The sequence below is a fragment of the Amycolatopsis decaplanina DSM 44594 genome (genome assembly GCF_000342005.1).
Lineage (GTDB): Bacteria > Actinomycetota > Actinomycetes > Mycobacteriales > Pseudonocardiaceae > Amycolatopsis > Amycolatopsis decaplanina.
In genome coordinates, this window is record NZ_AOHO01000071.1 from 225939 (window position 1) to 282533 (window position 56595).

At 68.9% G+C, this 56595-nt stretch carries 57 protein-coding genes and 1 pseudogene (1 of these 58 cut by a window edge); 18 read left to right on the forward strand and 40 right to left on the reverse strand.

Annotation, left to right across the window (positions count from 1 at the left end):
- Positions 1–265: 265 nt before the first annotated feature.
- The gene (locus H074_RS41155) at positions 266–433 is read right to left on the reverse strand and encodes a hypothetical protein (protein ID WP_007033704.1); all 168 of its coding nucleotides are present in this window, start codon (positions 431–433) and stop codon (positions 266–268) included.
- Positions 434–553: 120 nt separating this feature from the next.
- On the opposite strand from H074_RS41155, the gene H074_RS29350 reads away from it, so the two are divergent.
- A complete protein-coding gene (locus tag H074_RS29350; RefSeq protein ID WP_007033705.1) occupies positions 554–1339 on the forward strand; it encodes a crotonase/enoyl-CoA hydratase family protein in 786 nt (261 codons plus the stop codon).
- A gap of 10 nt (positions 1340–1349) precedes the next feature.
- Entirely contained in the window at positions 1350–1874 is a 525-nt protein-coding gene (locus tag H074_RS29355; RefSeq protein ID WP_039923609.1) for a GNAT family N-acetyltransferase, read from the forward strand.
- Positions 1875–1948: 74 nt separating this feature from the next.
- Here H074_RS29355 and H074_RS29360 read toward each other — a convergent pair whose 3' ends face one another.
- Positions 1949–3091 carry a CaiB/BaiF CoA transferase family protein gene (locus tag H074_RS29360; protein ID WP_007033707.1) on the reverse strand — a complete coding sequence of 381 codons (1143 nt, stop codon included), beginning with the start codon at positions 3089–3091 and terminating at the stop codon, positions 1949–1951.
- A gap of 32 nt (positions 3092–3123) precedes the next feature.
- Complete coding sequence (locus H074_RS29365; RefSeq protein ID WP_039923645.1) at positions 3124–4275, reverse strand: acyl-CoA dehydrogenase family protein; 1152 nt, start codon at positions 4273–4275, stop codon at positions 3124–3126.
- Positions 4276–4336: 61 nt separating this feature from the next.
- On the opposite strand from H074_RS29365, the gene H074_RS29370 reads away from it, so the two are divergent.
- The 4 genes from H074_RS29370 to H074_RS29385 all read left to right on the forward strand — a co-directional run bounded on the left by H074_RS29370 (position 4337) and on the right by H074_RS29385 (position 8588).
- Positions 4337–4993, forward strand: coding sequence for a TetR/AcrR family transcriptional regulator (locus H074_RS29370; protein WP_007033709.1), 657 nt, complete (start codon positions 4337–4339; stop codon positions 4991–4993).
- A gap of 10 nt (positions 4994–5003) precedes the next feature.
- Positions 5004–5933, forward strand: coding sequence for a hypothetical protein (locus H074_RS29375; protein ID WP_007033710.1), 930 nt, complete (start codon positions 5004–5006; stop codon positions 5931–5933).
- Between the two features lie 103 nt (positions 5934–6036).
- Positions 6037–6849, forward strand: coding sequence for a hypothetical protein (locus H074_RS29380; RefSeq protein ID WP_007033711.1), 813 nt, complete (start codon positions 6037–6039; stop codon positions 6847–6849).
- 116 nt (positions 6850–6965) lie between these two features.
- The gene (locus H074_RS29385; protein ID WP_007033712.1) at positions 6966–8588 is read left to right on the forward strand and encodes a succinic semialdehyde dehydrogenase; all 1623 of its coding nucleotides are present in this window, start codon (positions 6966–6968) and stop codon (positions 8586–8588) included.
- 43 nt (positions 8589–8631) lie between these two features.
- On the opposite strand, the gene H074_RS29390 is transcribed toward H074_RS29385, so the two are convergent.
- The 8 genes from H074_RS29390 to H074_RS29425 form a co-directional block, all read right to left on the reverse strand.
- Positions 8632–11655 carry a helix-turn-helix transcriptional regulator gene (locus H074_RS29390; RefSeq protein ID WP_007033713.1) on the reverse strand — a complete coding sequence of 1008 codons (3024 nt, stop codon included), beginning with the start codon at positions 11653–11655 and terminating at the stop codon, positions 8632–8634.
- Positions 11656–11718: 63 nt separating this feature from the next.
- Positions 11719–11931 carry a hypothetical protein gene (locus H074_RS29395; RefSeq protein WP_007033714.1) on the reverse strand — a complete coding sequence of 71 codons (213 nt, stop codon included), beginning with the start codon at positions 11929–11931 and terminating at the stop codon, positions 11719–11721.
- A 159-nt stretch (positions 11932–12090) separates the two neighbouring features.
- Positions 12091–12300, reverse strand: a complete 210-nt coding sequence (locus tag H074_RS29400) for a DUF397 domain-containing protein (RefSeq protein WP_007033715.1) — start codon at positions 12298–12300, stop codon at positions 12091–12093.
- Positions 12301–12380: 80 nt separating this feature from the next.
- Positions 12381–13259 carry a helix-turn-helix domain-containing protein gene (locus H074_RS29405; RefSeq protein ID WP_039923611.1) on the reverse strand — a complete coding sequence of 293 codons (879 nt, stop codon included), beginning with the start codon at positions 13257–13259 and terminating at the stop codon, positions 12381–12383.
- A gap of 461 nt (positions 13260–13720) precedes the next feature.
- On the reverse strand, positions 13721–14620 hold the full coding sequence (gene tesB / locus H074_RS29410; protein ID WP_039923612.1) for an acyl-CoA thioesterase II: 900 nt from the start codon (positions 14618–14620) through the stop codon (positions 13721–13723).
- Between the two features lie 147 nt (positions 14621–14767).
- The gene (pyk, locus tag H074_RS29415; RefSeq protein WP_007033718.1) at positions 14768–16192 is read right to left on the reverse strand and encodes a pyruvate kinase; all 1425 of its coding nucleotides are present in this window, start codon (positions 16190–16192) and stop codon (positions 14768–14770) included.
- 110 nt (positions 16193–16302) lie between these two features.
- Positions 16303–16968 carry a DUF2461 domain-containing protein gene (locus tag H074_RS29420; protein ID WP_007033719.1) on the reverse strand — a complete coding sequence of 222 codons (666 nt, stop codon included), beginning with the start codon at positions 16966–16968 and terminating at the stop codon, positions 16303–16305.
- A gap of 92 nt (positions 16969–17060) precedes the next feature.
- Positions 17061–18281, reverse strand: coding sequence for a glycoside hydrolase family 18 protein (locus tag H074_RS29425; RefSeq protein WP_007033720.1), 1221 nt, complete (start codon positions 18279–18281; stop codon positions 17061–17063).
- Between the two features lie 164 nt (positions 18282–18445).
- Here H074_RS29425 and H074_RS29430 point away from each other — a divergent pair, with 164 nt between their 5' ends.
- Positions 18446–18754, forward strand: coding sequence for an ArsR/SmtB family transcription factor (locus tag H074_RS29430; RefSeq protein WP_039923614.1), 309 nt, complete (start codon positions 18446–18448; stop codon positions 18752–18754).
- On the opposite strand, the gene H074_RS29435 is transcribed toward H074_RS29430, so the two are convergent.
- Positions 18748–19089, reverse strand: a complete 342-nt coding sequence (locus H074_RS29435; RefSeq protein ID WP_007033722.1) for a winged helix-turn-helix transcriptional regulator — start codon at positions 19087–19089, stop codon at positions 18748–18750. The two genes, H074_RS29430 and H074_RS29435, sit on opposite strands and share 7 nt — an antisense overlap.
- 102 nt (positions 19090–19191) lie before the next feature.
- Here H074_RS29435 and H074_RS29440 point away from each other — a divergent pair, with 102 nt between their 5' ends.
- The gene (locus H074_RS29440; RefSeq protein ID WP_007033723.1) at positions 19192–19662 is read left to right on the forward strand and encodes a group II truncated hemoglobin; all 471 of its coding nucleotides are present in this window, start codon (positions 19192–19194) and stop codon (positions 19660–19662) included.
- 359 nt (positions 19663–20021) lie between these two features.
- On the opposite strand, the gene H074_RS29445 is transcribed toward H074_RS29440, so the two are convergent.
- Positions 20022–21536 (reverse strand): amidohydrolase family protein, encoded by a 1515-nt coding sequence (locus H074_RS29445; protein WP_039923616.1) that lies wholly within the window; start codon positions 21534–21536, stop codon positions 20022–20024.
- A gap of 133 nt (positions 21537–21669) precedes the next feature.
- Positions 21670–22695 carry a 6-phosphofructokinase gene (locus tag H074_RS29450; RefSeq protein ID WP_007033725.1) on the reverse strand — a complete coding sequence of 342 codons (1026 nt, stop codon included), beginning with the start codon at positions 22693–22695 and terminating at the stop codon, positions 21670–21672.
- A 284-nt stretch (positions 22696–22979) separates the two neighbouring features.
- Between H074_RS29450 and H074_RS29455 the strand changes: the two genes are divergently transcribed.
- The gene (locus tag H074_RS29455) at positions 22980–24056 is read left to right on the forward strand and encodes a 3-deoxy-7-phosphoheptulonate synthase (RefSeq protein ID WP_007033726.1); all 1077 of its coding nucleotides are present in this window, start codon (positions 22980–22982) and stop codon (positions 24054–24056) included.
- A 65-nt stretch (positions 24057–24121) separates the two neighbouring features.
- Here the strand turns inward: H074_RS29455 and H074_RS29460 are convergent, their stop codons facing one another.
- A complete protein-coding gene (locus H074_RS29460) occupies positions 24122–24607 on the reverse strand; it encodes a polyadenylate-specific 3'-exoribonuclease AS (RefSeq protein ID WP_007033727.1) in 486 nt (161 codons plus the stop codon).
- A 20-nt stretch (positions 24608–24627) separates the two neighbouring features.
- A complete protein-coding gene (locus H074_RS29465; protein ID WP_007033728.1) occupies positions 24628–25389 on the reverse strand; it encodes a lysophospholipid acyltransferase family protein in 762 nt (253 codons plus the stop codon).
- A gap of 214 nt (positions 25390–25603) precedes the next feature.
- On the opposite strand from H074_RS29465, the gene H074_RS29470 reads away from it, so the two are divergent.
- From H074_RS29470 to H074_RS29480, 3 genes are read left to right on the forward strand one after another with little or no spacing between them, the layout of a single operon-like run.
- Positions 25604–26374, forward strand: coding sequence for an alpha/beta hydrolase (locus H074_RS29470; RefSeq protein ID WP_007033729.1), 771 nt, complete (start codon positions 25604–25606; stop codon positions 26372–26374).
- Entirely contained in the window at positions 26371–26874 is a 504-nt protein-coding gene (locus H074_RS29475) for a hypothetical protein (protein WP_007033730.1), read from the forward strand. The genes H074_RS29470 and H074_RS29475 overlap by 4 nt, the downstream gene beginning before the upstream one ends.
- Positions 26875–26894: 20 nt before the next feature.
- Positions 26895–28037: a glutamate--cysteine ligase gene (locus H074_RS29480; RefSeq protein ID WP_007033731.1), complete on the forward strand. Its 1143-nt coding sequence runs from the start codon at positions 26895–26897 to the stop codon at positions 28035–28037.
- Between the two features lie 15 nt (positions 28038–28052).
- Here H074_RS29480 and H074_RS29485 read toward each other — a convergent pair.
- The 7 genes and pseudogenes from H074_RS29485 to H074_RS29515 form a co-directional block, all read right to left on the reverse strand.
- Positions 28053–28636, reverse strand: a pseudogene (locus H074_RS29485) (NUDIX domain-containing protein); the annotation flags it as partial.
- A gap of 5 nt (positions 28637–28641) precedes the next feature.
- Positions 28642–29601 (reverse strand): ROK family protein, encoded by a 960-nt coding sequence (locus H074_RS29490; protein WP_039923619.1) that lies wholly within the window; start codon positions 29599–29601, stop codon positions 28642–28644.
- A gap of 16 nt (positions 29602–29617) precedes the next feature.
- Positions 29618–30055 carry a hypothetical protein gene (locus tag H074_RS29495; RefSeq protein WP_007033734.1) on the reverse strand — a complete coding sequence of 146 codons (438 nt, stop codon included), beginning with the start codon at positions 30053–30055 and terminating at the stop codon, positions 29618–29620.
- On the reverse strand, positions 30052–31194 hold the full coding sequence (locus tag H074_RS29500; protein WP_007033735.1) for an ArsA family ATPase: 1143 nt from the start codon (positions 31192–31194) through the stop codon (positions 30052–30054). The genes H074_RS29495 and H074_RS29500 overlap by 4 nt, the downstream gene beginning before the upstream one ends.
- Before the next feature lie 14 nt (positions 31195–31208).
- Entirely contained in the window at positions 31209–31649 is a 441-nt protein-coding gene (locus H074_RS29505; protein WP_007033736.1) for an SRPBCC family protein, read from the reverse strand.
- A 139-nt stretch (positions 31650–31788) separates the two neighbouring features.
- The gene (locus H074_RS29510) at positions 31789–32577 is read right to left on the reverse strand and encodes a metallophosphoesterase family protein (protein ID WP_007033737.1); all 789 of its coding nucleotides are present in this window, start codon (positions 32575–32577) and stop codon (positions 31789–31791) included.
- Positions 32578–32591: 14 nt separating this feature from the next.
- Positions 32592–33002 carry a hypothetical protein gene (locus tag H074_RS29515; protein WP_007033738.1) on the reverse strand — a complete coding sequence of 137 codons (411 nt, stop codon included), beginning with the start codon at positions 33000–33002 and terminating at the stop codon, positions 32592–32594.
- 126 nt (positions 33003–33128) lie between these two features.
- Here H074_RS29515 and H074_RS29520 point away from each other — a divergent pair, with 126 nt between their 5' ends.
- Positions 33129–34928, forward strand: coding sequence for an AMP-dependent synthetase/ligase (locus H074_RS29520; protein ID WP_007033739.1), 1800 nt, complete (start codon positions 33129–33131; stop codon positions 34926–34928).
- Positions 34929–35053: 125 nt separating this feature from the next.
- Here the strand turns inward: H074_RS29520 and H074_RS29525 are convergent, their stop codons facing one another.
- From H074_RS29525 to H074_RS29535, 3 genes are all read right to left on the reverse strand, one after another.
- Complete coding sequence (locus H074_RS29525) at positions 35054–36154, reverse strand: FAD-dependent oxidoreductase (RefSeq protein ID WP_007033740.1); 1101 nt, start codon at positions 36152–36154, stop codon at positions 35054–35056.
- Between the two features lie 73 nt (positions 36155–36227).
- Positions 36228–37175, reverse strand: coding sequence for a ferritin-like domain-containing protein (locus tag H074_RS29530; RefSeq protein ID WP_007033741.1), 948 nt, complete (start codon positions 37173–37175; stop codon positions 36228–36230).
- Positions 37176–37262: 87 nt separating this feature from the next.
- Positions 37263–38507 carry an aspartate aminotransferase type Ic gene (locus H074_RS29535; protein WP_007033742.1) on the reverse strand — a complete coding sequence of 415 codons (1245 nt, stop codon included), beginning with the start codon at positions 38505–38507 and terminating at the stop codon, positions 37263–37265.
- Positions 38508–38704: 197 nt separating this feature from the next.
- Between H074_RS29535 and H074_RS29540 the strand changes: the two genes are divergently transcribed.
- Positions 38705–39187: a hypothetical protein gene (locus tag H074_RS29540; protein ID WP_007033743.1), complete on the forward strand. Its 483-nt coding sequence runs from the start codon at positions 38705–38707 to the stop codon at positions 39185–39187.
- On the opposite strand, the gene H074_RS29545 is transcribed toward H074_RS29540, so the two are convergent.
- The 13 genes from H074_RS29545 to H074_RS29605 all read right to left on the reverse strand — a co-directional run bounded on the left by H074_RS29545 (position 39188) and on the right by H074_RS29605 (position 51053).
- Complete coding sequence (locus H074_RS29545) at positions 39188–39682, reverse strand: nuclear transport factor 2 family protein (protein WP_007033744.1); 495 nt, start codon at positions 39680–39682, stop codon at positions 39188–39190.
- The gene (locus H074_RS29550) at positions 39679–40167 is read right to left on the reverse strand and encodes a hypothetical protein (protein WP_007033745.1); all 489 of its coding nucleotides are present in this window, start codon (positions 40165–40167) and stop codon (positions 39679–39681) included. Before H074_RS29550 ends, H074_RS29545 begins: the two co-directional genes overlap by 4 nt.
- Entirely contained in the window at positions 40167–41402 is a 1236-nt protein-coding gene (locus H074_RS29555) for an MCE family protein (protein ID WP_007033746.1), read from the reverse strand. Before H074_RS29555 ends, H074_RS29550 begins: the two co-directional genes overlap by 1 nt.
- The gene (locus tag H074_RS29560; protein WP_007033747.1) at positions 41399–42604 is read right to left on the reverse strand and encodes an MCE family protein; all 1206 of its coding nucleotides are present in this window, start codon (positions 42602–42604) and stop codon (positions 41399–41401) included. The genes H074_RS29555 and H074_RS29560 overlap by 4 nt, the downstream gene beginning before the upstream one ends.
- A complete protein-coding gene (locus H074_RS29565; protein WP_007033748.1) occupies positions 42601–43791 on the reverse strand; it encodes an MCE family protein in 1191 nt (396 codons plus the stop codon). The genes H074_RS29560 and H074_RS29565 overlap by 4 nt, the downstream gene beginning before the upstream one ends.
- The gene (locus H074_RS29570) at positions 43788–44819 is read right to left on the reverse strand and encodes an MCE family protein (protein ID WP_039923647.1); all 1032 of its coding nucleotides are present in this window, start codon (positions 44817–44819) and stop codon (positions 43788–43790) included. The genes H074_RS29565 and H074_RS29570 overlap by 4 nt, the downstream gene beginning before the upstream one ends.
- Entirely contained in the window at positions 44816–45853 is a 1038-nt protein-coding gene (locus H074_RS29575; protein WP_007033750.1) for an MCE family protein, read from the reverse strand. Before H074_RS29575 ends, H074_RS29570 begins: the two co-directional genes overlap by 4 nt.
- Before the next feature lie 205 nt (positions 45854–46058).
- A complete protein-coding gene (locus H074_RS29580; RefSeq protein WP_007033751.1) occupies positions 46059–47393 on the reverse strand; it encodes an MCE family protein in 1335 nt (444 codons plus the stop codon).
- Positions 47390–48238, reverse strand: coding sequence for an MlaE family ABC transporter permease (locus H074_RS29585; protein ID WP_007033752.1), 849 nt, complete (start codon positions 48236–48238; stop codon positions 47390–47392). Before H074_RS29585 ends, H074_RS29580 begins: the two co-directional genes overlap by 4 nt.
- Before the next feature lies 1 nt (position 48239).
- Positions 48240–49013, reverse strand: a complete 774-nt coding sequence (locus tag H074_RS29590) for an MlaE family ABC transporter permease (protein WP_007033753.1) — start codon at positions 49011–49013, stop codon at positions 48240–48242.
- 105 nt (positions 49014–49118) lie between these two features.
- Positions 49119–49880: a glucose 1-dehydrogenase gene (locus H074_RS29595; RefSeq protein WP_039923649.1), complete on the reverse strand. Its 762-nt coding sequence runs from the start codon at positions 49878–49880 to the stop codon at positions 49119–49121.
- A gap of 25 nt (positions 49881–49905) precedes the next feature.
- Entirely contained in the window at positions 49906–50790 is an 885-nt protein-coding gene (locus H074_RS29600; RefSeq protein ID WP_007033755.1) for a 3-oxoacyl-ACP reductase, read from the reverse strand.
- A 71-nt stretch (positions 50791–50861) separates the two neighbouring features.
- Entirely contained in the window at positions 50862–51053 is a 192-nt protein-coding gene (locus H074_RS29605) for a ferredoxin (RefSeq protein ID WP_007033756.1), read from the reverse strand.
- Between the two features lie 103 nt (positions 51054–51156).
- Here H074_RS29605 and H074_RS29610 point away from each other — a divergent pair, with 103 nt between their 5' ends.
- The 4 genes from H074_RS29610 (at position 51157) to H074_RS29625 (ending at position 56205) form a co-directional block, all read left to right on the forward strand.
- Positions 51157–52338, forward strand: coding sequence for an acyl-CoA dehydrogenase family protein (locus tag H074_RS29610; RefSeq protein WP_007033757.1), 1182 nt, complete (start codon positions 51157–51159; stop codon positions 52336–52338).
- Positions 52339–52348: 10 nt separating this feature from the next.
- Positions 52349–53422, forward strand: a complete 1074-nt coding sequence (locus H074_RS29615; RefSeq protein WP_007033758.1) for an acyl-CoA dehydrogenase family protein — start codon at positions 52349–52351, stop codon at positions 53420–53422.
- Positions 53419–54930, forward strand: a complete 1512-nt coding sequence (locus tag H074_RS29620; protein WP_007033759.1) for a long-chain-fatty-acid--CoA ligase — start codon at positions 53419–53421, stop codon at positions 54928–54930. The genes H074_RS29615 and H074_RS29620 overlap by 4 nt, the downstream gene beginning before the upstream one ends.
- Positions 54931–54996: 66 nt before the next feature.
- Positions 54997–56205 carry an alpha/beta hydrolase family protein gene (locus tag H074_RS29625; RefSeq protein ID WP_007033760.1) on the forward strand — a complete coding sequence of 403 codons (1209 nt, stop codon included), beginning with the start codon at positions 54997–54999 and terminating at the stop codon, positions 56203–56205.
- Here the strand turns inward: H074_RS29625 and H074_RS29630 are convergent.
- Positions 56189–56595: the 3' portion of a bifunctional acetate--CoA ligase family protein/GNAT family N-acetyltransferase gene (locus H074_RS29630; RefSeq protein ID WP_007033761.1), read on the reverse strand. Its footprint extends 2287 nt past the window's final position; the window shows 407 of its 2694 coding nt (coding positions 2288–2694); the start codon falls outside the window, past its right edge; the stop codon is at positions 56189–56191. The genes H074_RS29625 and H074_RS29630 overlap by 17 nt on opposite strands.

Below are 56595 nucleotides of genomic sequence, written 5' to 3' on the forward strand. Positions count from 1 at the left end.
GGAAACTCCTCGCCCAGGAGGCCGGCTCCGGCGCCTGGAGGACCAACCGATCACGCAATGTGAGCACCGTAGGGGCGCGGAGGTCTTTTCCGCCAGAGCTTCCGGGACACGAATTCGTCGACCAGCGGGTTTTCGAAGGCAATCCACCCGGATGGTCGAGTCGTTCGACCGAAATCCGGGGCGGATGACTCTGAGTGATAACCGCTGGTGGCTGCGCACGGCGATCACCGGCGTCACCAGGGACACCGGTGAACGTCGAGACGGGTCAGGAAAAGAGGCTCCGGACGAAGGTCACGATGGCTTCGGCACCGGATCGGAGCCAGCCGAGCGCGGTGTGGACGGCGTCGGCGGATTGCGTCGGCCTGCTGATCAGAAAGAAGAGCACGAGCGCGACGACGGCGATGACAACGAATTTCTTCAAGCCGGGCGACATGGCTCCATCCCATCACACCGTAGTGTCCAGACGATGACTCCGCGCGCACTGCGGACTTTGTCACCACTTTAAGGAGAATCGGGCCCAGTTGCCCACCCGGATTCCTTGAGGGAGCGATCGATGAGCGAAAACGTTCTCGTCCACCGGGACGGGCCGGTGACGACGATCACGCTGAACCGCCCCGAGTCCCGCAACGCGGTGGACGGACCGACCGCGAACGCGCTGGCCGACGCGTTTCGCGCGTTCGACGCCGACGAGGAAGCCGCGGTCGCCGTCCTCACCGGTTCGGGTGACGCATTTTGTGCCGGAGCCGATCTGAAGGCCGTGGGAACCGACCGCACGAACACCCTCAGTCCATCGGGTGACGGGCCGATGGGCCCGACACGCATGACCCTGTCGAAGCCGGTGATCGCCGCGGTGCGCGGGCACGCCGTCGCGGGCGGCCTGGAACTGGCGCTGTGGTGCGACCTGCGGGTCGCCGACAGCACAGCCGTCTTCGGCGTGTTCTGCCGCCGCTGGGGTGTGCCGCTGATCGACGGCGGCACGGTGCGCCTCCCCCGGTTGATCGGGCATTCGCGGGCGATGGACCTGATCCTCACCGGCAGGCCGGTCGACGCCGACGAGGCGCTCGCGATCGGACTCGCGAACCGGGTCGTGCCCGACGGCGAGGCCCTGGCGGCCGCGCAAGCACTGGCGCGCGAACTGGCCGCGTTCCCCCAGGCGTGTCTGCGCGCGGATCGCAAGTCCGCATACGGCCAGTACGGACTCACCGAAGACGAGGCGATGCGGACCGAGTTCTCGAACGCGCTGATCGGCGGCGGGCTCGCCGAGGAGGCCGTCGCGGGCGCGAGCCGGTTCAGTGACGGCGCGGGGCGTCACGGGACCTTCGACGGCCGGCGCCCCTAGTCTCTGTCGGATGACAGAAACCGGAGTCGCGCTCAGACCGGTGTACGAAGACGACCTGCCGACGCTCGAAGCACTGACGAACGATCCGCGGGCCGCGGGCCCGTTCGAATGGCACGGCTGGCACGACCCGCATTTCCTGCGCCGCCGCTGGGCCGAGACCGGCATGCTCGCGGCGGACAACGGGATGCTGATGATCGAGCTCGGCGGACAGCGGCTCGGTTTCGTCTCCTGGCACAAGACCAGGACCGGCTCGACGTCGTACTGCTGGAACGCCGGGCTGGTGCTCATTCCCGAGGCACGCGGCCACGGCTACGGGACCGAGGCCCAGCGGCTGCTGGTCCGCTACCTCTTCGCGCACACGCAAATGAACCGGGTCGAGGCGTCGACGGAGATGGGCAACACCGCCGAGCAGCGCTCCCTGACGAAGGCGGGCTTCACCAGGGAGGGCGTGCTGCGCGGCTACGGGTTCCGGGACGGGGCCTGGCGTGACCACGTCCTCTATTCGATGCTGCGGTCCGATCTTGACGGGGGCTGAAAGCGGCCTTCACCGCGTGACACGCGGTGAAGGCCGCTTTCGCTGCATCCCATGCGGGGAAAGTCCCCTTCAGCTCACGCGATGGTGCCCGCGGCCCTGAGCCGTTCGATCCCGTCGGCGTCCACGCCGAGTTCGGCGAGGACCTCGGCGGTGTCGCCGCCCTTGGGCCGCGGCGGTTCCGGCGTCTGGGCCGGCGTGCGGTCGAACCTCGGCGCGGGCGCGGGCTGCATCATGCCGCCGACGTCGACGAACGTTTTGCGCGCGACGTTGTGCGGATGCGACGGCGCCTCCTTCGGGGACAGCACCGCCGTCAGGCACGCGTCGGTGCCTTCGGCCTTCGCGACCAGTTCGTCGCGGGTGTGCTTCGCGACGGCCTCGGCGACGATCTTGCGCAGCTTCGGCCATTCGTTCTTGTCGACGTGGACCGGGATCTCCTCGGGGTCGAGCCCGAGCACCTTCACCAGATCGCCCCAGAACCGCATCTCGATCGCGCCGATGGCGACGTACTTGCCGTCGGCGGTCTCGTAGGTGTCGTAGAACGGCGCGCCGCCGTCGAGCATGTTCTCGCCACGCCCGCCCGGCCACAGCCCGGAGTCCAGCAGTCCGTGCAGGCTGGTGGTCAGCAGCGCCGCACCGTCCACCATGGACGCGTCGACCACCTGGCCCTTGCCGGACGTCTGGCGTTCGAACAGCGCCGCCAGCACGCCCATCGCGAGCAGGAGGCCGCCACCGCCGAAGTCGCCGACGAGATTGAGCGGCACCACCGGCCGTTGCCCGGCGTGCCCGATGGGTTCGAGCGCGCCGGAGATGCCGATGTAGTTGATGTCGTGCCCGGCGACGGTCGCCAGCGGGCCATCCTGGCCGTAGCCGGTCATCCGGCCGTAGACCAGCCGCGGATTGCGGGCGTGGACCTGCTCCGGTCCGATGCCCATCCGCTCGGCGACCCCGGGACGGAAACCTTCGATGAGCACGTCGGCGTCGTCGGCGAGTTTCAGCACCAGTTCGACCCCCTCGGGGGTTTTGGTGTTGATCCCGATCGACCGCCTGCCTCGCGCGAGCGGATCGTTCGGGAACCCGATGACGTCGTTGCCCGGTGTCGCCCGGTCGATCCGGACGACCTCCGCGCCGAGATCGGCGAGGATCGTGCAGGCGAACGGCGCCGGGGCGAGCCCGGCCAGTTCGACGACCTTGAGCCCGCTCAGCGGCCCAGCCTTCATCGCCACGTCCTTTCCTGGTACGGCAACGGTTTCTAGAGCGTTCGGGAGATGATTTCCTTCATGATCTCGCTGGTGCCGCCGAAGATGCGGGAGATCCGGATGTCGGCCCACGCGCGCGCGATCGGGTACTCGGTCATGTAGCCGTAGCCGCCGAAGAGCTGCAGGCAGTCGTCGACGACCTTGTTGACCCGTTCGGTGGTCCACAGCTTCGCCATCGCCGCGCCCTGCACGTCGAGTTCCTTGCGCAGGTGCCGTTCGATGCACTGGTCGAGGAACGCGCGGGACACCGCGGCCTCGGTCGCGGCCTCGGCGAGTTTGAACTTCGTGTTCTGGAAGTTGTAGACCGGGCGGCCGAAGGCCTGGCGGTCCTTGGTGTAGGCGATGGTCTGGTCGATCGCGGCCTCCATCCCGGCGACCGCGGTGACGGCGATGATCAGCCGTTCCTGCGGCAACTGCTGCATGAGCTGGATGAAGCCGAGACCTTCCTGGTCGCCGAGGAGGTTGGCGGCGGGAACCCGGACGTCGTCGAAGTTCAGCTCCGCGGTGTCCTGTCCCTTGAGGCCGATCTTGTCGAGGACACGGCCGCGGCTGAAGCCCGGGGTGTCGGTCTCGACGGCGATCAGCGAGACACCCTGCGCGCCCGCGTCCGGGTCGGTCTTCACCGCGACGACGACGAGGTCGGCGTGGAAACCGTTGGTGATGAACGTCTTCGCGCCGTGGATCACGTAGTGGTCGCCGTCGCGCACCGCGCGGGTCTTGATGCCCTGCAGGTCCGAACCCGTGCCGGGCTCGGTCATCGCGACCGCGCCGACCATCTCGCCGGAGGCGAACTTCGGCAGCCACGCCTTCTTCTGCTCCTCGTTCGCGTACTCCAGGATGTAGTGCGCGACAATTCCATTGTGGACGGTGACACCCCAGGCGCTGTCGCCGGACCGGGCCTGCTCCTCGTAGAGCACGGCCTCGTGGGCGAACGTGCCGCCGCCACCGCCGTACTCCTCCGGGATGGACAGTGCTAGCAGGCCGACCTCGCCCGCCTTCGTCCACAGCTCCCGGTCGACCTTCTTCTCGGCCGCCCAGCGCTCCTGGTTCGGCGCGAGTTCCTTCTGGCAGAAGGTCCGGGCGAGGTCCCGGAGGTCTTCGAGCTCCGTCGTGCTCCACGAACTCTTCTGGATCTGCAAGGGCACGGCCAACGCCTCCTGATCGGACCTGGAAAACATGACGCTTAGGATGTAAGTTCCATTCGGAATGTACATCCGTACCGAGCTGCACGTAAAGGGGGCGGATCCGGTGAGTGTGCTCGGCAGGACCCACCGCACTCAGGCCGAGCGGCGTGAGCAGACCCGCACGGCGCTGCTCGACGCGACCATCGACTGCCTGGTCGACCTCGGCTACGCGCGTACCTCGGTTCAGGAGATCTGTGCCCGAGCCGGCGTCTCGAAGGGCGCCGTGCAGCATCACTTCTCCGCGAAGGCCGAACTCATGGCGGCCGCCGTCGAGCATCTGACGGAGAAGCTGCGCGGACGCCTGGCGACGTCGATCGCGGCGCTGCCCGGCGGCGCCTCGGGTGTCGCGGCGGCGATCGACCTGCTGTGGGAGGGCTACTCGGGCACGCTGTCCACGGCCGCCACGGAACTGTGGGTCGCGGCGCGCACCGACCCCGAACTCCGCGAGGCGATCCGCCCGGTCGACAGGGCACTGGGCCGCTCGACACTGGATCACGTCACCGCGGTCGCCGGGGATCTGCCGAAGGAACGCGCGGAGATCTTGTTCTGGCTGACCGTGAACCTCACCCGGGGACTGGCGCTGGACGCCGAACTCGGTGGTGACCCGAAACGGCGGCGGCAGTTGCTCGACGAATGGAAGCGCGTCGCGGTGATGTTGTACGAGGGCACCTCCGCGTAGGCTCTCCGCCATGGGGAGATCGACGGCGCTCGCCGTGCTGACCGCGGCCGTTCTGGTGTTCACCGGCTGCACCGCCGCGCCGCCGCCCGCTCCGGCTCCTCCGCCTTCGGGACCTTTGACGTTGCGCGAAGCGCTCGGCGATCCCACGACCGTGGACTTCTGCGGTCTGCTGGACTTCCCCGAGATCGAGAAGACCCAACGGCTGGTGTCCGTGCCGACGCCCAGCATGGGCGCCTGCTCGTTCCGGACCGGAAGCGCCTTGATCAGTTTCGGCTTCCCGGAAGACCGGGCGCGGGAACGTCTCGCCGGCGCGACCCCGGTCGCCGAGCCGCCCCTCTCCCGCGGGCTGCGAATGGTCCGCACGGACCTGCAAGGACAGCCCGTTCTCCACCTGCTCTTCACCGACGACTCCTCGTTGCGCGTCGGCACGTTCTTCGATTCCCGCGAAACCTCCGGATCCGACGCGCTCGCCGTGGCGACGAAGACCGCGGAAAGCGCCGCCCGCGCCCTCGTGGCGGGCGAGCAGGCGGCACATCTCGACTACCGCGCCGATTCACTGGCACGGCTGGACGCCTGCTCCGCCTTCTGGTCCGACGCCGAGGTTTCCGCGCGGCTGGGTGTGCCCGTGTCGGGGAAAGGCGATCTGTCCCGGCACCAATGCCTTTGGGGCGAACAGGGCGCGGAACGGATCGTCAGGCTGGAATTCGGCCTCGGTCCGCGCCCGAAGGGCACGGCGGGCGTTCGCGAGGAAACGGTGGGCGGGCGCAAGTCTTTCGTGCAGGAGGTCTCCGGCGGCTGCACGGTGCTCACCGGCCACATCGGCGGCCCGGACGCGAGCAGGAATCAGGTCGAGCACGCCATTCTGGCCGTGCAGGCACCGGACGCGTGCGGCATCGCCAGGGAACTGGCGGCCGCCGCTTGGCCGAAACTCCCGGCCTAGCACGCGCGAAAGCCCCTCACCAGAGCACAGGTGACACTTATCTCGTCGGCCGATCCGTGGTGGAATTCCTTGCTGGACAACAGAACCGGCGGAGGAGCCGACCATGAGCGCGCCGCAGCAGCAGCCGTACCAACCGACTGGCCCGTTCAGCGCAATACCGCCCGTCGCCGCGCCCCGCCCGCCGTCCGACGCGCGGCTCCCTCGCCTTTTCGCCGCGATGATGGGGGTTTTCGCCAGCCTGCTGGTACTTCTGGCGACTTTCCTTCCGCAATCGACGTACGAACAGCTTTCCGACGGCAAGGCGGTGTCGAAATTCGCCGAGACCGGCTGGACGCGGACCTTCGACATAGAACCGTCGGCGGAAGAGAAGGAGTTCTACGACAAAACGCATGTCGCCCGCTACGGCATCCCGCTGTCCGCCGCCGCGCTGACGCTGTTCGCCGGGGCCGTGGTGGGTTTCGCCGCGTACCGGCGGAGTTCGACCTCCATCGCCGCGACGACGTCGAGGACGCTGCTGGTCGCCGGCGGGGCGGGGACCGCGATCGGCGTCTGGATGCTCGGCATGGACATCTCGGCGAGCCTGAGCTTCGGACAGGACACCGGCCGCTTCGTCTCGCGTTATGGGACGGGGAGCGGTTTCTGGATCCTGCTCGCGGGCGGGCTCGTGGCGTTGCTCACCATCGGGCTGGCGATCGTGGCCAACCGGCGTGAACCGGCGCCGCCTCGGCAAACCCCTTACCCGGTCGCCTACGTCCCTTACACACCCGTATTCCCCCAGCAGCAATATCCGCGGCAACCGCAGCCTCAGCCCTACGAGCCGCCGTCGCCCCGGACCCCGCCCTCGGGGTCCGCCTTGCAGCAGCAGGACATCTTGCGGCCCTCTTCCGACGATCCCCGGCAACCCGGCAATACGTGAAACTGATTCATGTCAGCGATGGACAGTCTTCATACCGGCGGTATGCTGTACTCGTCGGTAACACCTGGGCTCTGCGTGGCGCCTCCCGGCTCCGCGCGGCATGGAACGGAGACGGCATGACGAGCACGACACCGGCGAGCGCGGGCCACCACACCGGAGGGCCGGCCACCATTGGCGACGTCCCCGGCGCCCCGGCCGCGGCCAGGGCGGAACGGCTCGTACGACGGGTCGTGGGTGGTGAGAACACCACTGTCTCCGCACCTGTCCGCATGCTCGCGCCCTTCACCGGGCAACCGATCGCGACCCTCCCCCAAGCCACCGACGCCGACGTCCGCGCCGTGTTCGACCAGGCGCGGGAAGCTCAGCGCGCGTGGGCCGAGCGGCCGGTCGAAGACCGCCAGCGCATCCTGATCCGCCTGCACGACCTGGTCCTGAAGCGTCAGGAAGAGGCGCTCGACCTCGTGCAGATCGAGGCGGGCAAAGCGCGGATGGACGCCTTCGACGAGGTCAGCGCCACCGCGCTCGTGGCCGCCTACTACGGCAAGCACAGCGCGAAGTTCCTTTCGCCGCGTCGCGCCGCCGGGCTGATCCCGGTGCTGACGAAGGTCGGCGAGATCCGGCACCCCAAGGGTGTCGTCGGGATCATCTCGCCGTGGAACTACCCCCTCGCGCTGACCGCGATGGACGTCCTGCCCGCGCTCGCGGCGGGCAACGCCGTCGTGCAGAAGCCGGACAACCAGACCGCGCTCTCGGCGCTGTGGCTACAGGAGGTCGCCGAGGAGGCCGGGCTGCCCGCCGGCGTCTGGCAGATCGTGCTCGGCCGGGGCTCGCGGATCGGCGAAGCGCTGGTCGAGGAGTCGGATTACCTGTGCTTCACCGGATCCACGCCCACGGGCAAGGGTCTCGCCGCGAAGGTGGCGGAGCGGCTGACGAGCTACTCGCTGGAACTCGGCGGCAAGAACCCGATGATCGTGCTGCCCGACGCGGACATCGCCAAGACCGCCGCGGGCGCGGTGACCGCGTGCTTCTCCTCCGCCGGGCAACTGTGCGTCTCGGTCGAGCGGATCTACGTCCACGAGTCGATCCGCGAGGAGTTCACCCGCGCCTTCGTCGCCAAGACCGCCGCGCTGCGGCTCGGAGGTGCTCTGGACTACCAGGCGCAGATGGGATCCCTGACCTCCGAAGCCCAGCTGGCGACCGTGTCGGCGCACGTCGAGGACGCCCGGTCCAAGGGCGCGAAGGTGCTCACCGGCGGCAAGGCCCGGCCCGACCTCGGCCCGCTGTTCTACGAGCCGACCGTGCTCACCGACGTCACCGAGGACGTCAAGCTGTTCGCCGAAGAGACCTTCGGGCCGGTCGTGTCGATCTACGGCTACACCGACGTCACCGAAGCGATCGAGCGCGCCAACGACACGAAGTTCGGGCTGAACGCGAGCGTGTGGTCGCGCAACGGCCGGGCGGGCTGGGAGGTCGCGGCGCGGCTGAAGGCCGGGACCGTCAACGTGAACGAAGGCTTCGCGGCGACCTTCGGCACCGTGGGGCTGCCGATGGGCGGGATGAAGGAGTCCGGTGTCGGACGGCGCAACGGCGCCGAAGGGCTGCTCAAGTACACCGAGGCCCAGGCGATCGCGGTGCAGCGCGGGATGCCGCTGCGCCCCGGCCGCGGAATCCCGCCGAAGCTGTGGGCGCGGGGCCTGAGCGCGGGCCTGAAGGCGCTTCGCCGGCTCCCGCGCCGCTGATCGCCTCGTGAGTGGTAAGGACGGTTAGAACCGTCCTTACCACTCACGAGGTAGAAGGCGCGGCCAGCAGACCCCGGTCGTAGGCGATCGCGACGGCCTCGGCCCGGCGGCTCGCGCCGAGTTTCGCCATCACCCGCGAAAGGTGGACGCTCACCGTCTTCTCGCTGATGTACAGCTCTTCGCCGACCTGCCGGTTGGTCCGGCCGAGCGCGACCCGCTCCAGCACGTCGCGCTCGCGGTCGGTGAGCGGGTCGACGACGTCACGCCGCGGGGCCACCGCCTCCCCGGGAAGCTCGACGCGCGCCCGGTGACCGAGCTCCCGGACAGCCTCGCGCAGCGGGCAGGCGCCCAGCCGATCCGCCACCGCGTGCGCGGCCAGCAACTCCGACGCGGCGAGCGCGGTGTCACCGTCGGAGGCCAGCAGGGACTTCGCGTGCTGCAGGCGGCACATGGCCTGCTCATACACCGCGCCGTACCCGAACGCCTCGACCGCCTTCGCCCACAACGCCGGATCCCCCGCGCCGCGCAGGCAGCTGCCGAGCGCCTCCAGCCGGGCGAGCCACGCCAGCGCCTCCGGGCCCAGCGACACCGAACGCGGGATGCCGTGTTCGGCGCAGTGGCGGCCGTGGGCGAGCATCTCCTCACCCGATTTCACAGCGGCCTCGACCGTCGCCAGATCGCCACGCACCCGTGCTTCGGCGGCCTGTGCGACGGCTGCGGTGAGGCCGTGCACGCTGATCCGGATCCCGCCGAGCACCGCGGGTTCGACCTCTTCGAGCCAGTCGATCAGCTCGTGCGCCTGCCGCACCGCACCCGCGTGGTCCCCTCGCCACGACGCGAGCTGGATGGCGGCGTCCCCCGCCGCGAGCGCGATCGAGTAATCCGCGCTCCAGTGCTGCCTCAAGCTGGGGAGGATCTTGTCCGCGTCCGCGAACCGGCCCCGGCCGACGACGAACTGTGCCCAGATCCCCAGGAACCGCCCGGCGACGACACTCGAAACACCGCGGCCCGCTCGGCCGGCGTCGTCGTCTTCCGGCCAGTCCCCGCTGACATAGCGCAGTGTGAGGTGCTTGGTCCGCAACTCGATGCCGAACGAGCTCCAGGTCAGCCCGGTCTCCTTGGCCCGCTTGATGCCCTTGGCGTAGTACTTCAGCGCGGAACGGATCTCGGCCCTGTCGTCGTAGCTCAGCCCGAGGAAGTGCAGCGCCCGCAGTTCGCCGTTGAGCGCGCCGGAATCCCTGGCCTTCCGCTCGGCCTGGCGCAGCCGCTCCCGTGCCTCCTCGACGTCGCCCGCCGAATCGGCCAGCGTCCCGAGCGAGACCAGCGCGGCCGCCTCCGCCCCGCCCGCGCCGACGGCCCTGGCGTCGGCGACCGCGGCCAGCGCGCACTGCAGCGCCTCGTCGTGCCTGTCGATCAGCCGGAGGATCCCGGCGCGGGTGGCGAGCACCCAGGCCCGCGCGGAACTCGCGTCGGTGTGTTCGACCAGTTCCCATGCCTTGTCGATCGCCTCGACGACCTCGTCCAGCGTGCCGTCGACCGAAAGCAGCGCCTCCGCGTGCCGTCGCCAGACCTTGGCGGCCCGCTCGTTGCCGGTGTCCGGGCCGAGCGCCTCGGTCGCGGACCGCGAATAGGCGACCGCGCGTTCCGGTTCCCCCGACGTGCTCGCGAAATACGACGCCTCGTGCAGGAGGCGGAGTTCGTCGACGTCCGGCGGCCGGTCCGGCTCGGGCACGGCGTCCCAAATGGACAGTGCCTGCTCGACGTGCCGCAGCGCGGAACCGGGCGCGCCCAGCTTCTCCGCCTCGTCCATCGCGCGCAGCAACGCGGCCAGCGCGGTGACGAAGTCCTTGCTCTCCATGCTGTGGTGCGCGAGCCGTGCGTCCTGACCTCGGCCCTGCGTCCGATTGCGGATGCGTGCCGCGTACGCCGCGTGCATGCGCACCCGCTCCCCCGGCAACAGGTCGCCGTAGACCGCTTCCTGCAGCAGCGCGTGGCGGAAGGTGTAGAAACCGTTCTCGATCACCAGTACGTGATGTTGCACCGCCTCGCGCAGTGCTTCGTCGAGTTCGAGTTCGTCCAGTCCGGAGATCTCGGCGAGCGCGGCGTGCGCCACCGAGTCCTTGGCGACCGAGACCACGCGCAGCACCCGGCGGGTGATCTGGGAAAGCTGTTCCACCCTGGCGAGGAGCACTTCCGCCAGCCCCGCGGGGAGTTCACGGCAGTCCTTCGCGGACGCGAGCAGCTCCTCGACGAAGAACGGATTGCCCTCGGACCGGGCGACGATGTCGGCGATCATGTCCTCGCCGATCGGCTCGTCGGCCAGTGCCTCGACGAAGGCGCGCGCGTCCTCGGCGCCGAACGGCTCGACCTCGACGCGTTCGACCGCGCCCAGCCGCACCACCTCGGACAACAGCGCCCGGAGCGGATGCCGCCGGTGGACGTCCTCCTTGCGATAGCTCGCCACCACCAGCAGCCGCTGGGTGCGCAGCCTCGTCAGCAGGAAGGACAGCAGGTTCCGGGTGGAGCCGTCGGCCCAGTGCAGATCCTCCAGCAGGATCACCACGGGCCGGCGCTGAGCGATGACGGTCAGCACCCCCAGTACCGCGTCGAACAGCTGGAGCTGGCCCAGGTCCTGTTCGGGCCCGAGCCGTTGCGTCGACACCCGTTCGCTCGCGGTGAGCTGACCGTCTTCGATGGCGGGGTAGTCCTCCGCCTGCTGCATCTGCGGGAGCAGCCTGCCCAGCGCCGGCCGGGCCCGGACCGCGGCGGTGACCGCGGGATCGGACGTCGTCGCCAGCGGCGCCAGCGCCTCGGCGAACGGAAGATAAGGAAGACCGCCCTCATGGACGTCGATACAGCGCCCGGTGAGCACCAGGGCGCCCGCGCCCGCGGCGAACTCGCCGAGCGCGGTCAGCAGGCGGGTCTTGCCGACGCCCGCGTCACCGGAGAGCAGCACCGCGCCGGCCTCGGCCCGTTCTGCACGGGCGAAGGCGGCGCGGAGCTGCCGCATCTCCTGTGTGCGGGCGACGATCGGGATTCCGGAGCCAAGACGGGGCACGAGGTGCATTCTTGCCTACCGGACCGACAACTTCGCCTGCGTTTTCGCCGAGAGCTTCATCGCACTCGACCTCTACCGGGTGATGTCGCCGCTGCGGGCGGGCATCTGCCGGGCCTCGCGGCGCTCCTGGGCGGGCACCTGGACTTCGGCGCGATACGCGCGGATCCGCTTGCCCGCCCGGCGGGCCCGCTCGACCCACATGCTGCGGCCCGCTCGCTGGAGCTCTGCCCTGCGGTATTCGACCTCGGCCAGTACGCCGGTGAGGAGAGCGTCGTTCGTGTTCATCTGTTTCCCCTTAGGAACTCACTGCCTTGTTGGTAGTGATCAGATTCGCCCTGAGGGGTGCCCCGCGGCATCGGGTGATCACCTACACCCGGACGTGATTCGACCCCTTACGCCGGCCCATCCCCTGCTCGGGGGGCGTAAGGGGTCGAGTTTCAGCGTCTAGTCGTGAGCCGGGCCACTCGGGCGCACCGCGCCGAGCAGCCCACGCCAAGCCTGCGGCGAGAGGCGGAAGGCACCTCCCTCAGGGTCCTTGGAGTCCCTCAGGGCGGCACCGGAACCGGTGAAGGCGACCTCGACGCAGTCGTTGCCGCCACCGCTGTGGCTGCTCTTGAACCACCGGGCCTGGGAAAGATCATCGTTGGACGTCATGCTCCCCACTCCTTACTCGTTTTCCGGGGACTTCGAGCGCTCCGAAGACTTCTGGAGCCTCTGGAGTCTCCGGAGTTCCGTTACTGCGGTTTCTCCGGCAGGGCCGCCTGTTCGGCGAACCTCCCGGCTGCCTCGGCGATCACCTCGACCGAGTCGTCCGGCTTCAACGCGGCGGCACGCAGATGGTCGAACATCAACGCGTATCGCCGGACGTCCGGGGGTTCCTCCAGATAGAGCCCGCTGGAGGTGCTGTCGACGTAGACCACGTCGGTGTCGGCCAGTTCGGGGAAGCCCATGATGAGGAACGGACCCTCCATCCCGGGATGGGCACCCGCGCCGAACGGCACGATCTGGACGGTGACGTTCGGCTGCGCCGCCATCGTGACCATCCGGTACAGCTGTTCCGCCATCACCTCGGCGCCGTCGACCACGCGGTGCAGGACCGCTTCGTCGATGACGGCCCAGTACTCCGGGGGCGAGGGATCGGTCAGCAGCTCCTGCCGCGCCATCCGCGCCGCCACCCTGCGCCTGATCTCGGCGTCCTCGGCGTCGGGCCGCATCGCCCTGATCACGGCCTTGGCGTAACGCTCGGTCTGCAGCAGTCCCGGCACCAGCAGCGCCTGGAACGCCCTCAGCGAACTCGCGTCCGCCTCCAGGCCGACGAAAGTGCCGGTGAACACCTCGTTGTACGCGTGCCACCAGCCGCGTTTGCGGGCTTCCCTGGCCAGCTGGACGAGCGCTTCCTGCTCGTCGCCGGCGATGCCGTACAGCTCGAGCATGTCGCGCGCGTCGCGCGGGGTGACGCCGACGTGCCCCGTCTCGATGCGGCTGACCTTCGACGCCGAGCATTCGAGCTTCTCGCTCACCTCGTCGATGGTGAGGTCGGCCGCCTCGCGCAACCGCCTCAGTTCGCTCGCCAGCCGCCGGCGGCGCACGGTGGGCCCCTGACCCCTCGTCATCACGGCACCTCCACAAAGCTGTCCGAGCAACACCGATCGCGACACGGCGAGGAGAACAGTGTTCGGCAACCCCGCACGAAGCACATCTAACCAGCCCGAGACACATTCGGTGAGATGGTCACACGACCATTTTCCGACACGCCCGTTTTTCATCCTGCAATTTGCAGATTGCCATTGTAGGTTGAGCATTGTGCAACGCGGTACGCCCGCCTTCACCGGCGGCAGCGGATCCGCTCGCGGCACGGGCGCGGGGCTGCGAGCTGCACCGATGGGCTTCCGGAAGGATACCTGTCGAAGCCGGATTCACCCCCGGTGCAGGGCCGGAGCCGTCCCCCGATCGGTTCCGGCCCTCCCTTTATGCCCGCATCCCTTTCGTAATGCTCTGGCACCAGATGTTAAGGCATTTCGCCATTCCCTCTAAAGGGTGGACAAGGCGCCTCTTCGATGCGGAACGTCACCGTTCACACCACCCGAAGAAGGCCTTCCTGCACAACGGTGGCGATGTGCGTTCCGTCCGCGGAGAAGAACCGGCCGGTCGCCAGTCCCCGGGCACCCGACGCCGTCGGCGACGCGCTGTCGTAGAGGAACCACTCGTCGGCCCGGAACGGGCGGTGGAACCAGAGCGCGTGGTCGAGGCTCGCGCCGAGCACCTTGTCGAGATCCCAGTAGACGCCGTGGCGCGCGAGGACCGAGTCCAGGAGCGTCATGTCGGAGGCGTAGGTCAGCACGCAGACATGCAGCAACTGCTGATCCGGGAGCTTGCCGTCGGCCCGCATCCAGACCTGGTTCCTGGCGGGCCGATCGCCGGACTTCCTGGTCACCCAGGGCGGGTCGTTGACGTACCGCAGGTCGATCGGGCGCGGCCGGTCGAGGTGGCCCATGAAGTAGCCCTCGGCCCGCTCCTGCAGCGTCGGGAGCGACTCGGGATCCGGGACGTCCGGCATGGCCTCGGAGTGTTCGATGCCGCCCTCGTCCTTCTGGAAGGAGGCGGACAGGGAGAAGATCGCCTTGCCGTGCTGGATGCCCACGACGCGGCGGGTGGTGAACGAACGGCCGTCGCGGATGCGGTCGACCTCGTAGACGATCGGGACACTCGGGTCGCCGCCGCGGATGAAGTACGCGTGCAGCGAGTGGACCTTCCGCTCCTCCGGGACCGTACGGCCGGCGGCGACCAGCGCCTGCCCCGCGACCTGTCCGCCGAACACCCGCACCGGCGAGTGGGCGGGCGAGACGCCGCGGAAGATGTTCTCCTCGATCTTCTCCAAGTCCAGCAACGCGACCAGCCGATCGAGCACGGGCTGTCCGCCCATCCCGCCCGCGTTGTCGAAACCGGCCGCGGCTTCCCTGGCCATCTCAGTCATGTCCTGAACTTTAGGCCGTAAGGGTGCTTGAAGCCTCCGTGAGGCGAGACGTTTGTCGCGAAGGCCACCTTCAGGACGAAGTACATGAAGGCCCCCTTCCTGTACCTAAGCGCAAGGAAGGGGGCCTTCATGTACTTCGGCGAAACGTCAGGCGTGGTCGTCCTCGCCGAGGCGGTGCACCCGGATGAGGTTGGTCGAGCCGACGGTCCCGGGCGGGGAACCGGCCACGATGACCACCAGGTCACCCTTGGCGTACTTGCCCATTTCGAGCATCGCGTGGTCGACCTGCTGGATCATCTGGTCGGTGGAGCCCACCTTCGGCACGATCCGCGTCGTGGTGCCCCAGGTCATCGCGAGCTGGCTGCGGACGCTCTCCTCCGGCGTGAACGCCAGCAGCGGCAGCCGCGTGTGCAGCCGGGCGAGCCGCCGGACGGTGTCACCGGACTGGGTGAAGGCGACCAGCGCTTTGGCGTTCAGCCGCTCACCGATGTCACGGGCCGCGTACGAGATGACGCCGCGCTTGGTGCGCGGGACGTGCGACAGCGGCGGCACGACCGGCGAGTCGGTCTCGACGGCTTCGATGATCCGGCCCATGGTCTTGACCACGTCGATGGCGTAGCGGCCGACGCTGGTCTCCCCCGAGAGCATGAGCGCGTCCGCGCCGTCGAGCACCGCGTTGGCGACGTCCGAGGCCTCGGCGCGGGTCGGACGGGAGCTGTTGATCATCGACTCGAGCATCTGCGTCGCGACGATGACCGGCTTCGCGTTCTCGCGGGCGATCTGGATGGTGCGCTTCTGCACCAGCGGGACCTGCTCCAGCGGGAGCTCGACACCGAGGTCACCTCGGGCGATCATCACCGCGTCGAAGGCGAGCACGATGGCTTCGAGGTTGTAGACCGCTTCGGGCTTCTCGATCTTCGCGACCACCGGGAGGCGGCCCTTGCCGACGCGGTCCATCACCTGGTGGACCAGGTCGATGTCGGCGGGCGAGCGGACGAACGAGAGCGCGATGAAGTCCACGCCGAGTTCGAGCGCGAACTCGAGGTCTTCGATGTCCTTTTCGGACAGCGCCGGCACGGAGACGTCCATACCCGGCAGGGAGACGCCCTTGTTGTTGCTGACGGGGCCGCCTTCGGTGACCTCGCAGACGACGTCCGGACCCTCGACCTGCTTGACCACGAGGCCGACCTTGCCGTCGTCCACCAGGAGACGGTCGCCGGGCTTCGCGTCGTCGGCGAGTCCTTTGTAGGTGGTCGAAACGCGGTCGTGCGTACCCGCGACGTCCTCGACGGTGATGCGCACGATGTCGCCGTTGTGCCACTCGACCGGCCCGCCCGCGAAGGTGCCGAGACGGATCTTCGGCCCCTGGAGGTCGGCGAGGATGCCCACCGCGCGGCCGGATTCGGCGGCGGCGGTGCGGATGAGGTCGTAGACCTGCTTGTGGTCGCTGTGCGTCCCGTGGCTGAAGTTCATCCTCGCGACGTCCATCCCGGCGTCGACGAGTTGCCGCATCTTCTCCGGCGTAGCGGTCGCGGGGCCCAGGGTACAAACGATCTTCGCGCGTCGGCTCACGTTCGCACAGCGTAGTCCCTCATCGTGGATACGTCTGTACCGATACCGAAAGTTCAAGAAAAGTGTCAGTTCACCTGGGCGATGGGCAACCGTCGAACAGGGTTCGGCGGTTATCGGCGCGGCTTCTCGCTCGGCCCGACCCGGTCACGGGCCCACTCGTTGAACGCGCGGACCTGCCGCCACGCCTTCCGCACCCTGTCGAGCGCGCCGCGTTCGTGCAGGACGTCGTCCGGCTCCCAGCCGCGGACGGCGTACACGGAGCGGTACTTCAGCAGGTCGATGCGGGGGTGGTCCTCGGCGAAGCCGCGCGGCTTCGACTTGAGCCTGTCCCCCTTGATCTCCCAGCCGGTCTTCTCCAGCTTCGCGAGGATCTTGGCCAGCTCGGCGCCCCGCAGCTCGGTGTCGACGGCCTTGCGGAAGCGGGCGAGCTGATCGGACTCGAAGTGGAAGCAGCCGCCGCCGACGCGCAGCCCGGCCGGGCCGACCTCGACGTAGTACGCGCCGCCGCCGCGGCCCTGCTCGATCACCGCGCCGCAGTGGGTCTTGTACGGCGTCTTGTCCTTGGCGAACCGCACGTCGCGGTACGGGCGGAAGACCTTCCCCTCGCCGAACCCGTCGCCGAACTCGGGGACCAGTTCCGCGAGCAGCGCTTCCATCGGCGCGCGGACGTCGGCCTTGTAGGTGGCGAGGTTCGCGTCCCAATAGGACTTGGAGTTGTCCGCCTCGAGACCGTCGTAGAAGTCGATCGCGTACTCGCCGAAACCCTCGAAACCCATGGGGTGACGTTAATCCTCACCACCGACAAGTACATGAAGGCCCCCTTCCCGTACCTAGGCGCAAGGAAGGGGGCCTTCATGTACTTCGGCGCTTACTTGGCCAGAGCGGTGATCAGTTCGCCGTCGGCCGTGTCGCCGGACAGCTCCCAGAAGAAGGCGCCGCCGAGACCCTGGTTCTTGGCGTAGGTGACCTTGCCGCCGATGGTCGCCGGGGTGTCGTAGCTCCACCAGTCGCTGCCGCATTTGGCGTACGCGGTGCCCGCGACGGTGCCGGTGGCCGGGCAAGTGTTCTTCAGGACCTTGTAGTCCTGGATGCCCGGCTCGGTGCCCGCCGCCGGACCGGTCGCGGTACCACCCGGGGCCTCCTGGGTGACGCCGGTCCAGCCGCGGCCGTAGAAGCCGATGCCCAGCAGCAGCTTGTTCGCCGGGACGCCCTTGCTCTTCAGTTTCTGGATCGCGGCGTCGGAGTGGAAGCCGGCGGTCGGGATGCCCGCGTAGTCGGTCAGCGGCGAATGCGGGGCCGTCGGGCCCTGCGCGGCCCACGCGCCGAAGTAGTCGTAGGTCATGACGTTGTACCAGTCGAAGTACTGCGCCGCGCCGCCGTAGTCCGCGGCGTCGATCTTGCCGCCGTCGGTGCCGTCCGCGGTGATGGCGGCGGTGACCAGCTTCGAGCCGAACTTCTCCCGCAGGGCCTGCGCGAGGTTCTTGATCGCGGCCGCGCCGCTGGTGTCACAGGAGAGACCGCAGGCGTTCGGGTACTCCCAGTCGATGTCGATACCGTCGAAGACACCGGCCCAGCGCGGGTCGTTGACGAGGTTGTAGCAGGACTCCGCGAACTTGGCGGGGTTCTTGGCCGCCTCGCCGAAGCCGCCGGACCAGGTCCAGCCGCCGAAGGACCACAGCACCTTGAGGTCCGGGTACTTGGCCTTGAGCTTCTTCAGCTGGTTGAAGTTCCCGCGCAGCGCGCCGTTGTCCCAGCTGTCGGCGACCCCGTCCACACTGCCCGCGGCGTCGTAGAACTTGCTGGTCGCCGCTTCCGCGTCACCGATCGCGCAGCCACCGTTCGTCACGTTGCCGAACGAGTAGTTGATATGCGTCAGCTTGCTGGCAGAACCCGACGTGTCGATGTTCTTCACATGGTAGTTCCGCTGGTAGACACCCCATTCGGCGAAGTACCCGAGCACCTTGCCGACCGAGGCGTCCTGCGCCTCGGGAGCGGCTGTCGCCGGCTGCGCCGGTGCGGCGACGGCCAGCGCGCCGAGCGCGATGGCCGCGGCACCCGCGATAGCGGTGAGCCTGATCGAACGGGACATGCGTTCTCCCTTCACGGTCACCAGCGGTGACGAGAGGACTGCGGCGGGACACGCACAAGCTAAGTGGACTAGACCACTCCGTCAATGGTTCAGACCGCGACTTTCGGATGGACATTTTCGAACATTCCTTGACGGAAATATGCCGCACCGGGCACATTTCCTGGATGATGCAGACTTTCGAGATCCTCGCCGAGCCGCGACGGAGGACCATCCTCGACCTCTTGCGCGACGGCGAAAAATCGGTCAACGAGTTGGTCGAGGTCCTCGAATTGAGCCAACCGGCCGTATCGAAGCACCTGCGCGTCCTACGCGAAGCGGGTCTGGTCACCGTCCGCGTCGCCGCCCAGCGCCGGTGCTACCGGCTCCGCCCGGAACCGCTCGCGGAGGTCGACGCCTGGCTCGCGCCGTACCGCCGGTTCTGGGAAGGACGGATCGACGCGCTCGAACGGCATCTCGGCGAAGACAGTCAGTGAATAGGTAACGGCTCGAACGTGATGTCGCGGTCGGCCGCGCGCCGCGTCCCCCAGTCGTAGAGCGCTTGGAGTGCGGGCCGTAACCGCTCCCCTTCCTCGGTGAGCCGGTACTCGACGTGCGGCACCCGCCCTTCGCGGCTCTCACGGAGCACGAGGCCGTCCGCCTCCAGTTCCCGCAGGTGCTGGGTCAGCATCTTCTCGCTGACGCCCGGCATCCGGCGCCGGAGTTCGCCGTACCGGTGCACCCCCTCCTTCAGATGCGAAAGGATCACCGGCTTCCACTTGCCGCCGATGACGTCGACCGCGAGTTCGACCGCGCAGTGGTACCGCTTCATCGCCACTCCCGTTGGCACGCACCGAAAAGTAAGCGGTTGCCGCCGGATGGGCGGTGGTGTTGCCTTGCCTGACCGGGGATCACCGCGCTGGGAGGACATTACGTGACCGAGACGCCGACGTTGTACGAATGGGCGGGCGGACTGGAAGCCCTGCGACGGCTGGCCACCGTCTTCTACGGGCACGTGCTGAAAGACCCGTTGCTGGAACCGGTCTTCCGCCACATGGATCCCGGCCACCCCGAGCACGTGGCGGTCTGGCTCGCCGAGGTGTTCGGCGGCCCGGAGACCTACAGCGGCGAGCACGGCGGCCACCGGCACATGGTCGGCAGGCATCTCGGCCGCGCCATCACCGAGGAGCAGCGCCGCCGCTGGGTGAACCTGCTCTTCGACGCCGCCGACGAAGCCGGGCTCCCGGCCGATCCCGAGTTCCGCTCCGCGTTCGCCGCGTATGTCGAATGGGGCAGCAGGCTGGCGGTGATGTTCTCGCAGCCCGGCCGCGAGGTCACCGTCCCCGAGCCGATGCCGAAGTGGGACTGGGGCAACCGCCCGCCCTGGCAGCCGCCGTCGGACTGAGCCCTGGGTCTCGTGAGTGGTTAGGACGGTTAGAACCGGCCGGTATTCGCCTACCTGCTGACCTGCGCGAAGTCGACGATCCCAACGGGTACCGGGACCGTTCATGAAGGAATTAGGACACTCAACGTCCCAATTCCTTCATAGACACGAGATGACCCCGTCCCGGACCATGATCAACGGAAGATCCGGGACACTCAACGTCCCCCATCCTCCGTTGATCAAGGCTCTGCCACCCAAACCCGGCGGCCGACACACCGCCCGCCCTGGCAGCCTCCGTCGGAGGACCCGTCTGAGCCCTGGGTCTCGTGAGTGGTTAGGACGGTTAGAACCGTCCTAACCACTCACGAGACGCGAGCAGCTCAGCAACAGCATCCCCGCCGGGCGAGGGACCGCACCCGGGCGCTCGTCGCCACCGGCCGGTTCGCGGCGGCCTCCGCGGCGTCGAGCATCCGCCGTCGCTCCGTCCTGTCGAGGACGCGGCCGCGGGTGATCACCGTGTCGATCTTCGCGACGTTGCGGATGTCGGCGGCCGGATTCGCGTCCAGCAGCACGAGGTCCGCCTCCTTCCCCACCGCGATCGTGCCCGATGTCCGTTCCCTGCCGAGGAACTTCGCCGCGTCGCCCGTGACGGTCTTCAGCGCCCGCACCGGCGAGAGCCCGGCCTCGACCAGGAAGGCGAGTTCCTCGTGCAGCCCGCTGCCGGGGAAGGTGTACGGATTGAGGCAGTCGGTGCCGCCGATGAGCCCGACGCCCGCTTCGTGCGCGACACCGACCAGCCGCAGCGTCTCCCGGTAATACCGCTCCTGCCGGGCGATGTCCGCCGGGGTCTTCGGCGCGAACCGTTCGATGCCCATGGCCCAGCTCTCGCGCACGTCGGCCGGTACGTACTTCAGCCGCGGGTCGTGCCTGTGGGTTTCGGCGGGCTGCGTGACGATCCGGTTGATCGTCAGCGTCGGCGAGTGCCAGGTGCCGTTGCGCCGCAGCCTCCCGAAGTAGGCCAGCGCCATGCCGGGGTCGTACGTGGTGACGGAGTCGAACTCCAGTCTCCGCGCCAGGTCGAAGAAGGCGCGCGGTGCCGCGGGATCGTAAGGCGTCACCTTCAACCTCGCGAGGATCTCGTCGCGCCGGGACGAGCAGTGGATGGACACCCCGAAGAAATGCTCGAAGCTGTGCTGACCGAGGTCGCTCGCCTGCAGGTGGGACAGCTTGTACGGCCAGTGCCCGGAGAACCGCAGGCCCTGGACGCGGGCTTCGTCCGCGACCGCGCGCACGACGTCGGGGCCGAGGTAGGAGTAGGTCTTGACGAACTCGGCACCCGCGGCCTTCTCCGCGCGGACCACGGCCCGCGCTTCGGCCTCCGTAGACGCCTGGAGCACCGGCGGGCCGAGGAGCGTGACCGGCCCGTCGACGATCCCGCTCGCCATCACGACACGCGGGCCGAGCAGCTCACCGCGTTCGATCTTGCCCTTCGTGGCGCGGTTTTCCGCGTACCCCCACATTTCGCGGACGCCCGTGACGCCGTGGGCCAGGTGCAGCGGCGGGACGATCTCTTCGAGGTCCGCACCGTGGGTGTGCATGTCCCACAGTCCCGGGATGAGGTACTTGCCGCGGCCGTCGATCACCCGCGCGCCACCGGTTTCCGGGACCTGACCGGAGCCGCCGACCCAGGCGATCCGGTCGCCGGCGAGTACGACCGAAACGTCGTGCCGCGGCGCCGAACCCGTGCCGTCGATCAGCGTGACGTGGGTGATGACGACGATCTCGCCGGTGTCCGCGGCGGCCGTGCCGGGCAGCGTCCCGGCGAGCGCCATCCCGGTCCCGCCGGCGGCCAGCCACCTCAGGAACTCGCGCCTGCTGGATCCCGCTCCCGCCATGAGCACCGCCGCCCTTCCACCCTGATCCCCCAGGTGGCCGATTCAACTCGCCGCGATGGTGGGGCCGCAAGGAAAGCGAAGGCCCCTTACCCGAGCTCAGCACAAAGTAAGGGGCCTTCTCCTGAAGCAGGGCTCAGCCGAAGAAGACCTCGGCCTCTTCGTACCGCTCGACCGGGACGGTCTTCAGTTCGGCGGTCGCCTCGGAGAGCTTGACGCGGACGATGTCCGTGCCGCGCAGCGCCACCATCACACCGAAGTCGCCGTCGGCCACGGCGTCGACGGCGTTGAGACCGAACCGGGTGGCGAGCACGCGGTCGTACGCCGTCGGGGTGCCGCCGCGCTGGACGTGCCCGAGCACGACCGCGCGGGACTCCTTGCCGGTGCGGGCGGCGATCTCGTCGGCCAGCCAGGTGCCGATGCCGCCGAGCCGGACGTGTCCGAAGGCGTCCTTCTCCCCGGTCAGCAGCTTCTCCTCGCCGCCCTCGGGCAGCGCGCCCTCGGCGACCACGATGATCGGCGCGTACTCCTTCTCGAAGCGGCGCTCCACCCACTCGACGACCTGGTCGACGCTGAAGTGCCGCTCCGGCACCAGGATCACGCTCGCGCCGCCGGCGAGACCGGAGTGCAGCGCGATCCAGCCCGCGTGCCGTCCCATCACCTCGACGACCAAGGCGCGGTGGTGCGACTCGGCCGTGGTGTGCAGCCGGTCGATGGCCTCGGTGGCGATCGAGACCGCCGTGTCGAAGCCGAAGGTGTAGTCGGTGGCGCCGAGGTCGTTGTCGATGGTCTTGGGCACCCCGACGACGCCGACGCCGTCGTCCGTGAGCCGCTTCGCGACGCCGAGGGTGTCCTCGCCGCCGATCGCGATCAGCGCGTCGACCTGCTGCTCGGCGAGCACGGCCTTGATCTTGTCGACCCCGCCGTCGACCTTGTACGGGTTGGTCCGCGACGAACGCAGGATCGTGCCGCCGCGGGTCAGGATGTCCTCGACGTCGTTCAGGCCGAGCGGGCGGCTGTCCCCGGTGAGGGGACCGTTCCAGCCGTTGCGGAACCCGACGATGTCCCAGCCGTGCACCTCGATGCCCTTGCGCACCACAGCGCGGATCACCGCGTTGAGCCCCGGGCAGTCGCCACCGCCGGTCAGCACACCGACACGCATCAGAAGCCTCCGTCTTTGTGTTCCGTAGAGATGACAGTCACATGTCCCGCCGCCAGCGTAGCGCCAGTTCTCTGGATCGGTGCAGGGCGGACCACCTCGGAAATCGGTCCATGAGACGGATGTGCTAACTTGGCCGCGTGCAGCGCTATTTCTGGTTTACGAAGCCGGCCCCGGGTGGGCACGGCGGCGTGAACCTGCGCTGAGCGTCCACCCCGAGCCGGAATCACACCGGCTCGGCGAGTTCCCGCGGGTCGGTATCCCTTTCGAAAGGAACCAGACCCGCGATGTCTCCCTCCGCTGACACCCTGATCGCCCTCGACGGGCACCGCACGGCGGCCATCGACCCGCTGCTGTCGCCCGCGATGCTGCGGCACGAACATCCGATGACGGCCGAAATAGCCGATACCGTCCTAGCCGGGCGGGCCTCGGCCGTCGACATCCTCGACGGCCGGGACGACCGGCTCCTCGTCGTCGTCGGCCCCTGCTCGGTGCACGACGCGGACGCCGCGCTCGACTACGCCCGCCGCCTCGCCGCCAAGGCCGAAGAGCACCGCCGTGACCTGCACATCGTCATGCGCGTCTACTTCGAGAAGCCGCGGACCACGCTCGGCTGGAAGGGGTTGATCAACGACCCCGGTCTCGACGGCACCTACGAGGTCAACCACGGCCTCCGGCTGGCGCGCAAACTGCTGCTCGACATCTCCTCGCTCGGCCTGCCGGTCGGCTGCGAATTCCTCGACCCGATCACCCCGCAGTTCATCTCCGACACCGTGACCTGGGGTTCCATCGGCGCGCGGACCGCGGCGAGCCAGGTGCACCGGCAGCTGTGCAGCGCGCTGTCGATGCCGGTGGGGATCAAGAACTCGACCGAAGGCGACGTCCAGGTCGCCGTCGACGCGACCCGCGCGGCCGGCGCGAGCCATGTCTTCGCGGGCATCAACCCCGACGGGCTCGCCGCGCTCATCACCACAGCGGGCAACGAGGACTGCCACGTGATCCTGCGCGGCAGCTCCGCGGGCCCGAACTACGACCCCGCGACGGTGGCCGACACGCTGGCTCGGCTGGCGAAGTCGGGACTGCCGGAACGCGTGATCATCGACGCGAGCCATGGCAACAGCGCGAAGGACCACATGCGGCAGGCTTCGGTCGTCCGCGAACTCGCGGGGCGGATCAGTGCCGGTGAACGTGGCATCGCGGGGCTGATGCTGGAGAGCTTCCTGGTGGCGGGGCGACAGGACCTGACGCTGGGCGACGCGGCCTCGCTGACCTACGGGCAGTCGATCACGGACGCCTGCCTGGGGTGGGACGCGACGGCCGAACTGCTGGACACCCTCGCCGAGGCCGTCGACTCGCGGCGGTGAGCGGTGGGTCTCGTGAGTGGTAAGGACGGTTCTAACCGTCCTTACCACTCACGAGAGGCCGGGGACTAGTGCTGCCAGTACGACTCGATGATCTGCCACCGCTGGTAGTTGTGCCGCGCGTCCGCCAGCGCGTCATGCTGGTCGTCCGGCGCCGCCGGGAGCTTCGGCTTGCCCGCGTCCTCCCAGCGTTGCCGCAGGTCACGCGTGAAACGCGGCAGCTGACGCGGCAGCGCGGGCATCGGCCCCCACAGCTGCGCCAGCGCGACGTGGTCGTAGGCGGCGAACCAGGCCCACAGTTCGATCCCGCCGGGCGGCTTGCCGAAGAACTCGAGCAGGTCCGTGCGGATCTTCTCGCGGCTGCGCCACGCCGGGTCGGCGGGCGACGGGAGTTTCGGGAGCACGTTGTCGCGGACCCAGGGGCCGGCCTTGCCGGGATCGAAATCGGTCGAAACCGCGTAGAACTCGCGGCCTCTTTCGTCCACGACACCGATCGACACCAGATCGATGGTCACGCCGTCCTCAATGAATTCGGTGTCGTAGAAAAAGCGCACCGGAGAACCCTAGTCGGGCCTCAGCCGACCTTGGTGTCCGGGATACGGGCGACGTCCTGGGCGGACGGCTGCGCGGGCACCTTGGGGCGAAGCCCCGCCTCTTCGGCGGCGAGCAGTTCCTTCGCCTTGGCGGCGTAGATGTCGACGTACTCCTGGCCGGAGAGCTCCATGAGCGCGTACATGATCTCGTCGGTGATGGACCGCTCGATGAACCGGTCGCCGGCGAGGCCCTCGTAGCGCGAGAAGTCGAGCGGCTTGCCGAAGCGGATCTCGAGGCGGCGCGGCCACCACATCTTCGAGCCGATCGGGTTCACCTTGTCGGTGCCGATCATGGCGACCGGGACCACGACGCCGCCGGACTCGAGCGCGATCCGCGCGACGCCGGTCTTGCCCTTGTACAGGCGGCCGTCCGGGGAGCGGGTGCCTTCGGGGTAGATGCCGAGGAGGTGTCCTTCGCGGACCAGCCGGGTCGCGGTGTCGAGCGCGGCCTGCGCGGCGTTGCCGCCGGAGCGGTCGATCGGGAACTGGCCGACGCCGGTGAAGAACCACTTCTTCAGCAGACCTTTGAAGCCTTTTTCGGTGAAGTACTCCGATTTGGCCGGGAAGGTCACCTTGCGCTTGACCCGCAGCGGCATGAAGAAGGAGTCGGCCACCGCGAGGTGGTTGCCCGCGAGGATCGCGCCACCGTCGTCGGGGATGTTCTCCGCGCCGACGACTTTGGTGGGCCACAGCGCCTTGAGCAGTGGCCCGATAAACACGTGTTTCATGAGCCAGTACAGCACTGCGAAAACTCCTCCTAGCAGCTCAGCCCCCGCGCCCGATGGTCAAGACTACGAATCGCGCACTCCAGGCACAACGAAGTCCACCCGGTTACCCGCGCCCAGCGACGGATCTCACACCCGATCCGGCCCGATTCCGGAGGTGGCCGGGGGCCCACAAGCCGCTCCGGTCGTGCGAACATAGTAAACCTACCCAGCTCTCACGGAAGGCGATCGCATGGCCGTCCTCGCCGGCGCGGAACCGTTCGCTCACACCGGTTCGACCGAAGCAGGGTTCCTGTTGTGCCACGGTTTCACCGGCACCCCCGCGAGTATGCGGCCCTGGGGCGACCATCTGGCCGAAGCCGGTTACACGGTGCGCTGCCCGCTGCTTCCCGGGCACGGGACCCGGTGGCAGGACATGAACCGGACAGGCTGGGAGGACTGGTACGGCGCGGTCCGCGAAGAGCTGCTGGCGCTCTTCTCGACCTGCGAGACGGTGTTCGTCGCCGGGATGTCGATGGGCGGGACACTGACGCTGCGGCTGGCCGAGGAGTTCGGCGACCGGATCGCCGGCATCGTGCTGGTCAACCCGTCGGTCCTGACGCTGCGGTGGGACGCCAAGCTGCTGCCCGTCCTGTCGAGGATCCTGCCCTCGGTGCCGGGCGTGGCCAACGACATCGCGAAGCCGGGCGAGACGGAGCTGGCCTATTCACGGACGCCCGTGCGCGCCGCGGCGAGCCTGGCGAAGCTGTGGAAGGTCACCCGCGCGGATCTGGGCAAGGTGATCCAGCCGGTGCTCCTGCTCCACTCGGCCGTCGACCACATCGTGGAGCCGGTCAACTCCCAGGTGATCCTGGAGGGGATCGGCAGCGACGACGTGACCGAGGTGGTGCTGGAGAACAGCTTCCACGTCGCCACCCAAGACCACGACGCGGGCCTGATCTTCACGCGTACGGTGGACTTCGCCCGGTCCGTGCGCCGGACAGGACAGGTGGACGCCGGATGAGCAGAGGCAAGGACGGGCCGGAGGACGTCGACGCGACGTTCGCCGAGATCGTGGCCGACCTCCGTGCGGAGGGCGTCGGTCTGTTCCCCGATGAGGACCTGGAGAAACCGGCCGGGAAAACGGCGGAGAAACCCGCCGAGAAGACACCGCGACCGGAGCCCTCGGACGCCGAACCCGAACCGGGCTGGCGAGGCGGCGGCACCAGCTGGGACAAGACCCTCTTCGAGGACGACCCCGCCGGGTCGAGCGAAGACGAGGGCCATTTCGTACCGCCCGAGCCGCCTCCGCTGCCGCGTCCGCGCAAGGGCGCGTTCATCGTCCTGCTGTTCTTCCTGCTCGGCCTGCTGCTCCTGATCGCGCCCAACCTGATCGGCATGGGCACCCGGCTCGGCACGCCGCTCGGCATCCTCGCCCTCGCGACCGCGATCGCCCTGCTTCTGCTGCGGGTGCGTCAGGGGCCGCCGCCCGGCGCGGATCCGAACAACGGCGCCCAGGTCTGATCTACCGGACAATTCGGAAGATGAAGATCGACTTCACTCCCTCGCGCCGGTCGACGGTCGGCGCGGAATGGGAACTCGCCCTCGTCGACCGGCGGACCGGCGAGCTCTCGTCGGTCGCGGAACAGGTGCTCGAAGCCGTCCGTCCCGACGGCGAGGAGGACCACCCGAAGATCAAGCAGGAGCTGCTGCTCAACACCATCGAGGTGATCAGCGGGATCTGCGACACGATCGCCGAGGTCAAGGCCGATCTGAACGAGTCGCTGGACGTCGTGCATTCGGTGCTCGACCCGCTGGGTGTCGAACTGTTCTCGGCCGGGTCGCATCCGTTCTCGACGTGGTACCAGCAAAAGGTCACCGACAAGGAGCGCTACGCCAAGCTCATCGACCGCACCCAGTGGTGGGGACGGCAGATGCTGATCTACGGCGTCCACGTGCACGTCGGCCTCGACCACCGCGACAAGGCCCTGCCGATCCTGGACGCCCTGCTCAGGTACGCGCCGCACCTGCAAGCGCTCTCGGCGTCTTCGCCGTACTGGGGCGCGGAGGACACCGGGTACGCCTCGAACCGCGCGTTGATGTTCCAGCAGCTGCCGACGGCCGGGCTGCCGTTCCAGTTCCGGAAGTGGACCGAGCTGGAGAGCTACGTCGACGACATGTTCACCACGGGCGTGATCGACCACTTCTCCGAGATCCGCTGGGACATCCGGCCCGCTCCGCATTTCGGGACGATCGAGATGCGGGTGTGCGACGGGCTGCCGACGCTGGAGGAGGTCGGCGCGATCTCCGCGCTGACCCAATGCCTGGTCGACGACTTCAGCGCGCGCCTCGACGACGGCGAGATCCTGCCGACACTGCCGCCGTGGCACGTCCAGGAGAACAAGTGGCGCGCGGCGCGCTACGGCGTCGACGCGATCGTCATCCTCGACGCGGCGGGCAATGAGCGGCTCGTCACCGACGACACCTACGACCTGCTGGACCGGCTCGAACCGGTGGCCCGGAGACTGGGCTGCGCCGACGAACTGCGGTCGGTGGAGACGATCCTGTCCTATGGGCCCAGCTACCTGCGTCAGCGCGCGGTGGCGAAGCAGTACAACGGCAGCCTTCGCGCCGTCGTCGCTTCGCTCATCGCAGAGATGCGGGACGGGAAGATCGCGCGCCCCTGACCCGCAATTCGGCACCTAATTGCGGTCGAGGTGCCCCAGGAGCGTGCCGGGGCCGAAGGTCGAAGCGCCCAACGCCTCGACACGGGAACGCAGCTCGCGGTCGGCGGTCACCACGACGACGTGGTCGTCCGGACCGGCCGCCCGGGCCTCCCTGGCCACGGCCACGATCTTGTCGTCGCCTTCGCCCTCCGCCTCGACGACCTCGACGCCGGGCACCGTCGCGACTCCCCGTGCCTTGCCCTCGACGACCAGCACGACCTCCGGCCACCACGACCATTCGCCGCCGCCGGGGAGCGCCGGATCGGCGAGCCCGGTCCCGGCCAGGGCCGCGAGCTCGTCCCGCAACCGTTCCGCGGCGCCGCGCCGGTCGCGCCACCAACCATCCGGCCTCGATCCGACGACGTTCGCGCCGTCGACCACCAGTACCAGCCTGCGATCCAAGTGTTCCCTCAATCCCGGCCAAGCCACCGCGAAGTCGCGGTGCGGCCGGAAGTCCGCTCGGCCTCCTCGTGCGCCTCGCGGGTGGCGGCCTCACGCGGGCTCTCCCCCGCCTCGACGGCGCCCCCGGGCAGCGCCCAGGTGCGTCCATGGTGGCCCCACGGCTTCAGCCTGTCACACCGACCTCGGCGCCGGGAGCCTTCGCCGCGTCGACGGCGAGTGCGGCGGCGCCGACGATCGCCGAATCGTCGCCGTGGTGCGCGGCCCGGATCCGCGCCAGCGGGCGGTGCCCGGCGCCGGTGATCTTGTCCGCGTAGCGTTCGCGTGCCTCGTCGAGGAACAGCGGAGCCGATTCGGACACCCCGCCGCCGATGACGATGATCTCGGGATCGAAGACGTCGGCGACCAGCGCCAGGCCCTCGGCCAGCCACTTCGCCAGTTCGGTCATCGCGCGCTGGGCGATCGGGTCGCCGTCCCGGGCGGCACCCGCGACCCGGCGGCCGGTGACCGAGCCGGGGTCTCCCCTGGTCTCGCGCGCCAGCACGGTCGAGCGGCCGGGATGCCGCGCGAGCAGTTCCACCGCCGTCGCGGCCAGCGCCGTCCCGCTGCAGTACCGCTCCCAGCAGCCGTACTTCCCGCACGGGCAGGGCCTGCCGCCCGGGACGACCGTGAGGTGCCCGAGTTCCGGTGCGACACCGTACGCGCCCCGGTAGATCTTGCCGTCGAGCAGGAGTCCAGCGCCGATCCCGGTGCCGAGGGCGATCAGCGCGGCGACATGAGCGCCACGAGCGGCCCCGAAGCGGTACTCGCCGACCGCGGCGGCGTTCACGTCGTGCTCCAGGGTCACCGGCAGGCCGACCCGCTTCTCGATGCGCTCGGCGACCGGCGCGGCACGCCAGGACAGATGCGGCGCGAACATCACCGTCCGCCGGTCCTTCGCGACGAACCCGGCGACCGCGAGCCCGACACCCGACACGTCGTGCCGGTTGCGGAGGTCTTCGACGACCCCGGCGATGGCGTCTTCGAGCGCGTCCTCGCCGCTGGGAGTCCCGACCCTGGCGGTGTCCATCAGCGAGCCGTGCTCGTCCACCACGCCGGCGCGCACACTTGTGCCCCCGACGTCCACCCCTACCGTCAGCAACTCAGTTCTCCCGGTCCGGCTGCCAGGCGTCGCGCCTGGTCACCGTGATGTGCTGGACCCTCGAAGCTCCCACCGGCGCATCTTCCCGCGCGGGCTCCTTCCGCGCAGGCTGGAACCCGGGCATGTGCACCCCGCCCTCGGGCTCCCAGCGATCGGCGAGCACCGCCCGCAGCAGCGCGACGAGCTGCGCGGCCTGCTCCATCAGGCGTGCGACGAACTCGGGCCGCTCCCCTCGGAACACCCCGACGATCGCGCAGAGCGGGCACCAGCCGCCGTCGGCGTCGTGGCCGGCATCGTGGTGGCCGACACAGCCGTGCCCGGCGGAGATCAATCCCTCCAGCCACGGCGCGGCGTGCTCGACGACCAATTCGACCAGCAGGCGGATCTCTTCGGCCAGTTCGAGGCCGTCGGCCCGCGTGTGTTCGCTGTACTCGCTCACCCGGGTCCCCGGTTCCCGGCCAGGTTCACGACCAGGCCGTGCGCGTCGGATTCCGCACCGGTGATCCGGCACGGGCGCAACATCTCCGGCAGCGCGATCAGCCGCCGGAAACCGTCCACGGTGACGGCGAGATCATCGTCCACTCTGGCCAGATCCACTTCGGAATCACGGTGCAACGGCACGGCGATCCGCAGCTCGTAGCCACCGTCCGATTCGGACACCTGTAAGAGCGGGGTGACACCTTTTTCGTTGCCCGCCAAGGGATCCAGTCCCCGGTAGAGCTCGTACGCGATTTCCTGCAACGCCTCGAGCCCCACCGGCTCGACGGCACGATACTCGACGGGCTTCACCTGTCCGGGCCCGAAGCCCGCGTCGGCGAGTTCGGCGAGGACGGCGTTCTGCTGCGCGCGCCGGGTCCGCATCCACGAGGCCGCGGCGCCGCGCCAGAAGCCGGGCGCGGGCATCAGCCGGTTGACGATCAGGCCGTCGACTCCGATCCCGCGCAAGGCCAGGGAACTGAGCGTGCGGCGGGCTTCGGCGACGACGACACGTTCCGGTGTCAGCACGAGCCGCACGGTGGTGGTGGCCGGATCGGTCAGCAGGGTGCGCAGCGACTCCAGATGAGCGCCGAGCCGCCGGACGGCGGCCGCTGTCCGGCGCGCGCCCGGTTTGAACATCCTCGACAGGTAGCCCGAGACGGCTTCGGGCAAGGCCAGCAGGCGCAGCGTTTCCGCGGTCGGCCCGCAGTCGACGACGACCGTCTCCCAGGGACCGTGTTCGGCGAGGCGCTGGACCTCGGTGAGGGCGAGGAGTTCGTCGACGCCGGGCACCACGGTGAGCTCTTCGGCGTCGAGCGAGTCGAGGCCCGCGCCCGCGAGCGCGGTCTGCAGTTCCTGCCGGAGTTCGCGCCAGGTGCTGTCCACGAGGCCACGGGTGTCGATCTGGGCGGCGTGCAGAAGCGTGTCTACTTCGGACGGTTCGCCGCCGAGTGCGCGGCCGAAGGCGTCACCGAGCGAATGCGCGGGGTCGGTCGAGACCACGAGCGTCTTCCTGCCCCGCCCGGCCAGTGCCGCCGCCGTCGCCGCGGCGAGCGTGGTCTTGCCGACACCCCCCTTGCCGGTGAACAGCAGGATCCGCATGCCTACCTTTCGACTCAGGACGTTTCAGCGCGCTTCTTGAGCTCCTTGAGCGCGGTGTCCATGACCATCTTCTCGGCCTTGCGGCGCAGCAGCCCGATCATCGGCAGCGCCAGCTCGACGGACAGCGTATACGTCACCTTGGTGCGGCCGGCGCCCAGCGCTTCGAGGGCGTAGCGGCCGTTCTGGGCCTTCTGCATCTGCCCCTTGACCAAGTGCCAGCTGACTCCGTGGCCGTCGGCGTCCCAGTCGTACTCCAGGGTGTAGACGTCCTTGATGGGTCCGGCGTCGAGGGTGAGTTTCACCTGCTTGGCGCGCCCGTCGGCGTCCTCGCCGAGCACCTCGGTCTCCCGGACGGCCTTGGCCCATTCCGGGTACGCGGGAAAGTCGGCGATGACGGCCATGACCCGCTCGGGCTCGGCGTCGACCTCGATGGATTGCGTGGACTGCTCGGCCATGGAGTGAAGCCTAGAGCGTGTCGTGCGGTTCCTGGGCGGGCGGGTGACCACACGCGCGCGTTTCTTTTCGCCGAAGGCCCGGATTCGAGGAGGCAGGCCGCCGATCGGCGTAGGGCGAGCATCGTGGCGGAGCCGAGGGTCACCAGCGCAGCACGTACGGCTGTGCCGTCTCTTTGAAGTGACCGACGTTACGGCATTCGGTCCTGCCGAGCCTCGCCCGCGTGGCCAGTGGCTGGTGGACGTGCCCGAAGACCGACCAGCGCGGCCGCTGCTCGTGGATGAGGTCCACCAGCGCCGCGGACCCGATCTCGGACCGCCGCGCGATCACGTCGTAGGTCAGTTCCGGGAGGGCGGGCGGGATGTGGGTGCACAGGACGTCGATGTCCTCCAGCCCGCCGACCGCGACGTCGTACTCCTCGCGGGTGCGCAGGTACGGCCGCCAGAAGCCGTTGCGGCGCGGGACCACGTTCGGCGGGAGCAGCGCACCGCCGATGAACCCGAAGCGCAGGCCGCCGAACTCGGCGACCTCGCCGTCGAGGACGGTGATGCCGTCGCCGGCGAACTCGGGCCACAGCGAGGGGTCGTCGACGTTGCCTGGGGTCGCGAACGTCGGCGCGGTCAGCGCGCCGAACAGGACCGAGTACTGGTGGAGGATCGCCTCGCCGACGGCACCGGCGGGATCGGCCAGAGTGGCCCACAACGATCGGGAGAAGGCAACGGTCTCATCACGAGTGCCCTCACGCCGCAGCCGCGCGAACTCGCCGACCTTCTCGGCGCCGAACAGCGCGCCCATGATGCCCTTGTCGTGCTCGCGGTAGTCGACGAAGTCCAGCAGGTCGCCCAGCACGATCAGCGCGTCGGCGCCGTCGCCGGCGCGTTTGAGCGCGTCGGCGTTGCCGTGGACGTCCGACACCACGTGAACCCGCATGTTCTCCCCCGTGCTCAGTCGGCCCGCGGGCCGACTCCGGGCTCGCGCCCGTCCTCCAGGACCTCCTTGAGCCCGAGCGCGATCGCCTTGGCGGCGCGGGCGCGGCGGTCGAACTCGCGGCGCAGCTCCCGAGGCGCCAGACCGAGCGGCTCCCCGTCGGGACCGGCGGGAGTGGCGCGCAGGAAGTAGTGCAGCAAGGTGCCGTCGAGCACCGGCTCGAGCCAGACCTCCATGGTACCGATCAAGGCACCGCGCACGGTCCAGCGCAATCCTTCGTCACCGCGGTCGGTGTAGACCTCGAGAACGAGGTCCGGCCAGTAACGTGACCAAGATCGCGGATCGGCGAAGGCGGCGGCCACGGTGGAGGGCGGGACCACGAGGAAGGTCTCGTCGACGATGTCGAGAGCTGGCGGCGCCTGGTTCACACGCGGCAGAATGTCATGCCCTCGGTATGGCCGATTCGCCAGCATGGTCTTAAGGTGCACGGCACGCTAAGTTGACTGGCGGGTAACACCGGTCACACCACTTGCACGCGAACACGGAGGTTCCTCGTGCGCGAATTCAGCGCCCCCGCCGCCAATCCGGTGACCGACGACGAGAATCTCGCCGACGTCGTCTGGGCGAACGCCGAGCGGTTCTCCGATGTCGTGAGTTTCCGACGCCAGGTCGACGGTACCTGGCTGGACGTCACCGCCAAAGACTTCGCCGCCCAGGTTCTCGCCGTGGCCAAGGGAATGGCACAAGCGGGCATCGCTCCGGGCGACCGGGTCGGGCTCATGTCCAAGACCCGCTACGAATGGACCCTGATCGACTTCGCGATCTGGGCCGCGGGCGCGGTCACCGTCCCGATCTACGACACCTCCTCGGCCGAGCAGGTCCACTGGATCCTCTCGGACTCGGCCGCGAAGGCCGTGTTCGTCGAGACCGACGACCACCTCGCGACGCTGGAATCCGTCAAGGGACGCCTCGACGCGCTCGAACACACCTGGCAGATCGAGTCCGCCGACGCGCCCGCCGTCGACCAGCTCACCAAGCAGGGCGCAGGGCTCAGCGACGACGACCTGCACGAGCGCCGCCGCACGGTGAAGGCCGGCGACCTGGCCACGATCGTGTACACCTCGGGCACGACCGGCCGTCCCAAGGGCGTCGAGCTGACCCACCGGAACCTCCTCGCCGAGATCCGCGCCGACATCGCCGCGTTCCCGCAGCTGATGGAGCAGGGCAACTCGCTGCTGGTGTTCCTGCCGCTCGCGCACGTCCTCGCCCGCGCCATCGCGGTGACCGCGCTCAGCGCGCGCGTGACCCTCGGGCACACCTCGGACGTCAAGAACCTCGTCGCCGACCTCGGCACCTTCCGGCCGACCTTCGTCGTCGCCGTGCCGCGGGTTTTCGAGAAGGTCTACAACGGCGCGAAGCAGAAGGCCCACGGTGACGGCAAGGGCAAGATCTTCGACGCCGCCGAAGCCACCGCGGTCGCCTACAGCCAGGCTCAGGACAATGGCGGCGCCGGACTGGGCCTCAAGGTCAAGCACGCGCTGTTCGACAAGCTGGTCTTCACCAAGCTGCGCGCGGCCCTCGGTGGCCGGTGCATCGCCGCGGTGTCCGGCGGTGCCCCGCTCGGCGTGCGGCTGGCGCATTTCTTCCGCGGCATCGGCGTCCCGGTGTTCGAAGGCTACGGCCTGACCGAGACGTCCGCGGCGGCCTGTGTCGGCACCCAGGACGGGTTCCGCGTCGGCACCGTGGGACGCCCGGTCGCCGGCACCTCGGTCCGGATCGCCGACGACGGCGAGATCCTGCTGAAGGGCGACGTCGTGTTCGGCGGCTACTTCAACAACGCCGAAGCGACCGCCGAAGCGCTGGAAGACGGCTGGTTCCACACCGGCGACCTCGGCGAGTTGGACGGCGACGGGTTCCTCAAGATCACCGGGCGCAAGAAGGAGATCATCGTCACTGCGGGCGGCAAGAACGTCGCCCCGTCCGGGCTCGAAGACACCATCAAGGCCAGCCCCCTGGTCAGCCAGGCGATGGTCGTCGGCGACCAGCGGCCGTTCATCGGCGCGCTGATCACCATCGACGAGGAGTACTTCCCGTCGTGGAAGTCGCAGCACGGCAAGCCTTCCGACGCCTCCGTGTCCGACCTGGCCGACGACGCCGAACTGCGCGCCGAAATCCAGGCGGCCGTGGATCAGGCCAACAGCGCGGTGTCGCAGGCCGAGGCCATCAAGAAGTTCACGATCCTCTCGAAGGACTTCACCGAGGCCGGCGGGGAGATCACACCGAGCCTGAAGCTGAAGCGCAACATCGTGAACAAGAACTACGCGACCGACATCGAGGCTCTGTACAAGAAGTAGCTCGTCGGTACCTGACGAGGGCCGGCGGCGGTGAGGCGCCGGCCCGGTGGGTCGTGAGTGGTAAGTGGTGTTCTAACGCGACTTACCACTCACGAGTGTGGCTCATCACCGCCGCAAGCAGGTGACTAATTGCGGGGGATGGTCGCGTCCCACTCGATGTGGTGCTGGTACAGCCAGTTTCGTCCCTCGTCGGACGTCGTCCCCGACGACACCGCCGCGCTGCTGGCCACCAGCTTCTCCACCCGAGCCCGCCGCAGTCGCTCGTAGGCCGCGAAAGCCGTTGGCGCGTCAGGAAGATCCCGCAGGCACTGTGCCAGCACGACGCTGTCCTCCAGCGCCATCGACGCTCCCTGCCCCGCGGCGGGCGAGGCCGCGTGCGCCGCGTCGCCCACGAGCACCATCGACGCGTTGAACCACACCGGCGTCGAAGGAACGTCGTAGGAATGACCGCCGAACACGTCGTCCCCCGTCGACTGGATGATTTCCGCGGCAGGCAACGGTTCCCCGTCGAAAGCGGCGAAAGCCGCAGAGCGCCATTCGGCCGGCGACAGACCGGAGCGCACTCCTTCGGCCGTGGGAAGGCGCGCGAACCAGTACGTCGAGCCGTCGGGGGTGCTCGTGTAGCCGAAGAAAGCGTGCAGGCTCTGGATCATCCGATAGAGGGAGGGCGCCTGCGGGATGCTTGTGTCGGTCGTGTAGCCGTAGACGACGTCGAGACCCGTCGAGCGCGGAGGTGGGCAGGCCGGGTCGATGATGGTCCGGACGACCGATCGCAGGCCGTCGGCGCCGATCAGGATGTCGCCCTCGGCGAAGGTCCCGTCCTCGAAGCGAGCGATCCCCCGCGAGGCGGAAACCAGCCGTTTCCCGCGCTCGAAGCCGATCCCGCGCGAGATCGCCTCCTCCTGCAGCGCCCGGTAAAGCGACGCCCGCGTCAAGGTGCGCGGTCCGGCGAGACCGTCGATGTCGAAGGAACGACGTTCGACGGTCCGTCCGTCCGGCGTCACGAGTTCCAGCCCGACCGCGGCGAAGGAGTTCTCGATCACCGGTCCGTCGGCATCGATCGCGCGCAGGGCGTCCATGCCGTTGTGCATGATCGTCAGGAACGCGCCCACGTCCTCGCCGCCGGACGGGTACGCCTCGTGGACGCTCGCTTCGATCCCGGCCCGCCGCAACGCCATCGCGGTCACCGTGCCCGAAATACCGCCACCGATGATCACAGCCTTCACCGCGGACCCCCTCCTCGTGTCGCCGTCACCCGACCGTACCGGGAAACGGCGACACGACAGAGTGGTCAGCGGGTCACGCGCCGCCGCTGGCGACGATGTCGCCGTTGACCCCCTTGGGGAAGAACCCGCCCTCCTTCACCGGGCCCGGGTTCAGGTAGACGACGTTCAGCACCCGGTCGGCGCCGCGGCCGAAGCAGATGCCGTTGTTGTCGGTGGGCACGATATTGGCCTGGTTGCCGAGCAGGATGCCCTGGTCGTCGTCACCGGGACCGTCGAGGGCGTCGCGCGCGTTGGAGATCTTGGCCGCCGCGTCGCCGAGGTCCCGGTCGAACAGCGAGGTCCGGATCGTGGCGGCGTGGTAGGCCTCGGCGGCCAGGATGCCGGCGGCCGCGTCCAGGAACGTCTTGTTGGTGATCAGCGGGGCGGCGCCCTTGTAGGCCGTCACGCCGACGTCCTCGAACAGGAACGCCGCCAGCAGGAAGTTCTTCTCATTGGCGAACGGGTCGAACTGCTGGTATCCGCTGATCAGCCCGGCCGCCTTGGCCGCGGCGGTGAAGCTGTCCTTGAGGTCGATCTCGGGCCGCGACACCGCGGCCTTGCCCAGGGCGCCGCGCAGGAACTTGACGTGCGCGATCTCGTCGCCCGCGATCTCCTTCGCGAACTGGTGCAGTGCCTTGTCGTGGAACATCACCTTCTTGCCGCCGACGACCCCGCCCTGGGTGCCGGCACCACCGGTGAGGTCGTCCGGCAGCCCGCGGCCGTGGACGGCGAAGGAGTAGAACTCGGCTTCGAGGTACTCCAGGTTGAGCGCGAAGTTGAGCACGGCCGCGTCGCTGGGGGCGCCCGCGGCGGCAGCGGCGTCACCCGTGGCCGAAGCGGACGAAGTGGCCTGCACCCCGAGGTAGGTCGCGCCGACGACACCGAGCCCCGCCGCGCCGGCGGCCTTCAGGAACCGGCGGCGATCCGTGCGGTTCTCGGCGCTGCGCGAGATCAGGGTACGAACGAAGGGCTTTCCGAACACGAGTGGTTCCTCTCGTCTTTGCGGTGCACACCCACCCACTCGGACGTTCGGAACCACCCGTGACCCGGATTGGAGAAGATCTCGATTTTATTTCTTCGTCGCCGCGGCAAGGCGAACGCAGACCGCGAGACCGCGGATGGCCTCTTCGACCTCGGCCAGCTCGGGGTACGTCGGCGCGATGCGGATGACCGCGTCTTCCGGGTCGTCACCGTACGGGTGGGTCGCGCCGGCCGGGGTCAGGGCGATGCCCGCCTCCTTGGCCAGCCGCACGACCTCCTTGGCGGTTCCGGACGGGACGGTCAGCGAGATGAAGTACCCGCCGGTCGGCTTGGTCCAGGACGCGAGGCCCGATTCGCCCAGTTCCTTGGTGAGGATCTCGTCGACGGCCGCGAACTTCGGCCCGATGAGCTCGGCGTGCTTGCGCATGTGCTCGCGGACGCCGTCCTCGTCGCGCAGGAACAGCGCGTGGCGGAGCTGGTTGACCTTGTCCGGGCCGATGGTCCGCTTGCCGATGAGGCCGGTCCACCAGGCCAGGTTCGCCTCGGAGGCGCCGAAGAAGCCGACACCGCCACCCGCGTAGGTGACCTTCGAGGTGGAGCCGAAGACGAACACGCGGTCGGCGTTGCCCGCCTCGGTGGCCAGCGCGAGCAGATCGGCCAAGTGCGCCTCGTCCTCGGTGAGGTGGTGCACGGCGTAGGCGTTGTCCCAGAAGATCCGGAAGTCCGGGGCGGCCGTGGTCATCGTGGCCAGGCGGCGCACGGTGTCGTCGCTGTAGGTGACGCCGGTCGGGTTGCTGTACTTCGGCACGCACCAGATGCCCTTGACCGCGGCGTCTTCGGCGACGAGGCGCTCGACGACCTCCATGTCCGGGCCGGTCTCGGTGAGCGGCACCTGGATCAGCTCGATCCCGAAGCGTTCGGCCAGCGCGAAGTGCCGGTCGTAGCCCGGGACCGGGCACAGGAACTTGACGCTCGGCTCGTCGGCCCAGCGGCGTTCGGCGCCCGGGAGCTTGCTGAGGAAGGCCTGCACGATCGAGTCGTGCATGAGCTCCAGGCTGGAGTTGCCCGCGGCCAGCAGCTGCTCGGCCGGGACCTGCAGCGGCCCGGCGAAGATGCGGCGGAGCTCGGGCAGGCCCTTGAGGCCGCCGTAGTTGCGGACGTCCGTGCCGTCTTCCGCCTTGCGCACGTCTCCGGGGAGGGCGAGCAGCCCGTCGGCGAGGTCCAGCTGGCGGGGGGACGGCTTGCCGCGGGTGATGTCCAGGGAGAGGCCACGGTCGACGAGGGCCGCGTAGTCGCGGCGGGCGCTCTCGACATCGACAGGTGCAGTGGTCATGCCTAACGCTAAACCCGGCGGCGGTCCGGCGTGAGACGAGGGTGGCCCTAGGCCGGCGCACGCCGGATCCGATAACGGTTCCGGCGCGTTTTTCATCATTCGTAACGAGGCCAAATCCCCTATTGAACCGGCCACCGTTCCCGCATTCTCGGTAGCACGAGGAAAAGGGGAGGAAAATGAGAACGAAGGACTGGGCAGTGCTGACGCTGTCGACCGCGGGCGCCTTGGCCGCGTGCGCGGTACCCAATCAGGGAACGGCTACGCCGGCCGTCACGGTGGCCGCCCCGCCGAATACGATCGTGATCCAGTCACCGGCGGTCGCGGCCCCGCCTCAGACGGTTTATGTCGCACCGCCGACGACACAGACGGTCTATCCCGCACCGGCGGTTGCGGTGGCACAAACGGTGATCGCCTTCTACGACGCGATCAACCGGCGTGATTTCCTCACCGCGTGGAATCTCGGCGGGCAACGACTGGCGAAAGGCGGCACTTATGCCTCCTGGGCCAATGGATACGCGACGACTTCGTGGGTAGCGCTCACCGTGAGGAGCACGAGCGGGAACACCGTGTACGTCGATCTTTCGGCCCGGCAGACCGACGGTTCGCTGCGCACTTTCTCCGGTTCTTACACCGTTTCCGGCGGCGCGATCACCGGAGCGAGCATGAAACGGCTCTCGTGATCAAAGCGGAGTGAGCCGGGAGATCTTCCACCGGCCGTCGACACGCTGCGCGGTGACCGAAAGCTGGGAGACCGACGACTGCGGCGCGCCCCCACCGGCGGCCATCGTCTGCTGGTCGAGGAACAGCAGCACTTCGGCCTCGTCTCCGCGCAGGGACCGGACACCGAGCGAACGGACCGTCGTCGTGCGTACGAGCTTCTGTTCCCCGGCCCGCTTGCGAGCCGCGGCGAACTGGTCCCGGTACTGCCCGGTCGCCTCGCCGGTCAGCACGTCGGCCGCGGCCCGTTCGGTCCGCGCGAGGTTGCCGTGGTCGTAGGAGAAGACGGCCTTCACCCCGGCGCCGACCTGGTCCGCGACCTCGGCCGTGGCGGTCTGGTCCACCAGCGCCGCGTTGCCGTCCGAACCCAGCGAGGACGCCTGGAGGCCGAACCACACCGCGCAGCCGGTGGCCAGCACGATGATCGCGATCAGGAGCCGCGGGGTGCGCCCGGTCACGAGCCCGCCGCCTGCACCGCGCTGACCTTCCAGCCGTCCTCGACGCGCCGGTAGTCCACGGTCAGCCTGCTCACCTTGGGCACGGCCGATCCGCCGCCGGTGCTGACCCGCACGTCCAGCACGGCCATCAGGCGTGCCGTCCCGGCGGCGGCGTCGAGTTCGGTGACGGCGGCCTGCTTGAGCTCCGCGGTGGCGACGGTCTTGCTCGACCTCGCCCGGTCGATCTGGATCTGCCGGTCGCCGGTGAGGTCCTTGCCGAGCCGTCCGGTGGTGACGCCGAGCCAGCGGTCGACGTCCTGGGCCCCGCTGCGGTAGTCGATCGTGTTGAGCACCTCGAGCTGACCGGACGCGGCGGCCAGGACGGCCTCACGTTCCCGGCCCCGTGCCAGGCTGTCATCGCGCGCGGCGCTCCACCACGACCAGCCGAACCAGGCGGCCGCGAGGACCGCCAGCGCGGCGACGACGGCGAGGGCGCGGGTGAGCACTACTTGCCACCCAGCAACGCGCCGAGTCCGCCGGGCGCGGATCCGGTGAGCAGGCTCAGCACGCCCGGCAGTTGAGCGGATTCCGCCGCCTGCGGGGCCTGCTTCGGCCGCTCCGGGATCGCGGGCGGCTTACCGGCATACGGGGCGTTCTGCGAGCCTCGCACGCCTGTGGGGCTTCCCGGTGGCTCGGCGCAGTACGCCTGTGTATTCACCGGTGCTTCGGTGGTGTCGTTGGCGGGACGCTGCTTCGTGCCCTCATAGCCCTTCGTGCACGAGGCCGGGTCGAAGAAGTTGAACACGACGCCGAGGTGACCGGTGCCGTCCGGCGACGTGGAGCGCGAGAACGCCGAGATGATCGGGTACGCGACGAGGAGTTCTTCGATCGCGTCGGTGCGGGCGGAGGTGATCTGGGCGGTCGTGAGGGCGTTCGCGAACAGCACCCCGAGGTCGGTCCCGGAGACCGCGAGCACGTCGCTGATCTGGCGGCTCAGCTTCGGCGCCTCGTCGATCACGCGCCGCAGGTCCGGGTCGGACGTCTTCAGCTGCGCGGCGATCGTCTTGAGCCCGCTGGAGAACCGGCTGATGTTGTCCGCCTGCCGCCGTTGCGTGTCCAGCACGGTCCGCGAGTTGGCGAGCAGGCCCTGGGTGTCGGGCAGGTACTGTGTCGCGGTCGCGGTGAGGGAACCGGTGCTGTCCAACAGCTGCCGCAGATCCGGGCCGGCGTTCGCGAAGGCCTCGTAGGTCTCGTCGACGACGGTCTTCAACGATTCCGGTTTCACGCTCGACACCAGTTTGTCCAGATTGGACAGTACGGTGTCCGGCGCGAGCGGGATCGAGGTCTTGTCCCGCGTGATGACCGAACCCTCGGCCAGGTACGGCCCGTTTTCGTGCATGGGCAGCAGATCGACGTACTGCTCCCCCACCGCCGACCGGTTCGCGACCGCGGCCTTGGTGTCCGCGGGGATCTTCGGCGCGCCCGAATCGATGTCGAGGCCGAGGTCGATGCCGTGTTCGGTGAGCGTCATCGACGCGACCTTGCCGACCGCGACGCCGCGGTAGGAGACCTCGGCGTTGACGAAGATCCCGCCGGAGTCCACGAGCTGCGCGGTGACGAGGTAGCCGCGGGTGCCGAAGAGCCGGTCCAGCCCGGCGTATTTGCCGCCCGCGTAGACGACCGAAACCACCGCGATGACGACGAACACCGCCAGTTGGATTTTGGTCTTGCGCGTGATCACTTGCCACCTCCCAGCAGCGGCCCGAGGATCCCGCCGAGCACACCGCCCAGCACGTCCCCCTGGGGTGTCCGGGGAGCCTGCGGGAGATCACCGGCGGGCAGCGGCAGCACCGGTGGCGCGGCACCGTCGTTGAACGGGATCGCCCCGGGTGCGCCGGTACCCTGGGTGCCCGGCAGCTGGATGATCGGCTGTGACGAGTTGTTCATGTTCTCCAGGAAGGTGTCCAGGTTCAGGTCGATCTTGGCTTCGACGTTCGCGTAGTCGCCCTTGATCACGTTGCCCGCGTAGTCCGGGAACGGGTACGTGAGCAGGATCCGCAGCGCCGTCGGCAGGTCCTGGCCCGCCTCGGTCAGCTTCTTCAGCGTCGGCTGCAACGCGCGGAGGTTCGCGACCAGCGTGTCCTTGCTCGCGTTGATCGTGTCGGTCGCGACGCCGGACAGCGTGTTCAGCGACCGCAGCATGCCGACGAGCTGATCCCGTTGCTCGGTCACGACCTTGAGCCCCGGCGAGAGGTTGTCGAGCGCGTTCGTGAGGTTCTGCGTCTGGCCGGCCAGGGTCTTGGACAACCTGTCGAGGCCGTCGATGGCGCGCAGGATCTCGCCCTTGTGCCCGTCGAGCTCGGTGGCCAGCTTGTCCACCTGGGACAGCAGGGAGCGGACCTCGGCCTCGTTGCCGGTGAGCGCTTCGTTGAGTTCGTGGCTGATCTTCTGGATCTGCTCGACCCCGCCGCCGTTGAGCAGCAGGGACAGCGCGCCGAGGACCTCCTCGACCTCGGGGTTGCGGTTCGTGCGGTCCAGCGGGATCTTCGCGCCCTCGGCGAGCGTTCCTTCGGGCTTTTCGGGGGCGTGCAGGTCGACGAACTTCTCCCCCAGCAGGCTCGACTGCCTCAGTTCGGCCCGCGCGTTCGCGGGCAGCGCGATGTCGCCGTCGACCACCATGCTCACCCACGCCGAGCGCGTGTCCGGCGCGAGGTCGATCTTCTCGACCCGGCCGACCGGGACGTCGTTGACCTTCACACTCGCCTGTGGCACGAGGTCGAGGACGTCGGAGAACTGCGCGGAAAGCCGGTACGGATGGTCGCCGAGATCCGCGCCGCCCGGCAAGGGAGTGTTGTACAGCCCAGAGAAACCGCCGTCACCGCATCCGGCCAGCACCAGGACGCCCGCCATCACCCCGGCGATCTTCCGCCGCTGCCGCCTCATTTCGGGAGTCCCTTGCTCATGACGTCGATCAGCGGGAGCGGCAGCGGCGGCAGTTCACCGCTCTGCAGCGAGGCCAGCACCTGCGGGACCGACGGGAGTTTCAACGTGCCGTCGAGGATCGGCGCCAGTTGCTTGCAGATGTTCCCCAACGCGTCCGGGATCGGCTTCGGCGTGCTCGCGCTGATCAGGCGGCACACGGTCAGGATCGGCGGATGGGTCAGCTCGTTCAGGTTGTCCCGCACCGCGATCGTGCCGGACGCCGCGTCGTAGGAGTTGATGAAGTTGGTCGCGCCGGTCGGCGCGATGTCGATCACCTCGGCGAGCGAGGCCCGCTGGTCCACGAGTACCTTCGTCAGCCCGGCCAGTTTGTCCACATTGGACGAAAGCAGATCCCTGTTCTCCGCGACGAACTTCTCGACATCGCCCATCGCCGTCGCCAGGGAGCTCAGCGCGGCCCCCACGTCGGCGGAGTCCGCGGCCAGGAAACCGCTCACGTCCGCAGCGCGGCGGTAGAACTCGTTGAGCTGCTTGTCGCTTTCGGCCAGCGCGCCGGTGAAGGAGTTCAGGTTCTGGACCGTGGTGAACAGGTCGCCTTTGGAGCTGTCCAAGGTCTTCGCCAGTTCGGACAGCCGTGTCACCGTGGTGTTGAGGTTCTTCCCGTTACCGTCGAGGTTCGCCGCCGCCGTGTCGAGCACGTCGGACAGCGCGCCGTTCTTGTTGGCGCCGTTGGGTCCCAGACTGGTCGAGAGCTTGTCGAGACTCGTGTAGAGGTCGTCGAGTTCGGCCGGTGTCGCCGTCTTCTCCTTGGCGATCACCGTGTCCGAGGCCATTTCGGGGCCGCTCTCGTAGGCCGGGGTCAGCTGCACGTACCGGTCGCTGACCAGGCTCGGCGCGACGACGACGGCGCCCGCGTCGGCCGGGATCGGGGTGTCGCCGTCGATCCGCATGTCGACCCGGACAGCCTCACCCTGCGGCGTGACGCCGGTGATCTCGCCGACCTTCACCCCGAGCACCCGGACCGACGAACCCGCGTAGAGCCCGACGGTCTTCCCGAAGTAGGCACTGATCCGGGTGCCCCCGGGTTCGGAGAACACCAGCCACAGACCGGCTGTCACGATCAGCACGAGGACGCAGGCGGACGCGACCCAGGTGTAGAGCGTGCGTCCGGTGCGCGTGTGGTTCGTCATCGTCCACCCACCCCCTGGTTCGGCGCCGCGATCGGCGGGGTGCAGCCCTCCGGGTTGACCTGGAACGCGCCCGCGATGATCGTCGGCGGCAGCAGCCCGCACAGGTAACCCTCGAACCAGCGCCCGTTGCCGGTCGCGTTGGCGCCGACGCGGGCGAACGGCGCCATCAGCGCGAGACTGCGGCTGAGGTTGTCCTGGTTGCGCTGCAGGATGTCGGTGACCTTGCCGAGCTTCTCCAGCGTCGGCTTCAGCTGCTGCCGGTTGTCGGCGACGAGTCCGGACAGCTGTGCGGAGACCTGTTGCGTGCCCTTGAGCAACGTGCTGATCGCGTCCTTCCGGTTCTGCAGTTCGGCGAGCAGGAGGTTGCCGTCGTCGAGGATCCGCTTCAGCTGGGCGTTGCGATCGGACAGCGTCTTGGACACCTTGCTCGTGTTGGCCAGCAACGTCTTCAAGTCACCGTCGCGGGAGGAGACCGTCTTGGACAACGAAGAAAGCCCCCCGAGGGCGTCCTTGAGGTACTGCGGGCTGTCCTTGAGCGCGTCGGAGAGGACGGTGAAACTCGTCGCCAGCTGCGCGGTGTCGATCTCGCCGACCGTGCCCGACAGTTCCTGGAACGCGTCCTGCAGTTCGAACGGCGTCCGCGTGCGGTCGAGCCCGATGGTGGTGTTCGGGTCCTGGTTCGCCTTGCCTTTCGGCGTCAGCGCGAGGAACTTCTCGCCGAGCAGCGTCTTGATCTCGATCGACGCGGCGGTGGCGTCGCCGACCCGGACGCCGGAGACCCGGAACTTCACCAGCACCTTCTTGCCCGCCAGCTCCACGGAGCTGACCTGGCCCACCTTGACCCCGGCGACCTGGACCTCGTTGTCCGGCGCCAGCCCCGCCGATTCGCCGAAGTACGCGGAGTACGTCGTCCCGCTGCCGAACAGCGGGATCCGGTCGGAGAAGTACGTCGTCGCGGTGACCAGCACGATCAGGATCAGCGTCACGCCGCCGACCACGGCCTGGTTGCGTTCCTTGAGCGGCTTCACGGCCCGCACCTCTCCGGTCGCTGCGTACCGGGCAGCGGCGTGATCGGCAGTTCGATGTTGAGCGACTTGATGCCGATGCTGCCGGAGATCCCGCACAGGTAGTAGTTGAACCAGCTGCCGTAGCTCAGCGTCCTGGTGAACTTCTGCAGGTTGCCCGGCAGCACCTGCAGGAGATGGTCGAGCAGCTGTTCCGAATCGCCGAGGTTCTGTGACAGCGCGCCGAGCTGCGCGACGTCGTCCTTGAGCGCGGGCCGCGCGTCGGCGAGCAGGCCCGTCGTGGCGACGGTGAGGTCGCCCAGCGCCTTGACCGCGTCGCCGATCGGCTGCCGCTGCTCGGAAAGCCCGGTGACCAGCCGCTGCGTCTGGTCGATCAGCTCGCCCAGCTGCGGCGAGCGCCGCTCGACCGTGCCGAGCACGGTGTTGAGGTTCGCGATGACGTCACCGATGATCTTGTCCTTGCCCGCGATGGCCGACGTGACCGACGCGGTGTGCGCGAGCAGGCTGGTGATCGTGCCGCCCTCGCCCTGGAAGACCTGGATGATCTCGTAGGACAGCTTGTTGACGTCCTCCGGGTTCAGCGCGCGGAAGAGCGGTTTGAACCCGTTGAAGAGCACGGTCAGGTTCAGCGCCGGTTTGGTGCGCTCGGGCGGGATGACCCCGCCGCGCGGCAACGACTTCTCGTCCCCGATGTCCGTGCCGAGCGAGAGGTACCGCTGCCCGACCAGGTTGCGGTACTTGATGGTCGCCGTCACCGACGCCGGCAGCCGATGCGTGGTCTGGACGTCGAAGTGGACCTGGGCGAGGTTCTTCTCGCCCTCCTCGACCTCGATCTTGCCGACCTGGCCGACCTTCACACCGACGATGCGGACGTCGTCACCCTCCTTCAGGCCGGACGCGTCGGTGAACTTGGCCGTGTAGCCCGAGGTTTCGCCGAAGTTGGTGTTCGCGATGGTGGCGCCGAGGATCGCGGTGAGCAGCACGGTCACCACGGCGAAGACGAGGATCTTGACCAGATCCGGGACGAAGGACCTCACCGGTGCTCCACCTCCGCCCTGACCGGTGGGCTGAAGGGGGTCGTGGCCGCCACCTGCGTGTCGCGAAAGCCACTTTCGGGACACGCGACGTCCCGAAAGTGGCTTTCGCGACGTGGCCGAAGCGCGTCGGCGGTGCTTGGCGAGGCCAAACTGTGCCCGAGCCCGAAGCAGCGGCCGACCACCCACCGCACGTTCACGTCATAACTCACCTGAGTTCCACCTCCGCCCCGCGGTACAGCGGCCCGACCAGCAGGCTGCCCCAGTTGGGCACCTGATCCGGCGTCGTGCCCATCGCCGGTGACACGAGCAGGTCGATCAGCCGCTGCTCGTCCGGCGTGTTCACCACCGATCCGCCCGCGCTCCCGCCCGCGGGCAAGGTCCCGTTCGAGGGCAGGGTGCCGTCGGGGTCGCGCGGCGGCGCGGGTTTCGAGGACCCGTCGTCGATCGCGCCGTCCGGCGGATACTGCGGCCACCGGCCCGGCGGCGGCACCTCCGGATAACACCGAGGGCCGCGTTTGTCGTTGTACTTCGGCTCGTCGACACCGGGCAGGTACTTGCCCCGGCTCGGCGTGAACTCGATCGTCACCCGGCTGACCTCGGGATGCGCGGTGCCCTTGCCGAACGCGAGTTCCGCGCGTGGCACCGATCCGGCGAGCTGCTTGAGCAGGCACGGATACTCCGGCGCGTACTTCGCGAGGACGTCCAAAGTAGGCTGGAGGCTGGTGGTGAGCCGGATCAGGTTGTCCTGGTTCACTTTCAGGAAGCTCGTCAGGTCGATCGATGCGGCGGTCACCGTCGAGTAGACATCGGCGAGACCGCGCTGGCTCTCGACCAGGGTCTTGCTCGTGGTGGTCAGATCCGACAGCGCGGCCAGCAGATCCGGCGCGGCCTTGTCGTAGATCGCGGCCGCGTCGGCGAGTCCGGTGATGTCGGCCTTGAGATCGGGCAGCGACGGGTTCACCTTGCCGAGGTAGTCCGAAAGCCCCGCCAGCGTCGAGCCGAGCTGCTTGCCCTGACCGTCCAAAGCGGACGCGACGGCGTTGAGCGTGCTGGCCATCTTCTCCGGCTGAACGGCCTGCAGCAACGGCATCACGTTGCCGAGCACGGTTTCCAGCTCGATCGCGCTGCTGCTGCGGTCCTGCGGGATGACGTCACCCTCGGCGATGTGCCGCTCGGGTTTCTCAGGGACTTGCAAAGCCACATAGCGCTCGCCGAACAGCGTCTTCGGCAACAGCCGCGCGGACACGTTCGACGGGATGACCGATGTCTTGTCCGGCTGCAGTGCGAGGTCCATCGTGGCGCGATCACCGTGGGCCTGGATCGACCGCACCTCGCCGACGACCATCCCCCGCACCTTGACGTCCGCGCCCTCGCGCATCTGGTTGCCGATCCGGTCGGTCTCCAGTTTCACCAGGGTCACCGTGGTGAAGGCCTTCTGGTAGAAGGCGATGGTGGTGACGAAGAACAGCACGACCACCACGAGGAAGATCAGCCCCAGCACCTGGTGCCGGAGCCGCCGCAGCAGAATCCCCCTGTTCACCCGGAAATCCTCACTGTCGTGGTGGCGCCCCAGATCGCGAGGCTCAGGAAGAAGTCGAGAACCGAGATCAGCACGATCGACGTCCGCACCGCCCGGCCGACCGCGACGCCGACCCCGGCGGGCCCACCGCTGGCGGTGTAGCCGTAGTAGCAATGCGACAGGATGACGAGCACGCTGAAGATGATCACCTTGAGGAACGACCAGAGCACGTCCTCGGGTGGCAGGAACAGCGTGAAGTAATGGTCGTAGGTGCCCGCGGACTGACCGTAGAGCCAGATGGTGATCTGCCGCGAGGCGAGATAGGACGAGAGCAGGCCGACGGCGTAGAGCGGGATGACCGCGCTGACGCCGGCGATCACCCGCGTCGTCACGAGGTAGGGCAGGCTCGGCACGCCCATCACTTCGAGCGCGTCGATCTCTTCGGAGATCTTCATCGCGCCGAGTTGCGCGGTGAACCCGCAGCCGACGGTGGCCGAAAGCGCGAGCCCGGCCGAAAGCGGCGCGACCTCGCGGGTGTTGAAGTAGGCCGAGATGAACCCGGTCAGCGCCGCCGTGCCGAGCTGGTTCAGCGCCGAGTAGCCCTGCATGCCGACGATGAGCCCGGTGAACAGCGTCATCCCGATCATCACGCCGAGCGTCCCGCCGATCACCGCGAGCGCGCCCGTGCCGAAGCTGACTTCGGTCAGCAGGCGGAAGATCTCGCGGCCGTAGCGCCGGATCGTGCGCGGGGTCCAGGCCAGCGCCCGGAAGTAGAACGACAGCTGGCCGCCGAAGCCTTCCAGCATCGCGCCTGGACGCGCGATGATCTCGAGCGTCCGGTCCGAAACAGCGGGTTCGCCTGCCATGTCACATCGCCTTCGGCGGCACGATGCGCAGGTAGATCGCCGTCAGCACGACGTTGATCAGGAACAGCAGCAGGAACGTGATGACCACGGCCTGGTTCACCGCGTCGCCGACGCCTTTCGGCCCGCCCGCCGGGTTCAGCCCGCGGAACGCCGCGACCACCCCGGCGACGAAACCGTAGAGGAGCGCCTTGATCTCGCTGATCCACAAATCCGGTACTTGAGCGAGCGCGTTGAAGCTGGCGAGGTACGCGCCCGGGGTGCCGCCCTGCATGACGACGTTGAAGAAATAGCCGCCGAGCACACCGACGACGCTGACCAAACCGTTCAGCAGCACCGAAACCACGATCGCGGCGAGCACGCGGGGCACGATCAGGCGCTGGATCGGGTTGACCCCGAGGACCTCCATCGCGTCGATCTCTTCGCGGATCTTGCGGGCGCCGATGTCGGCGCAGACCGCGCTGCCGCCCGCGCCCGCCACCAGCAGCGCGGTGATCAGCGGGCTCGCCTGCTGCACGATCGCGAGCGCGCTCGCCGCGCCGGTGAACGACTGCGCGCCGATCTGCTGCGTCAGCGATCCCAGCTGCAAGGCGATGACCGCACCGAACGGGATCGCCACGAGCGCCGTCGGCAGGATGGTGACACTGGCGAAGAACCAGCACTGCTGGATCCATTCACGGAACTGGAACGGGCGTTTGAAGATCGCGCGCAGGACTTCCCACGACAGGGTCGCGAGCCTTCCGACCTGTGTGAGCGCACCCGTACCGGGGACGGACATCGTCGCTCCCACAGAACCTCCCAGTCGCCTGCCCCGAGTCTTACTCCACCTGTCAACGCCCCATTGCGTTAGCGGTGTTCACTTTGCTCTCTCGGCACCTCCGGTTCAGAACTTGAGTGCGTGCGTCGCCGTGGCGCCGCCGTCGGCGACGAACTCCGCGCCCGTGCTGTACGAACTTTCGTCACTGGCCAGGAACAAGACGAGTTTCGCGATGTCCTCCGGCTGCCCGACGCGGCCGAGGGCGACCTTCTTTCCCACCCACGACATGTCGACTTTCTGCCCGCCCGCGGCGGCGGCGACCATCGGGGTGTCGATCGCGCCGGGATGAACCGAATTGACCCGGATGTTCTTCGCGCCGAGTTCGAGCGCGGCGACCTTGGTCATCCCGCGGATCGCGAACTTGCTCGCGGTGTAGGCGACGAGGAACGGCATCCCGGCGAGCCCTTCGACTGAGGACACGTTGACGATGGAGCCGCCTCCGGCCCCGGTCATCGGTTCAACGACCGAACGCATCCCGAGAAACGCCCCGATCTGGTTGACCCGGATGACGCGTTCGTAATCGGCGAGCGTGGTCTTGCCGAGTTCCGAGAAGTGCAGGATGCCCGCGTTGTTGACCAGCACCGTCGGCGGGCCGAACTCCGAGACGGTGCGCTCGATCGCGGCGTCCCATCCGGCCTCGTCGCTGACGTCGAGGTGCTGGTAGACGGCCGACTCGCCGAGATCGGCGGCGAGTTTCTTGCCGTCGAGGTCGTTGATGTCGGCGATCACCACGCGCGCGCCCTCGGCGACGAACAGCCGCGCGGCCGCCTCGCCCTGCCCGCGGGCCCCACCGGTGATCAGCGCTACCTTGCCGTCGAGCCTGCCCATCGTCATCCACACCTGTTCCTGTTGTTCACGGCAGCGACATGATCTCGGACGCGGAGAACATCCGTTCCGGGTCGCGGTCGGCGAAGTAGCCGCCCACGCATGCGACGAGTTCTTCGGTGGTCCAGGTGCCGTTGACGGTGTCGAACCGCTGTTCCACCGACGGCGGCCGCATCAGCGCGACCATCCCGCCGTAGACGAGGAACACCTGGCCGTTGACGCGATCGGCCTCGGGCGAGCAGAGAAAGGACACGAACGGCGCTACATGGTCGACCGAAAGCGGGTCGATGCCTTCCGGCGCGTCGGCTCCGAAGACCGCTTCGGTCATCGCCGTGCGGGCGCGGGGGCAGATCGCGTTGGCGCGGACGCCGTAGCGGGAAAGGCCGCGCGCGGTGGAGACGGTGAGCGCGGCGATGCCCGCCTTGGCCGCGCCGTAGTTCGGCTGCCCGGGGGCGCCGAGCAGGAACGACTCCGACGCGGTGTTGACCACCCGGCCGTACACCGGCGCGCCGTCTACTTTGGACTTGTCTCGCCAGTACGCCCCGGCATTGCGCGAAAGCAGGAAGTGCCCGCGCAGATGGACCCGGAGCACGGTGTCCCATTCGTCGTCGGACATCGAGAACAGCATCCGGTCGCGCAACACGCCGGCGTTGTTGACCAGGACGTGCAGTCCGCCGAAGTGGTCGACGGCGGCGGTGAGCAGCGCGTCCGCTGTCGCGGACTCCGAGACGTCGCCGGTGACCGCGACGGCCTTGCCGCCCTCGGCCTCGATCTCGTCGGCCACCGCCCGCGCCGCGACCGACACGTCGTTGACCACCACCGACGCTCCCGCGGCGGCCAGCGCCAGCGCCTCGGCCCGGCCGAGTCCCGCGCCGGCCCCGGTCACGATGGCCGTCTTGCCGTCCAAACTCACTCCGGGCCTCCTTGCCTCTCCGCACACACTAGAATCTGTTCTTGCCCGATGCAAGCATCAAATAAACGGTGCTAACCACGTATGAGCAGGGCATTTTTCGGACAGCTCGCCACAGCTTGAGTAACACGTTCTACTTGATTCTGCGGAACTTCGGCCGACGCGAGGACGAGCTCCTCGTCGTCATCGAGATCGAAGACCTCCGGCGCGAAGCCGACACAGATCGCGTTCGCCTCGCACAGCGAGCGATCGACGTCGATCTCCATATTCCCTCCTCGCCGCCACACCTGGTACAACTAGAACAGGTTCTACCCTACCGCCGCGAGCGGCCATGGCACCAGTAACGAGCACCGACGGCAGAGGTGACGGATGCGGATCGACTACACGCCGGAGCAGCGGGCACTGGCCGGGGAACTCCGGGAGTACTTCGCCGGGCTGATGACCCCCGAACGCCGTGAAGCCCTGGCCGGCGACGGCGGCGAGTACGGCAACGGCCTGGTGTACAAGGAGATCGTCCGCGAACTCGGCAGTTCGGGCTGGCTCGCGATCGGCTGGCCCCGCGAGTACGGCGGCCAGGACCGGCCGATGCTCGACCAGCTCATCTTCACCGACGAGGCGGCCGCGGCGGGGGTGCCCGTCCCGTTCCTCACGGTGAACACCGTAGGGCCGACCATCATGCGCTACGGCACCGAAGAACAGAAAGCGTTCTACCTGCCGAAGATCGCCGCCGGAGAACTGCACTTCGCGATCGGCTACTCCGAACCGGGCGCGGGGACCGACCTGGCGGCCCTGCGCACCCGCGCGATCCGCGACGGCGACGACTACGTCATCAACGGCCAGAAGATGTGGACGAGCCTGATCGAGTACGCCGACTACATCTGGCTGGCCGCCCGCACCGACCCCGAGGCGCACCGGCACAAGGGCCTGAGCATGCTGATCGTGCCGACGTCGGCCCCCGGCTTCTCCTGGACGAAGGTGCACACGGTCGCCGGGCCGGGCACGAGCGCGACCTACTACGACGACGTGCGCGTCCCGGTGACCTCCCGGGTCGCCGGGGAGAACGAGGGCTGGCCGCTCATCACGAACCAGCTCAACCACGAACGGGTCGCGCTGACCTCGGCAGCACCGATCCAGACGTCGCTGCGCGAGGTGCTGAACTGGGCGCAGACCACGAAACTGCCCGACGGCTCCCGCGTCGTCGACCAGCCGTGGGTGCGGCTGCACCTGGCGCGGATCCACACGCACGCCGAGTACCTGAAACTGCGGAACTGGCGGATCGCCTGGGCGGCCGCGAGCAGCGAGCTGGGCCCCGAGGAGGCGTCGGCGACCAAGGTGTTCGGCACGGAGTTCGCGACCGAGGCCTACCGGCTGATGATGGAGATCCTCGGAGCGGGCGCCGTGGTCCGTGACGGCTCCCCCGGCGCCCTGCTGCGCGGCCGGATCGAACGGCTGCACCGCTCGTCGCTGATCCTCACCTTCGGCGGCGGCGCCAACGAGATCCAGCGGGACATGATCGCCGCGACCGCCCTCGGCCTGCCCGTCACGCGCTAGGAGACACCTCATGGACTTCACACACACCGAAGCGCAGCGGGATCTCGCGTCGCTCACGCGCCGGATCCTGACGGACAAGGTCACCCCCGAGGTACTGGGGCCGCACGGTTCCGGCGGATTCGACGCTCCACTGTGGACTGCGCTGGCCCAGGCCGGGGTGCTCGACGCCGCGCTGCCGCAGTCGGTCGGCGGCGGCGGGTTCGGCCTGCTCGAGCAGTGTTCCGTCCTGGCCGAGATCGGCCGCGCGGTCGCGCCCGTGCCGTATCTGACGTCGGTCGTCATGGGCGCGGCGGCGGTCACGGAATTCGGGGACGGGCGGCTCGCGGAGCGCTGGGTCGTCCCGATCCTGCGCGGCGACCACGTCCTCGCGGTGGCGCTGCCGGATTACGGCGTGCCGTGTGGTTTCACCGCCGAGGCCGACGGCGACGGCTGGCGCCTGACCGGCGCGCAGACCGCGGTGCCTTCGGGCGCTTTCGCGCACGGGTTCCTCGTCGAAGCCGCCATCGACGGCGGTCGTCAGGTGTTCTTGCTCGACCGGGACTCGGTGACCGTCTCACCGCAGCGGACCGTCGACCACGCCGACGCGGCGCTCGTCGAACTGTCCGGCGCGAAGGCCACGGCCTCACTGGGCGACATCGGCGAATGGCTGCGGCTGCGGGGCACGATCGGCGTCTGCGCGCAGCAGCTCGGCGTCGTCGAACGGGCGCTGGAGCTGACCGCGGCGTACGCGCGGGAGCGCAAGCAGTTCGGCCACCTCATCGGGAGTTTCCAGGCGGTGCGGCAGCGGCTCGCCGACGGCTACGTCGACGTCGAAGCCGTCCGGCTGTCGTTGTGGCAGGCCGCCTGGCGGCTGAGCGAAGGCCTGCCGTCGGCCGAGGAGGTCGCGACGGCGAAGTTCTGGGCGGCCGAGGCCGGACATCGCGTCGCGCACACCGCCGTGCACATCCATGGCGGGGTCGGCATCGACGTCGACCACACGCTGCATCGTTACTTCGTCGCGGCGAAGCGGCTCGAATTCATCCTGGGCGGGGCGACCGCGCAGCTGCGGGGGCTCGGCGATCTCCTGGCCGCGGACCCGGCATGACCCCCACGGTCACGGAACTCCTGCTCGCCAGGGCGGAGGACCACTCGACCGGGCTACTGTTCGAAGACCGGCGCTGGTCCTGGGCCGAACACGTCCGGGCCTGCGCCGGATACGCGGCCGCGCTCACCGGGATCCTGCGTCCCGGCGGGCATTTCGGGCTGCTCGCGGACAACGTCCCCGAGTTCTCGTTCCTGCTCGGCGGCGCGGCGCTCTCGGGGCACGTGCTGGTCGGCCTGAACCCGGCGCGCCGGGGCGCGGCGCTGGCCCGCGACGTCGCGCTGGCCGACTGCGAGCTGGTGTTCGCCGAGGAGAAGTACCTTTCGCTGCTGTCCGAGGCCGCTGTGCCAGTGCTGCCGCTGGGCGATCTCGAACCGGCGCGGGAGGCCGTCGTCCCCGCGGCCGCGAAGCCCGAGGACCTGCTCATGCTGATCTTCACCTCCGGCACCAGCGGCGCCCCGAAGGCCGTCCGGTGCACGCACGGCAAGATCGCCTATCCCGGCGAGATGCTGGCCACCAGGTTCGGTCTGTCCACACAGGACAACGTGTACATGTCGATGCCGATGTTCCACTCCAACGCCATCATGGCGGGCTGGTCGGTCGGACTCGCCGCGGGCGCTGGGATCGCGCTGCGGCGGCGGTTCTCCGCCTCCGGTTTCCTCCCGGACGTCCGGAAGTTCGGGGCGACCTATGCCAACTACGTCGGCAAACCGCTGTCCTATGTGCTCACCACTCCCGCGCAGGACGACGACGCCGACAACCCGTTGAAACTGGTCTACGGCAACGAAGGCGCGGAGGCCGACCTCGCCGCTTTCGGCGCGCGATTCGGCTGCCACGTGGTCGACGCGTTCGGTTCGACCGAGGGCGGCGTGAATTTCGGAAGGGACGCCACCACTCCGGCCGGTTCGCTCGGCCGCCTGCTCGACGGTGTCGCCGTCCTCGACCCGGAAACCGGGAAACCCTGTCCCCCGGCGGAATTCGACGCGGGCGGGAAACTGCTCAACGCCGCCGAGGCGGTCGGCGAACTGGTCAACACCGGCGGTCCCGGCTTCTTCGCCGGCTACTACGGCGATCCGGCGGCCGAGGCCGAGCGGATGCGCGACGGGATGTACCACACCGGCGACCTGGCCTACCTCGACTCGGACGGCTACTGCTACTTCGCGGGACGGCTCGGTGACTGGCTGCGTGTCGACGGCGAGAACCTCGGCACCGCCCCGATCGAACGCGCGCTCCTGCGGCATCCCGCCGTCAGCGAGGTCGCCGTGTACGGCGTTCCGGATCCGCGGGTGGGCGACCAGGTGATGGCCGCGCTGGTCTGCGGGTCGCCGATCGACGCGGACGAGTTCGCCGCTTTCGTTGCCGCGCAAGGTGATCTCGGGCCGAAGCAGTGGCCTCGGTTCGTGCGGGTGATCGGCGAGCTGCCGCGGACCGCGACGCACAAGGTGCTCAAGCGGGAATTGGCGGCCGAGGGTTCCGCGGCGGCGCGGGAGATGCGCTACCCCCGGGACTGATCCCAGGGTCGGCACCGGTGATCTTCCCGATGTCCCGGCACCGTTCCGCTGCCTACGTTCGGTGCCATGAAACGAACCCCGCGCCGGATCGGCGTCCTCGCCACCGCTCTCGCCCTGCCCGCCGTCCTCCTCGCGCCGTCCGCGTCGGCGGCCCCCGTACGGTTGAGCCTTCCCGCGCCGACAGGCCCTTACGTGGTCGGCACCACTGATCTCCACCTGATCGACCACTCCCGTCAGGACCCGTGGGTTCCCGGCCTCGCGCGGGAACTGATGGTCACCGTCCGGTATCCGGCACTGCCGAGCAACAAGCCGAAAGCGCCGTACATGGCGCCGGGTGTCGCGAAGGTGGTGGCCGAAGGCGACGCCGTCAAACTGGGCATGGCGGCGGATCAGCTCGACTACCGGTTCCCCACCCACTCCCGGATCGGCGCGCCCGCGATCGGCGGCAAGCGACCTGTCGTGCTGTATTCGCCCGGCGGCACCTTGTCGCGTTCGCATGGCACCACGCACCAGGAACAGCTCGCGAGCGAGGGTTACGTCGTCGTGGCCATCGACCACACCCACGAAGCGGAAGCGGTCGAGTTCCCCGGTGGCCGCGTCGCGAAGAAGGCCTTGCCGCCGTCGAGTATCGAAGTGTCGAAGAGGGTGATCGAGACCCGCGTCCAGGACACGCGCTTCGTCCTCGATTCACTCCGCCTGACCCAGGTCGGCATGTTCGGCCACTCCGCCGGCGGGTTCACCGCGGGCGAGACTATGGTCACCGACCGGCGCATCGTCGCCGGGGCGGACCTCGACGGCAGCATGGCCCACTCGCAGTCGCAGCGGATCTTCGGCCGCGTCGCCGACGAGGGGCTGGACCGGCCGTTCCTGCTGATGAGCGCCGGCGACCACAGCGCCGCGTCGGACGCGTCCTGGCAAAAGTTCCTCCGCAATCAGCGCGGCTGGACCCGCGAGGTGCGGCTACCGGACGGCGAGCACTTCAGCTTCACCGACTACCAGACGCTGTTGCCGCAATTGGGCAACGCCCCGGCCGCGTTCGTCGGCACCATCGATCCGGCGCGGAGCGTCGCCGAACAGCGAGCCCGGCTCTCGGCGTTCTTCGGCAAGACCCTGCGTCACGCGGCCCTGGGCACCACGGCGCGGCCGCTCTTCCGCACGCGATCCACGACCATCTCGATCCCGGCCGATATCGCCGCGTTCGCGGGCCACGACACCGAACTCGCGGCCCGCTCACCCCAGGAGTGGGATTCGACCGAGCTCAGGCAGGGGCGTTGATCGGCCGCAGCCGCCGCGGCCCGGTGTCGGGACGGGACGGCGGCGGGCCCAGCACGATCCGGGCGTTGGCGACGAAAGCGCCGTCCGGGGAGGCCAGGATCGGGTCGAGCGTCATCGAGCGGACCTCAGGATTGTCCTCGGCCAGCGCCGCGACGCGTAGCACGATGTCCTGGAGCGCGGCCAGATCCGCCGGTTCGTCACCGCGATACCCGGTGAGCAGCGGCGACGTCCGCGGTTCGCGCAGCAGCGTGGCGGCGTCGACGTCGGTGAGCGGGACCGCGCGGTAGGCCCGGTCCCCCAGCAGCGTGCTGACCAATCCGGAGAGACCGAACGACACGAGCGTGCCGAACGACGGGTCGTCCTGCAGCCCGATCACGCACGAGATGCCCT

Bases quoted from the DNA above. Each gene is read 5' to 3' on its own strand.
- H074_RS41155 (WP_007033704.1), bottom strand. From the start codon at position 433: ATGTCGCCCGGCTTGAAGAAATTCGTTGTCATCGCCGTCGTCGCGCTC.
- H074_RS29350 (WP_007033705.1), top strand. From the start codon at position 554: ATGAGCGAAAACGTTCTCGTCCACCGGGACGGGCCGGTGACGACGATC.
- H074_RS29355 (WP_039923609.1), top strand. From the start codon at position 1,350: ATGACAGAAACCGGAGTCGCGCTCAGACCGGTGTACGAAGACGACCTG.
- H074_RS29360 (WP_007033707.1), bottom strand. From the start codon at position 3,091: ATGAAGGCTGGGCCGCTGAGCGGGCTCAAGGTCGTCGAACTGGCCGGG.
- H074_RS29370 (WP_007033709.1), top strand. From the start codon at position 4,337: ATGTACATCCGTACCGAGCTGCACGTAAAGGGGGCGGATCCGGTGAGT.
- H074_RS29375 (WP_007033710.1), top strand. From the start codon at position 5,004: ATGGGGAGATCGACGGCGCTCGCCGTGCTGACCGCGGCCGTTCTGGTG.
- H074_RS29380 (WP_007033711.1), top strand. From the start codon at position 6,037: ATGAGCGCGCCGCAGCAGCAGCCGTACCAACCGACTGGCCCGTTCAGC.
- H074_RS29385 (WP_007033712.1), top strand. From the start codon at position 6,966: ATGACGAGCACGACACCGGCGAGCGCGGGCCACCACACCGGAGGGCCG.
- H074_RS29390 (WP_007033713.1), bottom strand. From the start codon at position 11,655: ATGCACCTCGTGCCCCGTCTTGGCTCCGGAATCCCGATCGTCGCCCGC.
- H074_RS29395 (WP_007033714.1), bottom strand. From the start codon at position 11,931: ATGAACACGAACGACGCTCTCCTCACCGGCGTACTGGCCGAGGTCGAA.
- H074_RS29400 (WP_007033715.1), bottom strand. From the start codon at position 12,300: ATGACGTCCAACGATGATCTTTCCCAGGCCCGGTGGTTCAAGAGCAGC.
- H074_RS29405 (WP_039923611.1), bottom strand. From the start codon at position 13,259: ATGACGAGGGGTCAGGGGCCCACCGTGCGCCGCCGGCGGCTGGCGAGC.
- tesB (WP_039923612.1), bottom strand. From the start codon at position 14,620: ATGACTGAGATGGCCAGGGAAGCCGCGGCCGGTTTCGACAACGCGGGC.
- H074_RS29420 (WP_007033719.1), bottom strand. From the start codon at position 16,968: ATGGGTTTCGAGGGTTTCGGCGAGTACGCGATCGACTTCTACGACGGT.
- H074_RS29425 (WP_007033720.1), bottom strand. From the start codon at position 18,281: ATGTCCCGTTCGATCAGGCTCACCGCTATCGCGGGTGCCGCGGCCATC.
- H074_RS29430 (WP_039923614.1), top strand. From the start codon at position 18,446: ATGATGCAGACTTTCGAGATCCTCGCCGAGCCGCGACGGAGGACCATC.
- H074_RS29435 (WP_007033722.1), bottom strand. From the start codon at position 19,089: ATGAAGCGGTACCACTGCGCGGTCGAACTCGCGGTCGACGTCATCGGC.
- H074_RS29445 (WP_039923616.1), bottom strand. From the start codon at position 21,536: ATGGCGGGAGCGGGATCCAGCAGGCGCGAGTTCCTGAGGTGGCTGGCC.
- H074_RS29450 (WP_007033725.1), bottom strand. From the start codon at position 22,695: ATGCGTGTCGGTGTGCTGACCGGCGGTGGCGACTGCCCGGGGCTCAAC.
- H074_RS29455 (WP_007033726.1), top strand. From the start codon at position 22,980: ATGTCTCCCTCCGCTGACACCCTGATCGCCCTCGACGGGCACCGCACG.
- H074_RS29470 (WP_007033729.1), top strand. From the start codon at position 25,604: ATGGCCGTCCTCGCCGGCGCGGAACCGTTCGCTCACACCGGTTCGACC.
- H074_RS29475 (WP_007033730.1), top strand. From the start codon at position 26,371: ATGAGCAGAGGCAAGGACGGGCCGGAGGACGTCGACGCGACGTTCGCC.
- H074_RS29480 (WP_007033731.1), top strand. From the start codon at position 26,895: ATGAAGATCGACTTCACTCCCTCGCGCCGGTCGACGGTCGGCGCGGAA.
- H074_RS29500 (WP_007033735.1), bottom strand. From the start codon at position 31,194: ATGCGGATCCTGCTGTTCACCGGCAAGGGGGGTGTCGGCAAGACCACG.
- H074_RS29505 (WP_007033736.1), bottom strand. From the start codon at position 31,649: ATGGCCGAGCAGTCCACGCAATCCATCGAGGTCGACGCCGAGCCCGAG.
- H074_RS29510 (WP_007033737.1), bottom strand. From the start codon at position 32,577: ATGCGGGTTCACGTGGTGTCGGACGTCCACGGCAACGCCGACGCGCTC.
- H074_RS29535 (WP_007033742.1), bottom strand. From the start codon at position 38,507: ATGACCACTGCACCTGTCGATGTCGAGAGCGCCCGCCGCGACTACGCG.
- H074_RS29560 (WP_007033747.1), bottom strand. From the start codon at position 42,604: ATGAGGCGGCAGCGGCGGAAGATCGCCGGGGTGATGGCGGGCGTCCTG.
- H074_RS29565 (WP_007033748.1), bottom strand. From the start codon at position 43,791: ATGACGAACCACACGCGCACCGGACGCACGCTCTACACCTGGGTCGCG.
- H074_RS29585 (WP_007033752.1), bottom strand. From the start codon at position 48,238: ATGGCAGGCGAACCCGCTGTTTCGGACCGGACGCTCGAGATCATCGCG.
- H074_RS29590 (WP_007033753.1), bottom strand. From the start codon at position 49,013: ATGTCCGTCCCCGGTACGGGTGCGCTCACACAGGTCGGAAGGCTCGCG.
- H074_RS29595 (WP_039923649.1), bottom strand. From the start codon at position 49,880: ATGGGCAGGCTCGACGGCAAGGTAGCGCTGATCACCGGTGGGGCCCGC.
- H074_RS29605 (WP_007033756.1), bottom strand. From the start codon at position 51,053: ATGGAGATCGACGTCGATCGCTCGCTGTGCGAGGCGAACGCGATCTGT.
- H074_RS29610 (WP_007033757.1), top strand. From the start codon at position 51,157: ATGCGGATCGACTACACGCCGGAGCAGCGGGCACTGGCCGGGGAACTC.
- H074_RS29615 (WP_007033758.1), top strand. From the start codon at position 52,349: ATGGACTTCACACACACCGAAGCGCAGCGGGATCTCGCGTCGCTCACG.
- H074_RS29620 (WP_007033759.1), top strand. From the start codon at position 53,419: ATGACCCCCACGGTCACGGAACTCCTGCTCGCCAGGGCGGAGGACCAC.
- H074_RS29625 (WP_007033760.1), top strand. From the start codon at position 54,997: ATGAAACGAACCCCGCGCCGGATCGGCGTCCTCGCCACCGCTCTCGCC.